This window comes from Burkholderia sp. Bp8986, assembly GCF_003854225.1.
Taxonomy (GTDB): domain Bacteria; phylum Pseudomonadota; class Gammaproteobacteria; order Burkholderiales; family Burkholderiaceae; genus Burkholderia.
This window is the reverse complement of record NZ_QTQM01000017.1, coordinates 57,672-113,834: the sequence shown is the minus strand read 5'-3', so window position 1 is coordinate 113,834 and position 56,163 is coordinate 57,672. Positions and strand designations below refer to the sequence as shown.

Annotated in this window: 52 protein-coding genes (2 of these 52 running past the window's edge); 18 read left to right on the top strand and 34 right to left on the bottom strand. The window is 68.5% G+C overall.

The features are described 5' to 3' along the window. The 4 genes in view from rfbD to rfbB are tightly spaced (at most 11 nt apart) and all read right to left on the bottom strand, a layout consistent with a single transcriptional unit that may run on beyond the window. On the bottom strand, nucleotides 1–684 hold the 5' portion of the coding sequence (gene rfbD / locus DID99_RS17575) for a dTDP-4-dehydrorhamnose reductase (RefSeq protein ID WP_124667220.1). It extends 216 nt beyond the left edge of the window; the window shows 684 of its 900 coding nt (coding positions 1–684); its start codon is at nucleotides 682–684; its stop codon lies off the left edge, out of view. Continuing rightward, a complete protein-coding gene (gene rfbC, locus DID99_RS17570; RefSeq protein ID WP_044846286.1) occupies nucleotides 677–1,228 on the bottom strand; it encodes a dTDP-4-dehydrorhamnose 3,5-epimerase in 552 nt (183 codons plus the stop codon). The genes rfbD and rfbC overlap by 8 nt, the downstream gene beginning before the upstream one ends. Continuing rightward, a complete protein-coding gene (gene rfbA / locus DID99_RS17565) occupies nucleotides 1,213–2,106 on the bottom strand; it encodes a glucose-1-phosphate thymidylyltransferase RfbA (protein ID WP_124667219.1) in 894 nt (297 codons plus the stop codon). The genes rfbC and rfbA overlap by 16 nt, the downstream gene beginning before the upstream one ends. A gap of 11 nt (nucleotides 2,107–2,117) precedes the next feature. Beyond that, complete coding sequence (rfbB, locus tag DID99_RS17560; RefSeq protein ID WP_124667218.1) at nucleotides 2,118–3,179, bottom strand: dTDP-glucose 4,6-dehydratase; 1,062 nt, start codon at nucleotides 3,177–3,179, stop codon at nucleotides 2,118–2,120. A gap of 334 nt (nucleotides 3,180–3,513) precedes the next feature. On the opposite strand from rfbB, the gene DID99_RS17555 reads away from it, so the two are divergent. Beyond that, complete coding sequence (locus DID99_RS17555; protein ID WP_124667217.1) at nucleotides 3,514–4,353, top strand: symmetrical bis(5'-nucleosyl)-tetraphosphatase; 840 nt, start codon at nucleotides 3,514–3,516, stop codon at nucleotides 4,351–4,353. Nucleotides 4,354–4,386: 33 nt separating this feature from the next. On the opposite strand, the gene DID99_RS17550 is transcribed toward DID99_RS17555, so the two are convergent. The 8 genes from DID99_RS17550 to DID99_RS17515 form a co-directional block, all read right to left on the bottom strand. Further along, nucleotides 4,387–5,244: a 1-acyl-sn-glycerol-3-phosphate acyltransferase gene (locus tag DID99_RS17550; RefSeq protein ID WP_124667216.1), complete on the bottom strand. Its 858-nt coding sequence runs from the start codon at nucleotides 5,242–5,244 to the stop codon at nucleotides 4,387–4,389. 19 nt (nucleotides 5,245–5,263) lie between these two features. Next, nucleotides 5,264–6,550 (bottom strand): dihydroorotase, encoded by a 1,287-nt coding sequence (locus tag DID99_RS17545; protein ID WP_124488743.1) that lies wholly within the window; start codon nucleotides 6,548–6,550, stop codon nucleotides 5,264–5,266. A gap of 52 nt (nucleotides 6,551–6,602) precedes the next feature. Beyond that, nucleotides 6,603–7,634 carry an aspartate carbamoyltransferase catalytic subunit gene (locus tag DID99_RS17540; RefSeq protein WP_044846292.1) on the bottom strand — a complete coding sequence of 344 codons (1,032 nt, stop codon included), beginning with the start codon at nucleotides 7,632–7,634 and terminating at the stop codon, nucleotides 6,603–6,605. A gap of 74 nt (nucleotides 7,635–7,708) precedes the next feature. Then, nucleotides 7,709–8,224 carry a bifunctional pyr operon transcriptional regulator/uracil phosphoribosyltransferase PyrR gene (pyrR, locus tag DID99_RS17535; RefSeq protein WP_124573019.1) on the bottom strand — a complete coding sequence of 172 codons (516 nt, stop codon included), beginning with the start codon at nucleotides 8,222–8,224 and terminating at the stop codon, nucleotides 7,709–7,711. Then, nucleotides 8,211–8,660 (bottom strand): Holliday junction resolvase RuvX, encoded by a 450-nt coding sequence (ruvX, locus tag DID99_RS17530; protein WP_124488742.1) that lies wholly within the window; start codon nucleotides 8,658–8,660, stop codon nucleotides 8,211–8,213. The genes pyrR and ruvX overlap by 14 nt, the downstream gene beginning before the upstream one ends. Then, entirely contained in the window at nucleotides 8,657–9,235 is a 579-nt protein-coding gene (locus DID99_RS17525) for a YqgE/AlgH family protein (protein WP_044846295.1), read from the bottom strand. The genes ruvX and DID99_RS17525 overlap by 4 nt, the downstream gene beginning before the upstream one ends. Before the next feature lie 182 nt (nucleotides 9,236–9,417). Then, the gene (locus DID99_RS17520; protein ID WP_124667215.1) at nucleotides 9,418–10,719 is read right to left on the bottom strand and encodes a hypothetical protein; all 1,302 of its coding nucleotides are present in this window, start codon (nucleotides 10,717–10,719) and stop codon (nucleotides 9,418–9,420) included. Between the two features lie 104 nt (nucleotides 10,720–10,823). Then, on the bottom strand, nucleotides 10,824–10,994 hold the full coding sequence (locus DID99_RS17515; RefSeq protein WP_004186709.1) for a rubredoxin: 171 nt from the start codon (nucleotides 10,992–10,994) through the stop codon (nucleotides 10,824–10,826). 254 nt (nucleotides 10,995–11,248) lie between these two features. Between DID99_RS17515 and DID99_RS17510 the strand changes: the two genes are divergently transcribed. Then, nucleotides 11,249–12,115, top strand: coding sequence for a hydroxymethylpyrimidine/phosphomethylpyrimidine kinase (locus DID99_RS17510; protein WP_044846297.1), 867 nt, complete (start codon nucleotides 11,249–11,251; stop codon nucleotides 12,113–12,115). 184 nt (nucleotides 12,116–12,299) lie between these two features. Here the strand turns inward: DID99_RS17510 and groL are convergent, their stop codons facing one another. The 11 genes from groL to DID99_RS17450 all read right to left on the bottom strand — a co-directional run bounded on the left by groL (nucleotide 12,300) and on the right by DID99_RS17450 (nucleotide 23,339). After that, complete coding sequence (gene groL / locus DID99_RS17505; RefSeq protein ID WP_044846298.1) at nucleotides 12,300–13,940, bottom strand: chaperonin GroEL; 1,641 nt, start codon at nucleotides 13,938–13,940, stop codon at nucleotides 12,300–12,302. A 46-nt stretch (nucleotides 13,941–13,986) separates the two neighbouring features. Then, nucleotides 13,987–14,280, bottom strand: a complete 294-nt coding sequence (gene groES / locus DID99_RS17500; RefSeq protein WP_014897904.1) for a co-chaperone GroES — start codon at nucleotides 14,278–14,280, stop codon at nucleotides 13,987–13,989. A 373-nt stretch (nucleotides 14,281–14,653) separates the two neighbouring features. Next, nucleotides 14,654–15,163: an SRPBCC family protein gene (locus DID99_RS17495; RefSeq protein WP_124488740.1), complete on the bottom strand. Its 510-nt coding sequence runs from the start codon at nucleotides 15,161–15,163 to the stop codon at nucleotides 14,654–14,656. 33 nt (nucleotides 15,164–15,196) lie between these two features. Beyond that, nucleotides 15,197–15,829: a DUF1571 domain-containing protein gene (locus DID99_RS17490; protein ID WP_124522837.1), complete on the bottom strand. Its 633-nt coding sequence runs from the start codon at nucleotides 15,827–15,829 to the stop codon at nucleotides 15,197–15,199. Further along, entirely contained in the window at nucleotides 15,826–16,239 is a 414-nt protein-coding gene (locus DID99_RS17485; protein ID WP_124488738.1) for a quinol oxidase, read from the bottom strand. Before DID99_RS17485 ends, DID99_RS17490 begins: the two co-directional genes overlap by 4 nt. Nucleotides 16,240–16,267: 28 nt before the next feature. Beyond that, a complete protein-coding gene (locus DID99_RS17480) occupies nucleotides 16,268–17,053 on the bottom strand; it encodes an anti-sigma factor family protein (RefSeq protein ID WP_409362345.1) in 786 nt (261 codons plus the stop codon). After that, complete coding sequence (locus DID99_RS17475; RefSeq protein WP_044846302.1) at nucleotides 17,053–17,568, bottom strand: sigma-70 family RNA polymerase sigma factor; 516 nt, start codon at nucleotides 17,566–17,568, stop codon at nucleotides 17,053–17,055. Before DID99_RS17475 ends, DID99_RS17480 begins: the two co-directional genes overlap by 1 nt. 46 nt (nucleotides 17,569–17,614) lie before the next feature. Next, the gene (locus DID99_RS17470) at nucleotides 17,615–17,974 is read right to left on the bottom strand and encodes a hypothetical protein (protein ID WP_124488735.1); all 360 of its coding nucleotides are present in this window, start codon (nucleotides 17,972–17,974) and stop codon (nucleotides 17,615–17,617) included. Between the two features lie 277 nt (nucleotides 17,975–18,251). Beyond that, entirely contained in the window at nucleotides 18,252–20,768 is a 2,517-nt protein-coding gene (locus DID99_RS17465) for a hypothetical protein (RefSeq protein ID WP_124667214.1), read from the bottom strand. Between the two features lie 479 nt (nucleotides 20,769–21,247). Next, complete coding sequence (locus DID99_RS17455; protein WP_124523364.1) at nucleotides 21,248–22,492, bottom strand: FAD-binding oxidoreductase; 1,245 nt, start codon at nucleotides 22,490–22,492, stop codon at nucleotides 21,248–21,250. Nucleotides 22,493–22,559: 67 nt separating this feature from the next. After that, a complete protein-coding gene (locus DID99_RS17450; protein WP_124522832.1) occupies nucleotides 22,560–23,339 on the bottom strand; it encodes an ABC transporter substrate-binding protein in 780 nt (259 codons plus the stop codon). A 380-nt stretch (nucleotides 23,340–23,719) separates the two neighbouring features. Between DID99_RS17450 and DID99_RS17445 the strand changes: the two genes are divergently transcribed. The 5 genes from DID99_RS17445 to DID99_RS17425 all read left to right on the top strand — a co-directional run bounded on the left by DID99_RS17445 (nucleotide 23,720) and on the right by DID99_RS17425 (nucleotide 29,060). After that, on the top strand, nucleotides 23,720–24,682 hold the full coding sequence (locus DID99_RS17445; RefSeq protein WP_124522830.1) for an ornithine cyclodeaminase family protein: 963 nt from the start codon (nucleotides 23,720–23,722) through the stop codon (nucleotides 24,680–24,682). Then, nucleotides 24,679–25,473: a transcriptional regulator gene (locus tag DID99_RS17440; protein WP_124522829.1), complete on the top strand. Its 795-nt coding sequence runs from the start codon at nucleotides 24,679–24,681 to the stop codon at nucleotides 25,471–25,473. Before DID99_RS17445 ends, DID99_RS17440 begins: the two co-directional genes overlap by 4 nt. A gap of 219 nt (nucleotides 25,474–25,692) precedes the next feature. After that, on the top strand, nucleotides 25,693–26,427 hold the full coding sequence (locus DID99_RS17435) for a DsbA family oxidoreductase (protein WP_124522828.1): 735 nt from the start codon (nucleotides 25,693–25,695) through the stop codon (nucleotides 26,425–26,427). A 126-nt stretch (nucleotides 26,428–26,553) separates the two neighbouring features. Then, on the top strand, nucleotides 26,554–27,993 hold the full coding sequence (locus tag DID99_RS17430; protein ID WP_124667213.1) for a DHA2 family efflux MFS transporter permease subunit: 1,440 nt from the start codon (nucleotides 26,554–26,556) through the stop codon (nucleotides 27,991–27,993). 278 nt (nucleotides 27,994–28,271) lie between these two features. After that, a complete protein-coding gene (locus DID99_RS17425) occupies nucleotides 28,272–29,060 on the top strand; it encodes a sulfite exporter TauE/SafE family protein (protein ID WP_124667212.1) in 789 nt (262 codons plus the stop codon). 373 nt (nucleotides 29,061–29,433) lie between these two features. On the opposite strand, the gene DID99_RS17420 is transcribed toward DID99_RS17425, so the two are convergent. The 3 genes from DID99_RS17420 to DID99_RS17405 form a co-directional block, all read right to left on the bottom strand. Further along, on the bottom strand, nucleotides 29,434–31,269 hold the full coding sequence (locus tag DID99_RS17420; protein ID WP_124571672.1) for a S10 family peptidase: 1,836 nt from the start codon (nucleotides 31,267–31,269) through the stop codon (nucleotides 29,434–29,436). A gap of 611 nt (nucleotides 31,270–31,880) precedes the next feature. Then, nucleotides 31,881–33,971, bottom strand: coding sequence for a D-(-)-3-hydroxybutyrate oligomer hydrolase (locus DID99_RS17410; protein ID WP_124522825.1), 2,091 nt, complete (start codon nucleotides 33,969–33,971; stop codon nucleotides 31,881–31,883). Nucleotides 33,972–34,212: 241 nt separating this feature from the next. Next, nucleotides 34,213–34,578, bottom strand: coding sequence for a BON domain-containing protein (locus DID99_RS17405; RefSeq protein WP_044844127.1), 366 nt, complete (start codon nucleotides 34,576–34,578; stop codon nucleotides 34,213–34,215). Nucleotides 34,579–35,030: 452 nt separating this feature from the next. On the opposite strand from DID99_RS17405, the gene DID99_RS17400 reads away from it, so the two are divergent. The 3 genes from DID99_RS17400 to DID99_RS17390 all read left to right on the top strand — a co-directional run bounded on the left by DID99_RS17400 (nucleotide 35,031) and on the right by DID99_RS17390 (nucleotide 38,244). Then, nucleotides 35,031–36,482 carry a TAXI family TRAP transporter solute-binding subunit gene (locus DID99_RS17400; protein WP_124488726.1) on the top strand — a complete coding sequence of 484 codons (1,452 nt, stop codon included), beginning with the start codon at nucleotides 35,031–35,033 and terminating at the stop codon, nucleotides 36,480–36,482. A 107-nt stretch (nucleotides 36,483–36,589) separates the two neighbouring features. Beyond that, on the top strand, nucleotides 36,590–37,228 hold the full coding sequence (locus tag DID99_RS17395; RefSeq protein ID WP_044844125.1) for a 2-hydroxychromene-2-carboxylate isomerase: 639 nt from the start codon (nucleotides 36,590–36,592) through the stop codon (nucleotides 37,226–37,228). Nucleotides 37,229–37,296: 68 nt separating this feature from the next. Further along, nucleotides 37,297–38,244 carry a LysR family transcriptional regulator gene (locus DID99_RS17390; RefSeq protein ID WP_044844124.1) on the top strand — a complete coding sequence of 316 codons (948 nt, stop codon included), beginning with the start codon at nucleotides 37,297–37,299 and terminating at the stop codon, nucleotides 38,242–38,244. 54 nt (nucleotides 38,245–38,298) lie between these two features. On the opposite strand, the gene DID99_RS17385 is transcribed toward DID99_RS17390, so the two are convergent. From DID99_RS17385 to xdhA, 4 genes are all read right to left on the bottom strand, one after another. Then, a complete protein-coding gene (locus DID99_RS17385; protein ID WP_124667211.1) occupies nucleotides 38,299–38,700 on the bottom strand; it encodes a polyketide cyclase in 402 nt (133 codons plus the stop codon). A 97-nt stretch (nucleotides 38,701–38,797) separates the two neighbouring features. Then, entirely contained in the window at nucleotides 38,798–39,415 is a 618-nt protein-coding gene (gene xdhC, locus DID99_RS17380) for a xanthine dehydrogenase accessory protein XdhC (protein WP_124571670.1), read from the bottom strand. Between the two features lies 1 nt (nucleotide 39,416). Next, nucleotides 39,417–41,780 carry a xanthine dehydrogenase molybdopterin binding subunit gene (xdhB, locus tag DID99_RS17375; RefSeq protein WP_044844121.1) on the bottom strand — a complete coding sequence of 788 codons (2,364 nt, stop codon included), beginning with the start codon at nucleotides 41,778–41,780 and terminating at the stop codon, nucleotides 39,417–39,419. Nucleotides 41,781–41,798: 18 nt separating this feature from the next. Continuing rightward, nucleotides 41,799–43,343 carry a xanthine dehydrogenase small subunit gene (xdhA, locus tag DID99_RS17370; RefSeq protein WP_124667210.1) on the bottom strand — a complete coding sequence of 515 codons (1,545 nt, stop codon included), beginning with the start codon at nucleotides 43,341–43,343 and terminating at the stop codon, nucleotides 41,799–41,801. 348 nt (nucleotides 43,344–43,691) lie between these two features. Here xdhA and DID99_RS17365 point away from each other — a divergent pair, with 348 nt between their 5' ends. After that, nucleotides 43,692–44,906 (top strand): MFS transporter, encoded by a 1,215-nt coding sequence (locus tag DID99_RS17365; RefSeq protein WP_044844119.1) that lies wholly within the window; start codon nucleotides 43,692–43,694, stop codon nucleotides 44,904–44,906. 27 nt (nucleotides 44,907–44,933) lie between these two features. Here DID99_RS17365 and DID99_RS17360 read toward each other — a convergent pair whose 3' ends face one another. Next, the gene (locus tag DID99_RS17360) at nucleotides 44,934–45,347 is read right to left on the bottom strand and encodes an RES family NAD+ phosphorylase (RefSeq protein ID WP_260434441.1); all 414 of its coding nucleotides are present in this window, start codon (nucleotides 45,345–45,347) and stop codon (nucleotides 44,934–44,936) included. A gap of 7 nt (nucleotides 45,348–45,354) precedes the next feature. After that, a complete protein-coding gene (locus DID99_RS17355) occupies nucleotides 45,355–46,245 on the bottom strand; it encodes a DMT family transporter (protein WP_124667209.1) in 891 nt (296 codons plus the stop codon). A gap of 133 nt (nucleotides 46,246–46,378) precedes the next feature. Here DID99_RS17355 and DID99_RS17350 point away from each other — a divergent pair, with 133 nt between their 5' ends. Further along, on the top strand, nucleotides 46,379–47,314 hold the full coding sequence (locus tag DID99_RS17350; RefSeq protein ID WP_124522823.1) for an AraC family transcriptional regulator: 936 nt from the start codon (nucleotides 46,379–46,381) through the stop codon (nucleotides 47,312–47,314). 68 nt (nucleotides 47,315–47,382) lie between these two features. Here the strand turns inward: DID99_RS17350 and DID99_RS17345 are convergent, their stop codons facing one another. Further along, entirely contained in the window at nucleotides 47,383–48,594 is a 1,212-nt protein-coding gene (locus DID99_RS17345; protein ID WP_124571665.1) for an alanine--glyoxylate aminotransferase family protein, read from the bottom strand. Nucleotides 48,595–48,828: 234 nt separating this feature from the next. Here DID99_RS17345 and DID99_RS37310 point away from each other — a divergent pair, with 234 nt between their 5' ends. The 6 genes from DID99_RS37310 (at nucleotide 48,829) to DID99_RS17320 (ending at nucleotide 55,106) form a co-directional block, all read left to right on the top strand. Beyond that, nucleotides 48,829–49,068 (top strand): hypothetical protein, encoded by a 240-nt coding sequence (locus DID99_RS37310; protein ID WP_185733787.1) that lies wholly within the window; start codon nucleotides 48,829–48,831, stop codon nucleotides 49,066–49,068. Nucleotides 49,069–49,347: 279 nt separating this feature from the next. Next, nucleotides 49,348–50,334, top strand: coding sequence for a LysR family transcriptional regulator (locus DID99_RS17340; RefSeq protein WP_124571663.1), 987 nt, complete (start codon nucleotides 49,348–49,350; stop codon nucleotides 50,332–50,334). A gap of 30 nt (nucleotides 50,335–50,364) precedes the next feature. Then, nucleotides 50,365–51,363 carry a 2-hydroxyacid dehydrogenase gene (locus DID99_RS17335; RefSeq protein WP_124522820.1) on the top strand — a complete coding sequence of 333 codons (999 nt, stop codon included), beginning with the start codon at nucleotides 50,365–50,367 and terminating at the stop codon, nucleotides 51,361–51,363. Nucleotides 51,364–51,505: 142 nt separating this feature from the next. Beyond that, nucleotides 51,506–52,273, top strand: a complete 768-nt coding sequence (bluB, locus tag DID99_RS17330) for a 5,6-dimethylbenzimidazole synthase (protein WP_124667208.1) — start codon at nucleotides 51,506–51,508, stop codon at nucleotides 52,271–52,273. Between the two features lie 364 nt (nucleotides 52,274–52,637). Beyond that, a complete protein-coding gene (locus tag DID99_RS17325; protein WP_124667207.1) occupies nucleotides 52,638–53,807 on the top strand; it encodes an MFS transporter in 1,170 nt (389 codons plus the stop codon). Between the two features lie 138 nt (nucleotides 53,808–53,945). Further along, complete coding sequence (locus tag DID99_RS17320; RefSeq protein ID WP_124571661.1) at nucleotides 53,946–55,106, top strand: MFS transporter; 1,161 nt, start codon at nucleotides 53,946–53,948, stop codon at nucleotides 55,104–55,106. Between the two features lie 104 nt (nucleotides 55,107–55,210). Here the strand turns inward: DID99_RS17320 and fahA are convergent, their stop codons facing one another. Then, nucleotides 55,211–56,163 carry the 3' portion of a fumarylacetoacetase gene (gene fahA / locus DID99_RS17315; RefSeq protein ID WP_124667206.1) on the bottom strand. Its footprint extends 352 nt past the window's final position, so the window shows 953 of its 1,305 coding nt (coding positions 353–1,305); its start codon lies beyond the right edge, outside the window; its stop codon occupies nucleotides 55,211–55,213.

Genomic DNA, 56,163 nt, shown 5'->3' with positions numbered 1-56,163 from the left:
CGACGTGAAATGGTAGACGCCGGAACGCTGCGTCCACCAGTCCGCGCCCTCGGCCGCCAGCGCCTGAGCCACGATATGCGACGTTGCCGTTGCAATGGTTTTCGACCAGGTGGGTGCACCGATCTGGTCCGCGACCACACGCAGCTCCGGACGCTCGCTGCCGAGCTTCAGCATCGTCAGCAGAAAGTTCTTGCCGCGCCGCCCGTACACCCAGCTCGTACGCAGGATCAGATGCGCGCAGCCGGCTGCCGCGATGGCCTGCTCGCCCTCGAGCTTGGTCAGCCCGTATACGTTCTGCGGGTTGGTCGCATCCGTTTCGACATAGGCACCCTCTTTGGTGCCGTCGAACACATAGTCCGTCGAATAATGAACCAGTGCCGCGCCGATGCGCGCCGCTTCCTCCGCAAACGCGCGCGGCACATCGGCGTTCAGCCGACGTGCGGCATCGACGTCCGTCTCCGCCTTGTCGACCGCCGTATACGCGGCCGGATTCACGATGATCGACGGCTTGAGCTCGCGAACGATACTGCGCACCCGATCGAGATCGGACAGATCGAGCATCGAACGGTCACATGCCACGACGCGCCCCAGGCCTTGCAGCGAGCGCAGCAGTTCGAACCCGACCTGCCCGTTCACACCCGTCACGAGAATCGTCGGTTCAGGTTTCACACCCACCTCACGCATAGACTTCGGCTTCGCTCAAACGCTTGCCGGCCGCATCCTTCGCGGCCAGCAGCGGTTCGAAATCGATCGGCCACTCGATCCCGATTTCGGGATCGTTCCAGACGATGCTCCGCTCGTGCTCGGGGAACCAGTAGTCGGTCGTCTTGTAGAGGAACTGCGCGGCCTCCGACAGCACGACGAACCCGTGCGCAAAGCCGGGCGGCACCCACAGTTGTCTATGATTGTCGTTCGACAGCACCACACCGACCCACTTGCCGAAGTTCGGCGACTGCTTGCGAATATCGACCGCGACGTCGAACACCTCGCCCTCGACGACGCGCACGAGCTTCCCCTGCGCGTGCTGGATCTGGTAGTGCAGCCCGCGCAGCACGCCCTTCGACGAGCGCGAATGGTTGTCCTGCACGAATTCGATGCCGGGTTCGACCTGCTCGGCGAATTCCTTCCCGTTGAAACTTTCGTAGAAGAACCCGCGCGCGTCGCCGAACACCTTCGGCTCGATGATCTTGACTTCGGGCAGCGCCGTCGCCGTTACTTGGATGGCCATGCGACTTGATCCGTGAGAATGTTCTTGAGGTACTGCCCGTACGCGTTTTTCGAGAGCGGCTGTGCCAGCTTCAGCACCTGCTCCTCGTTGATCCAGTTCCGGCGATAGGCAATCTCTTCCGGGCACGCGACCACGAGACCCTGCCGCTTCTGCAGCGTCGCGATGAAGCTGGCGGCCTCGATCAGCGAATCGTGCGTGCCGGTATCGAGCCACGCATAGCCGCGCCCCATGATCTCGACGTTGAGCGCACCGTCCTTCAGATACCGCGAATTGACATCGGTGATTTCCAGCTCGCCACGCGGCGACGGCTTGATGTCGGCCGCGATGTCGCACACCCGGTTGTCGTAGAAGTACAGGCCGGTCACCGCGTAGTTCGAACGCGGCTGCGCCGGTTTCTCTTCGATCGACAGCGCGCGGAACGACTTGTCGAATTCGACGACGCCATAACGCTCCGGATCGTGCACGTGATACGCGAACACCGTCGCGCCAGCTTCCTGCGCGTGCGCACGCTCGAGCTGCTTCGCGAGATCGTGGCCGTAGAAGATGTTGTCGCCGAGGATCAGTGCCGACGGATCGTTGCCGACGAATTCCTTGCCGATGATGAACGCCTGCGCGAGGCCGTCGGGCGACGGCTGCACCGCGTACTGGATGTTCATGCCCCACTGGCTGCCGTCGCCGAGCATCGACTCGAAGCGCGGCGTATCCTGCGGCGTCGAGATGATCAGCACATCGCGAATGCCCGCGACCATCAGCGTCGACAGCGGGTAGTAGATCATCGGCTTGTCGTACACCGGCAGCAGCTGCTTCGAGACGACGTGTGTGATCGGATACAGCCGAGTGCCCGAACCGCCCGCGAGAATGATGCCTTTACGTGCCATCGCAAGTCTCCTCAAGCGCGTTTCGCGTAGTTGGTTTCGACCCACTTGCGGTACTCGCCCGACGCGACTTCGTCGGCCCAGACCTGATTGTCGAGATACCAGTCGACGGTCTTCGCGAGGCCGGTCTCGAACGTTTCCGCCGGCTTCCAGCCAAGTTCACGCTCGAGCTTGCGCGCATCGATCGCATAGCGGCGATCGTGGCCCGGGCGATCCGTCACGTAGGTGATCTGGTCGCGATACGAACCGGCCGCCTTCGGGCGCGCCTTGTCGAGCAGATCGCACAGGGTATGTACGACCTCGAGGTTCTTCTTCTCGTTCCAGCCGCCGACGTTGTACGTCTCGCCCGGCACGCCGCGCGCGAGCACTTCACGGATCGCGCTGCAGTGGTCGCCGACATACAGCCAGTCGCGCACGTTCTGGCCGTCGCCGTACACGGGCAGCGGCTTGCCGGCGAGCGCGTTCGCGATCATCAGCGGGATCAGCTTCTCGGGGAACTGGTACGGGCCGTAGTTGTTCGAACAGTTCGTCGTCAGCGCCGGCAGGCCGTACGTATGATGGTACGCGCGCACCAGATGGTCCGAGCCCGCCTTCGTTGCCGAATAGGGGCTGTTCGGCGCATAGGGCGTCGTCTCGGAAAACTGCGGATCGGTCGCCGACAGCGAGCCGAACACCTCGTCGGTCGACACGTGCAGAAACCGGAATGCCGCCTTGTCGGCGTCGTTCAGGCCGTTCCAGTATTGGCGGGTCGCCTCCAGCAGCGTGAACGTGCCGACGACGTTGGTCTGCACGAAATCGGCCGGGCCGTGGATCGAGCGGTCGACGTGGCTTTCGGCTGCGAAGTGCAGGACCGCGCGCGGCTTGTGCTCGGCGAACAGTGCGTCGAGCGCGGTACGATCGCAGATGTCGACGCGTGCGAACACATGGTTCGGATTTCCGTCCAGCGACTGCAGCGTACGGAGGTTGCCTGCATAAGTCAGCTTGTCGACATTGAGCACTGCCTCGTCGGAATCGCGCAGCCAGTCGAGTACAAAGTTGGCACCGATAAACCCTGCGCCGCCCGTAACCAGAATCATGAGGTTCCCTCTCGTAGTGCGCGGCCCGCACTATCGGGCGCTGGCCGCGTCAAATTTGTCAGTATTGTGTTCGGTACATCAGACCGGGAATTTTAACCGTTCAACATGTCCGCCAAAGTCATGAAATGCTAATTTTGTTCGGGAAAACGACAATTATAGGGAGCCGCGCGGCGCAAAAGCCATGCTGCTAACAACTTGATACAGCGCTCCGCACCCTTGCCGGCAACGGAATTTCCCACCAAATCAAGCGCATTTCCGAGAACATCGACCAAAAAATCACGCTGAATTCCGATTACTTTTCTTTTTTCCGGGAAACCCGCAGGATCCGCCTCTCATGACCCCCACCCCCATCGCCATCGGCGACATCCAAGGCTGTCATTCAGCTTTCCAGTCGCTGTCCGAAAAGCTTTCAGCCCCCGCCGACACCCCGCTATGGATCGCCGGCGACATCGTCAACCGCGGCCCCGACTCCCTTGCCGCGCTGCGCGCGCTGGTCGACCTCGGCCCGCGCGCGACCGTCGTGCTCGGCAACCACGACCTCCATCTGCTCGCGGTGTCAGCCGGCATCCGCACCGAACGCCCGGGCGACACGATCGGCGAAATCCTCGACGCACCCGACGCCGACGCGCTGCTGGACTGGGTCCGCCACCGCCCGTTCGCGCACTTCGAAAACGACATGCTGCTCGTGCACGCGGGCGTACTGCCGCAATGGGACACATCGCTCGCGCTCGAACTCGCGGACGAACTCCAGCGCGCACTGCGCGCCCCCGACTGGCGCGACACGCTTCAAGGCCTGTACGGCAACGAACCGAATCAATGGAGTCCGAACCTGAAAAAACGCGACCGGATGCGCGTCGCGTTCAACGCGTTCACGCGCTTGCGGTTCTGCACGCCCGATGGTGCGATGGAGTTCAAGGCGAACGGCGGCCCCGACAGCGCGCCACCGGGCTACCTGCCGTGGTTCGACGTACCGGCGCGCCGCACCGAAAACGTAACGGTCGTGTTCGGACACTGGGCCGCGCTCGGCCTGATGCTGCGCGACAACGTCGTCGCGCTCGATTCGGGGTGCGTATGGGGAAATCAATTGTCGGCCGTACGGCTGACGGCCGACCCGACGCAGCGTACGGTCACGCAGGTGCAGTGCGAGGCGTGCCGCACGCCGGGCGGCGAGTAGCCCGCACGCGCGGCGTGCGGACGAAATGAAGCATCACCCTTCGCGCCCAGGCACCGGCTGTTCGGCAGCCGCATCGCCCGCCGTGCCGGCGCCGATTTCGGTCGCCGGATACGCATGCTTCGCCAATTCAGCCAGCGACTCGGGCGACGGCTTGCCGACCCTCGCCTGCAGCGTCTCGAGCGCGGCCGCGATCGCATCGCGCGCCGCCGCCGACGTCGCGCGCCGATCACCGCCCGGCGCGATCGGCTCGCACACGTACAGGTGCGCGACGAGCGGACCACCGCGCAACACCATGTCGAGCGACATTCCGAGCGACAGCTCGCCCGTATACGCCGGCGCGACCGACTGCCGCCGCTGCGCGTCCTCGTACATGAGGCAGATCGGCTGCACCGCGCAGCCGGCCGACACCGCGGCCTGAAACAGGTTCGCGTGGAACGGCAGCAGCGCCTGCCCGTCCGACGTCGTGCCCTCCGGAAACACACACATCACACCGCCGTTGCGCAACCGGTCGGCCATCTCGTGCATGACCCGCATCGCCTCGGTGCGCTTCTCGCGCTGCAGGAACACGGTGTCGAGCTTCTCCGCCAGCCAGCCGACGACCGGCCACTGCCGCACCTCGGCCTTCGACACGAACGGCGTCGGCCGCCATGCGTTGATCGCGTAGATGTCGAGCCACGACACGTGATTGCCGACCACGAGCGCGCTCGCGTCGAGCCGCGCGCCGTCGTTGTGGACGACGAGGCGCATCCCGCAGATCCGCAGCATCTTGAGCGACCAGCGGCGCGTCATTTCGGCGCGGCGCGCGGGCGTGACATGCGAAAAGCGCAGCGCGACGATCGCCATGCCGCGCAGCAGGTGAAAGACGAGACGCAGCTTGCGAAGAGCGGTCATGGCGAAGATCCGGCTGGGTTCAGTGACGCTCGAACGCGACCTGCCCCGCCACGAGCGTCGCACGCACGCAGGCCGGCAGTTCGTAGCCGAGGAACGGCGAGTTGTGGCCCTGGCTCTTCAGCACGCGCGGCTCGACGCGCCAGTGCGCGCGCGGGTCGAACACGCACAGGTCGGCCGCGCCGCCTTCGGCCAGGCGGCCCGCCGGCAACTGCAGCACGTCGGCCGGCGCGGCCGTGATGCGGCGCAGCGCCTGCGCGAGCGGCGTGTTCGTTTCATCGGCCCACTTCACCGTGAGCGACAGCAGCAGTTCGAGCCCCGTCGCGCCCGGCGTCGCTTCGGCGAACGGCAGCAGCTTCTCGTCGTCGTCGACCGGCGTGTGATCGGAGCAGATCGCATCGATCGTGCCGTCGGCGAGCGCCGCGCGGATCGCTTCGCGATCGCGCTCGCCGCGCAGTGGCGGATCCAGCCGGAACTGCGAATCGAAGTAGCCGATGTCGACGTCGATCAGGTGCAGGTGGTTCACACCGACGTCGCACGTCACGGGCAGCCCCTCGGCCTTCGCCGCGCGCACGAGCGCCAGGCCGGCCGCCGACGACAGGCGGGCGAGGTGCACGCGCGCGCCCGTCACGCGCATCAGTTCGAAGATCGTGTGCAGCGCGATTGTCTCGGCCGCGACCGGCACGCCGGACAGCCCGAGCCGCGACGCGAGCGCGCCGCTCGCGGCGACGCCGCCGCGGCCGATGAACGCGTCGAGCGGTCGCAGCCACGTCGTGTAACCGTAGGTGCTCGCGTATTGCAGCGCGCGCAGCAGCACCTGCGTGTCGCGCACCGGCACGTTCGCATGCGTGAAGCCGACGCAGCCCGATTCGGTCAGCGCGACCATCTCGGTGATCACTTCGCCCTTGAGGCCGACGGTGAGCGCGCCGAGCGGATGGACGTTCGCCTGGTGCAGGTTGCGGGCACGGAACTTGAGCATCTCGACGAGGCCCGGCTCGTCGAGCACGGGGTCGGTGTCCGGCGGGCACACGAGGGTCGTCACGCCGCCCGCGACGGCCGCGGCCATCTCGGACGCGAGCGTCGCCTTGTGCTCGTAGCCGGGCTCGCGCAGCCGCGCGCACAGGTCGACGAGACCGGGCGCGACGATCAGGCCCGACGCGTCGATCGTCTTCTCCGCGTCGAAACCGGCCGGCGCCGTACCTGCTGCCGCGAGCGCGGCGATCTTGCCGTCCGCGACGAATACGTCGGCCTGCCGCTCGGTGCCGGCGACCGGGTCGATCAGCGTGCCGCCTTTGATATGAATCTTCATGCGCTGTCTGTAAATGCGTTGATTGCGTGAATAAGGATGCGCGAAAGCGGGCTCAGTCGCTGTTGCCGGCGACGATGCCCATCACCGCCATCCGCACGGCGATGCCGAACGTGACCTGGTTGAGGATCACCGACTGCGGGCCGTCGGCGACCTGCGAGTCGATCTCGACGCCGCGGTTCATCGGGCCCGGGTGCATCACGATCGCGTCGGGTGCGGCGAGCGCGAGGCGCTCGGGCGTCAGGCCCCACGTCTTGAAATATTCCTGCGCGGACGGCAGCAGCGCGCCGCTCATCCGCTCGTTCTGCAGGCGCAGCATGATGATCACGTCGACGCCCTTCAGGCCTTCGTCGAGGTTGTGGAACACCTTCACGCCCATCTGCTCGAGGCCGCCCGGCAGCAGCGTGCGCGGGCCGATCGCGCGCACTTCCGGCACGCCGAGCGTGGTGAGTGCGTGGATGTCCGAGCGCGCGACGCGCGAATGCAGGATGTCGCCGACGATCGCCACGCGCAGCTTCGTGAAGTCGCGCTTGTAGTGACGGATCGTGTACATGTCGAGCAGGCCCTGCGTCGGGTGCGCGTGCCGGCCGTCGCCCGCGTTGATCACGTGCACGTGCGGCGCGCAGTGCTCGGCGATCAGGTACGGCGCGCCGCTCGACGCATGGCGCACGACGAACAGGTCGGCATGCATCGCCGACAGGTTGTTGATCGTGTCGAGCAGCGACTCGCCCTTGCTCGTCGACGACGCGTTGATGTTCAGGTTCAGCACGTCGGCCGACAGGCGCGTCGCGGCGATCTCGAAGGTCGTGCGCGTGCGCGTCGAGTTCTCGAAGAACAGGTTGAACACCGACTTGCCGCGCAGGAGCGGCACCTTCTTCACCTCGCGGTCCGTCACGCTGACGAACTGCTCGGCCGTGTCGAGGATGTGGTTGACGATCGAGCGCGGCAGGCCCTCGATCGACAGCAGGTGTTTCAACTCGCCGTTTTTCGTGAGCTGCGGGTTGCCCTTCAGGAAACCGTAGCGGAACCGCTCGGGGCTCGCGGCCGCGGCGGGATTGCCGGTGCGGCCAGTGGTGTCGGTGGTCATGGTGTGCGTGATTCCAACTATGCAAACGGGCCGCGGTACGAACCGGCGGCCCGGGATACGGTTGCGCGGTTCGCTCAGGCGCCGTGCGCCTCGATGCGCAGCGTGAGCTGCGCGGCTTCGTCGCGCGCGAGCACGAGCGTCGCATCGGCCGGCACGTCGAGGGTGCCGCCCGCGAAACGCGCGGCGACCGGCAGTTCGCGGCCGCCGCGATCGGCGAGCACCGCAAGCTCGACCGCGGCCGGACGGCCGTAGTCGAACAGTTCGTTGAGCGCGGCGCGCACGGTGCGGCCGGTGTACAGCACGTCGTCGACGAGCACGATGCGCGCGCCGTCGACCTCGAACGGCAGCGACGTGGGGCTCGCCTGGCTGTGCAGCCCCTTCTTCGCGTAGTCGTCGCGATGCAGCGCGACGTTCACGACGCCGAATCCCGGCGCGCCGAGATCGCGCGCGAGGCGCTCGGCGAGCCAGGCGCCGCCGCTGTGAATGCCGGCGAGCCGCGGGCCGCCCGGCTCGGCGAAGGCCGTGCCGTATGCGTCGCGGATCTGGTCGAGCAGGACGCAGTAGAGCGCGTCGGCATCAATGGTGCTCATGGTCGGACAATTGATCGAGATACTGTTGAAGGATCACGCGCGCGGCCTCGGCATCGAGTATCTCGGCGCGTGCGCGCCCGCGCACGTTGCGCTCGCGCAGCCCGGCCTCGGCCTCGACCGACGAATAGCGTTCGTCGACCCACGTGACGGGCAGCCCGAAGCGGCCGTTCAGCTGGTTGCCGAAACGCTTCGCCTGCTGCGTCATGTCGTGCGGCGTGCCGTCCGGATGCATCGGCAGGCCGACGACGAGCGCGTCCGGCCGCCATTCGGCCAGCAGTTCGCCGACCGCCTTGAAACGGTGCTCGCGGTTCAGGTTGGGAATCACGACGAGGGCGCGGGCCGAGCGCGTCAGCGCATTGCCGATCGCGACGCCGATCCGCTTCTCGCCGTAATCGAACGCCAGGAGCGTCGCATCGCGCGCGCTCGCGCCACTCATGCGTGCCCTGCTTCGCCGGACAGCATCGACGAGCTGACGCCGAGCAGGCCAAGTGCGGCTTCGAAACGCTCCTCGGCCGGCGTGTCGAACACGATGCGCGGATCGGCGGCGACCGTCAGCCAGCCGTTGCGGGAAATTTCTTCCTCGAGCTGCCCGGCGCCCCAGCCGGCATGGCCGAGCGTCAGCAGGAAGCGCTTCGGGCCGGTGCCCGTCGCGACCGCCTCGAGCACGTCCTTCGACGTCGTCATCTCGAGCCCGCCCTCGACCGACATGGACGAGTTGTAGTTCGCGCCCTCGACCGGCTCGTGCAGCACGAAGCCGCGCTCGGTCTGGACCGGGCCGCCGAAGTACACGGGAATGTGCAGCAGCGGCTCGATGTCGAGCTTCAGGTCGATGCGGCTGAACAGCGATTCGAGGTCGATGTCGGTGGGCCGATTGATGACGAGGCCGAGCGCACCGCGCTCGCTGTGATCGCAAAGATAGACCACCGTTCCTGAAAACGTCGGATCCGCCATGTTCGGCATGGCGATCAGGAACTGGTTGGTGAGATTGATGCGATCGGAAGGCTTTGACATGGTTTGAATTTTAGCAAAGACGCCGCGGCCTGACCGGGCCGCGATCAACAAGCAACGCCGCACGACGCTGGCAACGACGCGCGCGGATCACATGGCACTCTAACACGCGCGCGGGCGCTGTCGGCAGCGTGTTGCCGGCCCGCGTGGCAAGGGCTGCCGCCGCGGTCGCGCCCCGTTGCGCGTCAGCTCGGGGCAAGCGCCGCGCCGAGCGCCTCGGACGCCGCGGTCAGGTCCGGCGGCGCCACCCCCGCGGCGATCTTCAGCAGCGCGCCGCGCAGCAGGTCGGATGCCCGGCCGTGCGCGTCGAGCCCGCCGTCGGCGAGCGGCAGGCCGTGTGCGGCACGGCGCCACGCGAGCCCGAGCGTGTCGGCCAGCAGCGCCGCGTGACCGAGCCCGAGCGCGCATGCGGCCGTACCGACCCGGTAGGCGGCCGCGGACGCGCGCCATGCGGCCCCCGCATCGGCCGTGGCCGCATCGACGGCCAGATCGGCCATCGACGCGTCGGCCGTCTGCAGGAAATCCTCATACGCGTGCGCGTTGACGGTCACGACGCCGAGCATGCGGGTGGGCGCCGCCGCGACCGCCTCATGCTCGGCCTGCGCCGCGCCGGCTTCCCACAGCGCCTCGGACGCGGGCGTGCCGGCGACGTGCCAGTCCACGGTCAGCCCATAGTCGTGCAGCACGTCGACGAGCGCGACGTCTTCCGCGGCCGCGCCGAACAGCGCGAAATCGCGCCACAGCAACGCAACCGTCTCGCGCACGAGCGCCGGCGGCGCGCGGCGCCTGCCCTGCGCGTGTTCGCCGAGCAGCAGGTTGGTCCGTGCGAGGAAACGCTTCAGTTCGGGCGCGGCGCTCGCGCGCAGCGCGCGCAGGCACGCGGCGGCGAGCCGCCAGAAGTCGTACGGCGCGTCGTCGGCCAGCGCGGTCAGGGTCGTGTCGAGCTCGTCGAGCGCCGCGTCCGGCGTGCCGTGCGGCGCCCGCAGCACGCCGAGCAGCGCCTGCTCGTAACGGGCCCGCGCGCGGCTCGCGAATGCGTCGGGCAACGCGCGCAGCGTCGCCGGCGGCGTCGCGCGCCCGACGAGTGCCAGCGTGTCGAGCGGCACGCTCGCGTGCAGGTCGGCCGAGCCTTGCGCACGCAGCGCACGGAAATGGTCGAACAGGATGGGCGAGCAGGCCAGCTCGCGCAGATTGTGGCGCCCGACCGCCGCGCTGAAATCGCGCAACGCGAGGCGCCAGGCGGCGCAAGCCGGTTCGGCGGCGACGAGCGGCGCCGCGGCGGCGAGTTGCCCCGCGAATCGGGCGGCCGGCAGCCAGCCGGCCTCCGCCAGCACGGCGGCAGCGGCCGACAGCGGCGCGGCCGCGTCGTCGCGACGCTCGAATGCGTCGGCGGCCGCCGCAAGCCACGCGTCGGCCGCGCGCACGGCCCCGCCGCGCGGGTTGGGTAATGCGTCAGGGTGGGGAACGTTCGCCGGATCGGCCGTCATGGACACGCGCGCCTGTCATCGTCAAGTCGCTCGCGCCGGCCTCGGCGCGCAAGCACCCGGCAACCGCGAGGCCGCAGCCGGGTGTCCGTTGGCCAAGGGTCCGGTCAGATCTGGACCATCTCGAAGTCTTCCTTGCGAGCGCCGCATTCGGGGCACGTCCAGTTGATCGGGACGTCTTCCCAGCGCGTGCCCGGGGCGATGCCCTCTTCGGGCAGCCCGGCTTCTTCGTCATAAATCCAGCCACAAATCAGGCACATCCAGCTCTTGTATTCCATCTTAAGCCGCGTCGGGAAAAGTCGGTAAATTCGGGAGCCATGATGGTACCGTGTCGGGGCCGGACTGCCTAGCAATCGCGCTGGAGTACGGCGACTACGTTGCGCTGCGCTAAAAAATCCGTCGTGCGGGCCGGATTCCGCCGCATAATGGCTGGAAAGTGCGGCCTGCCGGGCAACACAGGGCCCAAACGCCCACTTCGCCTCGCCGTCCGCAGTTCCGTCGCTTCCCCGTTTTTTTCTTGCCCCATTTTTACATGTCCAGCAACGCCCCTCCGATCGTCCTCACCTTCGGCCTGTCCGATCCCACCGGCGGCTCCGGCCTCCAAGCCGATCTGATGACACTGGCGAGCATGGGCTGCCACGGCGTGTCCGTCCTGACGGGCTATACCGTGCGCGACTCGGCCGCCTGCGACGAAGTGACCGGTCTCGATCCCGATGTCGTCGCCGCCCAGGCGCGCATGCTGCTCGAGGACATGCCGGTCGCCGCGTTCAAGATCGGCGCGGCGACGCGCGCGGAAGTCGTGAGCGCGATCGCCGAAGTGGTCGCCGACTACGACGGCGTGCCGCTCGTGCTCGCGCCGGACTTCACGCTCGACGACGAGCACGTGCTCGCCGCCGACGACCTGCGCGAATCGATCGCCGACCTGCTCGCGCCGCAGACGACGCTGCTGGTCGCCGACCACGCGACGCTGATCGCGCTCGCGCAGCCGGACGGCGATGCCGAGGCGCCGAATCTCGACGCGGCCGTGTCGCACCTGCTGTCGCAGGGCTGCGAGTACATCCTGTCGTCGGAAACGGGCTCGCACCGGCTCGTCAACACGCTGTACGGCGAGGAAGGCCAGCTTCGCGAAGACATGTGGGATCGCTCGCCGCACCGGTTGATGGGCATCACCGATACGCTCGGCGCGGCGATCGCGGCACTGCTCGCGAATGGCCAGGAGCCGCCCGAGGCGGTGCGCGAGGCGCAGGAATACCTGTACCAGGCCGTGCGCGACGCGTTCCGGCCCGGCATGGGCGCGTACCTGCCCGACCGGTTCTTCTGGGCCCGCAGCAACGATGAGGAAGGCGGACGCCCGGTGACGGAAAGCAGCAAAACCTCCCCGCGGATCGCCCGGCATTGAACCCGCACGGCGGCCCCGCGCCGCCGTTGCACGTGGCTCACCCTCGCGCGGGGGCGGCAGGTCCGCCCGCGAATGTCCGCCCCTTTTTGCGCGCACATAAAAAAAGACCCGCATCGCTGCGGGTCTTTTTCTTTGGCTGGAGCGCGCATCGCTGCGCGCCCCGGACACCATCGACCGAAGTCGATTACATGTCCATGCCCATGCCGCCCATGCCGCCCGGCATGCCGCCCGGCATCGGTGCGTCTTCCTTCGGCAGTTCTGCGACAGCTGCGTCCGTCGTCAGCAGCAGGCCTGCAACCGAAGCTGCGTTCTGCAGCGCGGTGCGCGTGACCTTGGTCGGGTCGACGACGCCGGCTTCAACCATGTCGACGTACTCGCCCGTTGCTGCGTTGTAGCCGTAGTTGCCCGTGCCTGCAGCCACTGCCGCCACCACGACGCTCGCTTCTTCGCCGCCGTTCGTGACGATCTGGCGCAGCGGCTCTTCCATTGCGCGCAGCACGATCTTGATGCCGGCGTTCTGGTCGGCGTTCGCGCCGGTCAGGCCTGCGATCGCGGTGCGAGCGCGGATCAGCGCAACGCCGCCGCCTGCCACGATGCCTTCTTCCACAGCTGCGCGCGTTGCGTGCAGTGCGTCTTCGACACGTGCCTTCTTTTCCTTCATTTCGACTTCGGTCGCAGCACCGACCTTGATCACTGCCACGCCGCCGGCCAGCTTGGCCACGCGCTCTTGCAGCTTTTCACGGTCGTAGTCCGACGTCGCTTCTTCGATTTGCGTGCGAACTTGCTTGACGCGCGCTTCGATGTTCACGGCTTCGCCTGCGCCGTCGATGATCGTCGTGTTTTCCTTGCCCACTTCGATGCGCTTCGCCTGGCCCAGTTCTGCCAGCGTTGCCTTCTCGAGCGTCAGGCCGGTTTCTTCCGCGACGACTTGACCGCCGGTCAGGATCGCGATGTCTTCCAGCATCGCCTTGCGACGATCGCCGAAGCCCGGCGCCTTGACCGCAACGGTCTTCAGGATGCCGCGGATGTTGTTGACGACCAGCGTTGCGAGCGCTTCGCCTTCGACGTCTTCAGCGATGATCAGCAGCGGACGGCCAGCCTTCGCGACTTGCTCGAGCACCGGCAGCAGATCACGGATGTTCGACACCTTCTTGTCGTGCAGCAGCACGAACGGGTTGTCGAGGACGGCGACTTGCTTGTCCGGGTTGTTGATGAAGTACGGCGACAGGTAGCCGCGGTCGAACTGCATGCCTTCGACGACGTCGAGTTCGTCAGCCAGCGACTTGCCGTCTTCGACGGTGATCACGCCTTCCTTGCCGACCTTGTCCATCGCTTCAGCGATGCGATCACCGATCGACGTGTCGCTGTTCGCCGAGATCGAGCCGACCTGTGCGATTTCCTTGTTCGTCGTGCACGGCTTGCTGATCTTCTTCAGCTCTTCGACAGCCGCTGCGACTGCCTTGTCGATGCCGCGCTTCAGGTCCATCGGGTTCATGCCCGATGCGACGTACTTCATGCCTTCGCGAACGATCGATTGCGCGAGGACGGTTGCCGTCGTCGTGCCGTCGCCTGCGTTGTCGCTGGTCTTGGAAGCGACTTCCTTGACCATTTGCGCGCCCATGTTCTGGAGCTTGTCCTTCAGCTCGATTTCCTTCGCGACCGACACACCGTCCTTGGTGACCGTCGGGCCGCCGAAGCTGCGCTCGAGCACGACGTTGCGGCCCTTCGGACCCAGCGTGACCTTGACTGCGTTGGCGAGAATGTTCACGCCTTCGACCATCTTCGAACGGGCGGAATCGCCGAATACGACGTCTTTAGCTGCCATCTTCTAACTCCTTGAATTCTTGGGAATATGTACCGTCGGTGGACGCTTACTGCGCGTTGACCACGGCCATGATGTCTTCTTCGCGCATGACCAGCAGTTCCTGGCCGTCGACCTTGACGGTCTGACCAGCGTACTTGCCGAACAGCACGCGATCGCCGACCTTCACGTCGAGCGCGATCGCCGCGCCCTTGTCGTCGCGCTTGCCCGGGCCGACCGCGAGGATCTCGCCTTGATCCGGCTTCTCAGCAGCAGCTTCGGGGATCACGATGCCCGAGGCGGTCTTGGTTTCCTGATCCAGGCGCTTGACGATCACGCGATCGTGCAAAGGACGAAGGTTCATATTCACTCCTCTCTTGACTGAGATTGAAGAACGCTTAGGGAATCTGCCCGGCGGGTCGCCCGGCAGAGAATTGTTAGCACTCTCGTGCAGCGAGTGCTAATTATATGGACGGGTTTTGACAAATTCAAGAAGGGGAGCGGGAGGTTTTTTCGTGCGGGGTGGAACGGCGAGAAAACGGGGATAAATCAAAAAAGATCATTCAAAACAATCACATACACATCAACCCCGCACACCGGCAGCGGACGGGGATACGGGATATCCCGACCATCGCCCCAATTTGACACGGGGCAGGCACCGAGTTCCCGCGGTCGTCCGGTATCGCATGAAAAGGGCCGCTCGGACGCCAACGAGGCCGGGACAGACCGCGAGATCGTCACATGTCAGGACAGCCGGCGACCGGCTGGAACGTCCGGCCGTCGGTCTCGACCGTCGCGCCCAGCCGGCGCGCGAGCCCTTTTGCGCCTTCGCGCATCACGACGTCGTGATTCCAGGCGAACAGCGGGCGCGCGACCGGCTCCAGCCAGTTCATCCAGCGCTCGCGCGTGCGGATGTGCCAGTCGTAGCGCACGACGGTGCGCGTGCCGTCGCCGGCGAACGACCAGCAGCCGTCGCCTTCGATCGCGCCGCTCGCGCGGCCTTCGAGCGCATGCAGCCGCTCGACGCGCAGCACGCGCATGTCGAAGGTCAGCCGGTACGGCAACGCGCCTTTCCACGTGTAGCGCTGCAGCGCGCCGACGCCGCGCGCATCGCCGGGTTCGATCTCGACGGTCCGCACGGCGCTCTTCCACCAGTCGGGCCAGCGATCGACCTGGTAGATCGCGTCCCAGACCGCCGCGAGCGGCGCGTCCACGCGCCACGTCGTCGAAAACCGGTATTCCGCCATGCTGCCTCCGGCATGAGTCGTCGGGATCAGGAATCAGGGGGAGAAAAAGCGGGCGGGAAACGCGACGTCGATCTCGACGTCGTCGAGCGTGACCGTCTCGAGCGGCGCGCCGTCGTCGTCCGCGAAGCTGACCACCTTCAGCGGAAAGCCGTCCTCGGTGTCCAGCCACAGACGATAGCGATGCACGCCGTCGACCACGTGCGCGGGTGCGCCCGTCACCGACACGCGCAGCGTGGTGCGGCCGCCGACGGTTTCCTGGCCCTCCGTCACCGTCGCACCGCCCTGCTGCAGCGCATGCACGTTGCGCAGCAGCACGCCGACGTCCGACCGGTCGACGCGATGGCCGCTGCGATTGCGCAGGAGCGGATTGGACGGCGACAGCGTCAACGCGGGCAGCGCATGCTCGCCGAACGGGCGCAGCCGGACCTTGCCGTCGCCGGGATCGTACGCGAGCACCGCGCCGTGATGCGGCGACACGAAGTCCATCCGGACGAAACCGGGTTTCAGGTACGCATAGTGGAATTCGGCGTGCTCGCCGCTTCGCGCCGACGAGCGGATCGTCGCGCGGTACGAGTGGACCTGGTCGAAATGCGTCTGCGCGACGGTCACGGGGTCGGCTGTCATGCTCGCTCCTATCAGGCTCGCGGCCAGCAACGCGGCGATCATGGCGCCGCCTCGACGTCGAGCACGCCTTCCATTCCGCGCTCGCGATGACTGCGCAAGAACAGCAGCCGATGCGTGCAATAGTAGGCGAAGCGGCCGGGCGTCGTCGGCGTGAAGCGCAACGTGCGCGGCGTCGTGCCGAGTTCGGTGCGCACCGCGATGCCGGCCTGCGGCGCGTCGATCGCGAAACTGTGCGGCACGACGCCCGGTTCGGCCGATACGGTCAGCTCCACCGGCACGTGCGCGCGGACGATCACGTGGTTCGGGCGAAAGAAATAGCTGCCGCCGACGATCGCCACCCGCTGCACGCCGTCGGCGTCGACCGGCACGCGCACCGGGGCATCGCCGTCCGCCCGCGCGAGCCCGGCGCATGCCGCGAGCGCCACCGTCACCATCGCCACCTTCGCGTTCATCATTGGCTCCCTGCCGATACCGCGTGCATCACCCCTTCCACGCGTCGGTCGGCCCGCCGAGCGCGCCGCATGCCTCGATCGCGAGCTCGCGCAGGCGTCGTTCGTCGGCGCGCCCGGAGAGCGCAAAACCCATGCCGCGATCCGACCAGAAATACGTATGGCGGCCGTCGGCCGACATCGCCTGGGGCGCGAAACGCCGCGCATCGTAGGCCGTCATGTAGAGCGTCACGCGCTTGCCGTCCGCGCGCTGGTACATGAGTTGCGCCGCCGGCCCCGCGTCGCCCGGCAGGAGCCGGCCGCCCAGCAATGCATAGCCGTATTCGTCGAGCGACGGCGCGCGCACGGGCCGCCCGAGACGCGCGGACAGCCACGCGGCAAGGCGCGCCGGATCGCGTGCGTCGACCTCGACCGGATGCTCCCGCTCGGCCGCGTACACGGCGTAAGCGACGTCCGCGCGTGCGGCGAATGCCGGCTCGGCGCCGAACGTCGTCCAGCCCGCGTGCAGCGCGATGCCGATCACCAGCCCGACCGCCAGCCCCGCGAACGCATAGGCAAGGCCACGCCAGCGCGGCGCGCGCCGCTGCACGAACAGCGCGGGTGCGGCAGCCGGCAGCGGGAACAGCGCGTGCAACGCATCGCGCTGCGCGCCGTAATGCGCGAACCGGTCGGCCTCCCGCGGATCGGACCGCAGCCGCTCGAGCACCTCGCGGCGCTCCTGCCCGGACAGCTCGCCGTCGAGCAGCGCCGACAGCAGCTGGGCCGACACGACATCGTCCCGATCGTTCGAAGGTTTGCGCGGATCGTCGTCGTCCATCATGTCTTCCCGATCACCCGTAACGCGGCCGCGCCGTGCGCCGGCGGCTCGCCGGACAACAGCGCACGCATCTGTTCACGCGCCCGTGACAGCCGCGACATCACAGTCCCCACCGGCACGCCGAGCACCTGTGCGGCGTCGCGGTAACTCAGCTCCTCGAGCGCCACCAGCAGCAGCACCTCGCGCTGCTCGACCGGCAGCCGGTACAGCGCGCGCTGCACGTCGCGCAGCAGCAGGCCGCCGATCTCGTCGTTCGGCGCGGCCATCGTCTGCCACGGCGCGGTCGCATCGTCGACCGCGATCTCGCGCCGCGCGCGCAACTGGTCGATGAAGCGGTGGCGCAACAGCGTCAGCAGCCACGCGCGCAGGTTGCCGCCGTCACGTGGCGGCCGGTTCAGCGCGCGCTCGAGCGTGTCCTGCACGAGATCGTCCGCCCAGGCCCGATCGCCCGTCAGCGCGCGCGCATACCGGGTGAGATGCGGCAGCCACACCAGCAGGTCCGATTCGTAGCTCATCCGGATGCCTTGCGCGTCGCCGCGCCGTCAGCCCGTCAGTCCGTTCTCAGGGGCGCGCAACGTGCCACATGCCGCCGACGCCGTCGCCGCCCGCGTCACCGGCCTTGTGGTCCATCTTCCAGCGGTACAGCGGACGGCCGCGGTACGCCCATTGCTTCTTGCCGTCGTCGCGCGTGACGAGGCTCAGTGCGCCCGACGCCTTGTCGTATCCGTCGGCGAGCGCCGGCGGCCAGTTGGCCGCGCAGGTGCCGGTGCACGTGCTCTTGCCCGGCGCGTCGTGATCGAACACGTACAGCGTCATGTGATCTTCGTCGACCAGTTTCCCGTCACCGGCCTGCGGCGGCTCGGCGGCCGCGGGCCGCACGATCGCGGCCATCAGCGCGATGGCGAACAGCATCGTCTTCATTCCCGTTCTCCTTGGCATGGCATCGCGGCACGGCGGCGCCGGACGGGACGTCGACTACGTCATGACCATTATCCCGCTGTCCGGCTGCGCCGCGACTCGGTAAGTAAACGGACGAATCCGGCCGGTTATTCCATTCCGCCCCGCAATTCAGTGCCATTCCTCCCGTGAGACAGACCGGGAACCCCCAAAAAAACGCGGCATGACATTGCTGTCATGCCGCGTTGTGCGACCCGTTGCGCGCGGCAGGCGATGAACCGTCGCCGCGCGCGCCGGCCGGTTACCTCGGCAATGCGCCCGTCACCGCCTGCAGCAGCGTCGACACCGGTGCGAGCGGGTTGTTCGCCGAGTTGTTGCCCGAGTGCGGCGTGACCGACAGGCTCGGCGTGGAACCCAGCGCCGTGCCCAGCGTCGTGCCGGCCGCATTGACGACCGTCGCCGTCGCGTTGCCGCCCGTCGACAGCAGCGAACCGGCTGCCCCCGCCGTGCTGCCCGCCGCGCTCGCGCCCGAGCCGAGCAGGCTGCCGCCCGCTGCAGCCGTCGAACCGGCCGCGCCCGACAACGCGCCGGCCGCCTGCCCGAGGGCCGCCGGACCGTTCGCCAGGGCCCCCGTCACCGAACCGAGCGCACCGGTCAGCGCGGCGGCCGGGTTGCTGCCGCCGGTCAGGCCGCTGACGAGGTTCGTGATCGGCGCGATCGGGCTGCTGCCGCCTGCGCCCGACAGCGTGCCGACGACCTGGTTCACGACGCCCTGCACCGGCGCCAGCGGGTTCGTGCCGCCGAGGCTGCCGAGTGCGCCCGTCACCGAACTGACCGCGTTGCTCAGTGCGCCGGCCGGGTTGCTGCCGCCGAGCGTACCGACCACCTGGTTCACGACGCCCTGTACCGGGGCCAGCGGGTTCGTGCCGCCGAGGTTGCCGAGTGCGCCCGTCACCGAACTGACCGCGTTGCCCAGTGCGCCGGCCGGGTTGCTGCCGCCGAGCGTGCCGACGACCTGGTTCACGACGCCCTGTAGCGGCGCCAGCGGGTTCGTGCCGCCGAGGTTGCCGAGTGCGCCCGTGACCGAGTTGACCGCGTTGCCCAGTGCGCCGGCCGGGTTGCCGCCCGTCGGCAGCGCGTTTTGCAGGCCGCTGACGAGGTTCGTGATCGGCGCGATCGGGCTGCCGCCGCCGGCGCCCGATAGCGTGCCGACGACCTGGTTCACGACGCCTTGTACCGGCGCCAGCGGGTTCGTGCCGCCGAGGCTGCCGAGCGCGCCCGTCACCGAGTTCACAGCGTCCGTCAGTGCGCTGGCCGGGTTGCCATTGCCGAGCGTGCCGGCGAGTTGCGTGACGGCGCCTTGCACCGGGGCCAGCGGGCTCGACGCGCCACCGATGTTGCCGAGCGTACCCGTGATCGTATTGACCGCGTTGCTCAGCGCACCAGCCGGATTGCCGCTGCCCAGCGTGCCCGTGACCTGGTCGACGACGTTCTGGATCGGCGCCAGCGGGTTCGTGCCGCCAACGTTGCCGAGTGCACCCGTCACCGTGCCGAGGGCGCCGGTCAGTGCGCCGGCCGGGTTGCCGCCGCCGACGTTGCCGAGTGCACCCGTCACCGTGCCGAGGGCGCCGGTCAGTGCGCCGGCCGGGTTGCCGCCGCCGACGCTGCCGAGTGCACCCGTCACCGTGCCGAGAGCACCGGTCAGTGCGCCGGCCGGGTTGCCGCCGCCGACGTTGCCGAGTGCACCCGTCACCGTGCCGAGAGCGCCGGTCAGTGCGCCGGCCGGGTTGCCGCCGCCGACGCTGCCGAGCGCTCCCGTCACCGTGCCGAGAGCGCCGGTCAGTGCGCCGGCCGAGTTGCCGCCGCCAAGCGCACCCGTTACTTGATTCACCACGCCCTGAACCGGCGCGAGCGGATTCGTGCCGCCACCGACGTTGCCCAGTGCGCCCGTCACCGTACCGATTCCGTTACTCAGCGTACCCGTCGCCGTATTGAGCGCGCCGGTCAGTGCAGCAGCGGGGTTGCCACCGCCGAGCGCGCCCGTTGCTTGATTGACGACACCTTGAACCGGTGCCAGCGGGTTCGACCCGCCACCGACGTTACCCAGCGCACCCGTGACCGTACCGAGCGCGCCGGTCAGCGCGCCGGCCGGGTTGCCGCCACCGAGCGCCCCCGTCACTTGATTGACGACACCTTGAACCGGCGCCAGCGGGTTCGACCCGCCACCGACGTTACCCAACGCACCCGTGACCGTACCGAGGGCGCCGGTCAGCGCGCCGGCCGGGTTGCCACCACCGAGCGCCCCCGTCACTTGATTGACGACACCTTGAACCGGCGCCAGCGGATTCGCACCGCCGCCGACGTTACCCAGCCCGCCCGTCACCGTGCCGACCGCATTGCTCAACGTCCCCGTCGCCGTATTCAGCGCGCCGCTCAACGCACCGGCCGGGTTGCCGCCACCGAGCGCTCCCGTCACCTGGTTCACCACGCCTTGTACCGGCGCGAGGGGCGTCACCGCGCCGCCACCGCCGCCGAGCGCGCCCTGCAGCGCGTTCACCGCGCCCGACAACGCCTGCGCCGGATTGCCCAGCGACGTCTGAATCGCGCCGGCCCCACCCGTCGCAACGGTGACCGAACCCAGCGGCGACGTGCCGGTCGCGGCCAACCCGATCGATACGCTGTTGGTCGGCGGATTCACGACGACTTGCGGAATCGGCAGCGCATCGAGCGGCCCGGCGACAGCCGAACCGGAAACCAGTACCCCGAACACCGTCGTGACCGACAGCGCCACACCCGTCAATTTAAAGTTTTGTCTCATCCTTACCCCATCTCGTTGGCACTACGTTGATAAAGCATGGGGATCGATTGCACGAAGTGTGCCATCCGGATAAAACGGATTGATTCGTTGGCCTATTGCAAGCCAATAACGGTTTTATATGGATTTCCGGGTAAATAAACGGGTCGCGCAGCCGCAATCATCTGACGATAAATGTGTCGGGAGCGCGGATGTAACGTAACGTTTGCGAGGCCGGAAGTGACGTGTTCCGGTACATCCCGGGTCACATCGGAACGTCCGTTGCGAAACGTCGCCGGATGGCCCGGACGGACCGCCTGCTTCGCATTTCATCTTCATGAAAATGCATTAATAAATCGCGCGTTTTCTGTTTTGCTTATTTCGCGATTTCTTTCCGGTCAATTGCGCAGATCATTTCCGGCTGCAAGACTTCACTCAATACGGACAGCCGAATGAAAAACTGTGACGGCCGCACACGCGGCGGCCGTCGTATCGCAACGGGTTCAGCCGAAGCGCGCGGGCCGGTACGGATGGGGATCGATGAAGGTCGGGGCGCCCGTCATCATCTCGGCGAGCAGACGCCCGGTCGCGGGGCCGAGCGTGAGCCCGTGGTGACAGTGGCCGAACGCGAACCACAGATGACGATGGCGCGGCGCAGGCCCGATTACGGGCCGCATGTCGGGCGTGCACGGCCGCATCCCGAGCCACGGCGCCGGATCGAGCCGCTCGCCGATGCCGAACGCGTCGCGCGCCAGCGGCTCTGCCCGTGCGAGCTGCACGCCGGTCGGCGGCGCGCCGCGCAACGCGATCTCGACGCCGGTCGTGAGCCGCAGGCGGCCGCCTTCCATCGGCGCGACGACGAAACCCTCCTCGGTATCGCACACGGGCACGTTCAGCGACGCGCGGGTCGGCCGGTAATGCATGTGATAGCCGCGCTTCGCGCGCAGCGGAATCCGGTAGCCGAGCGGCGCGAACACGTGATCGGACCACGGCCCGAGCGCAACCACGGCCGAACGGGCCGCAATCGGCCCGTGCTCGGTATCGACCTGCCAGCCGTCGCGCACCTGCGCGAGCGTCGTCGCGTCGCCGCGTACGAACGTGCCGCCGTCGTGCTCGAACAGCCGCGCGTACGCCTTCGTGAGGCCGCCGGGGCTCGACACCGTCTTCGGGTCCTGCCAGTGGAATGCGCCGCAGAACGCGTCGCCGATGCCGGGCTCGCGTTCGCGCAACGCGCGCGCGTCGAGCACACTCATCCGCAACCCGTGCGCGTCGGCCACCCGCTGCTGCGCGCGCGTTTCCGCGTCGAACAGCGCGGGCGAACGGAACGCCTCGATCCACCCGCCGTCATGCACGAGCGGCTGCGCGTCGGTGCGCGCGAGCAGCGCGTCGTGCTCGACGACGCTCGCCGCGACGAGCGGCAGCATGTCGCGTGCGGCGGCCGCGAGCCGCTGCGGCGACGATTCGCGCCAGAAACGCGCAAGCCAGCCCGCGTACGCGGGCAATGCTTTGTAGTCCCAATAGAGATCGACCGAGCGGTTGCGTGCGTAGCGCAGCAGCGTGCCGAGCCGGCGCGGGAACGCGTACGGCACGACCGACGAGCGCTCGATCAGCCCCGCATTGCCATGGCTCGTTTCCTCGCCGGGCGCGCGCCGGTCGACGAGCGCGACACGCAGCCCGCGATCCTGCAGATGCAGCGCCGACGACACGCCGACGATGCCGGCCCCCAGAACGATGACGTCGAAATCCATGCTTCCCCGTACTGCGTCGAGATTCGGTGCGACGCGCGCCGGCACCGCGGCCGGCGCGCGGCCTGGCTTACTTCGCGACGATGTCGCGCTTGAAATACTTCTGCGACAGCGCGCTCAGCGTGCCGTCCTTCTTCAGCGCGTCGAGCGCGCCGACGATCTTCGCCTGCAGCGCCTTGTCGCCCTTGCGCAACCCGAAGCCGGTGCCTTCGCCGAGCGTCGCGGGATCCTTCAGCGGCTCGCCGACGATCTGGTAGTCGCGGCCGGCCGGCTTGTCGAGGAAACCGTCCTGCGCGGTCTGCGCTTCCTGCACGGCCGCGTCGAGACGACCGGCGACGAGATCGGCATAGATCTGGTCCTGGTCCTGATACGACACGACGTCCACGCCCGCATTGGCCCAGTGCGCCTTCAGGAAATCCTCCTGCGACGAGCCCTGCAGCACGCCGACGTGCTTGCCGCGCAGACTCGCGGCATCGGGCCGCAGCGGCGAGCCGCGGTGCGCGACCATCACGATCGGCACCACGTAGATCGCCGGCGTGAAATCGATGCTCTGCTTGCGCTTCGCGGTGATGTTCATCGCCGAATTGATCGCATCGAACTTGCGCGCCTGCAGCGCCGGGATCAGCCCGTCGAACGCATTCTCGACCCACACGCACTTCATGTTCAGCTTCGCGCAGACGGCATTGCCGACGTCGACGTCGAAACCCTGCAGCTGGCCGGCCGGCGTCTTGCTCTCGAACGGCGGATAGGCGGCTTCGATCCCGAAGCGCAGCGTGGTCTGTTCCGCGTGGGCGGTGACGGCCGCGCACGCAAGCGCCGCGACGGCGCAGAGGGAAAGCTTCCAGTTCATGACGATGTCCTTCGATTCCGGATTGAGGCGATGAAGACCGTTCGCGCGACGCCGTCGCCGGGCGCCGGATCGGCATGCGATGCATGCCGGCCGCCGGGCGGCAACATGCCGGTCCGCATGTGAAATATAGACTCTTAGTCTACTATAGACTATAGGGGATACGATAATCGCGGCCTCGCTGCTGCCCATCGAGATTCCGTCGATTACGCAAAATGCCTTTGATTCATCGATGTTTTTTCGACTGACAGCGGCTCGGGCCTGTCCTGAAAAGAAAAATTCACCCGACTTCTTTTGTCTATATTAGACTTTTAATCCATCACGAACACCGCCGGACGCCCGCTTTCGAGACTGTCCTGTCCGGCCCCGACCGGAGAAGTTCCATGACGCAACCCGCCCCGACCCTGCCGCTGACCGTCGACGAAGCCGCGGTGCGCGCGGCGCTGCCGTCGCTCGACGTGCTCGGCACGCTGCGCCGCATGTTCGCGTCGCTCGCATCGGCCCGCGCGGTGCAGCCGCCGCAAACCCTCACGCTGTTCCCCGAGCAGGCCGGCGATTTCATCACGTATCTCGGCGCACTCGCCGACGAGCAAGTGTTCGGCGCGAAGCTGTCGCCATACGTCGTGACGGGCGGCAAACCGATCGTCACGGCGTGGACCGCGCTGATGTCGATGCGCACCGGCCAGCCGCTGATGTGGTGCGACGCGGGGCTGCTGACGGTCGAGCGCACGGCCGGCACGACGGCGCTCGCGGTCGACTGCCTCGCGCCGCGCGATGCGCGCCGGCTCGCCGTGATCGGCGCGGGCGCGGTGGGCCTCGCACATCTGCGCCATACGGCGGCATTGCGCGACTGGGCATCGATCAGCGTCCATTCGCCCGCGCTCGCCGGCGACCCGGCGCTGCAGGCGACGCTCGCGCGGATCGATCCGCGCGCCCGTGCGGCCGCCAGCGTCGAGGCGTGCGTGCGCGACGCGGACGTCGTGATGCTGTGCACGTCGTCGGGCACGCCGGTGCTCGCCGACGGCATGCTCACGCGCCCCGCGCTCGTCACCTCGATCAGCACCAACGTCGCGCGCGCGCACGAGATCCCGCCCGCATGGTTGCCCGACATGGACGTGTACTGCGACTACCGGCACACGACGCCCGCGAACGCGGGCGAGATGCAGATCGCGGCGGCCGGGCACGGCTGGACACCGGAGCGGATCGTCGGCGACCTGCCCGCGCTCGTCGCAGGCACCTGCGCGGCGCCGTCGCGCACGCGTCACGCGTTCTTCCGCTCGATCGGCCTCGGGCTCGAGGACATCGCGATCGCACACGCGCTGTACATGCATCTGACGCGCGCATGAGCAGCACGCGCACGCGGGGCCGATACAATGGCGCAACCGCCGCGGCGGCAGCGCGGGGGCGCACGGGCGAGCCGGTGGACGGCACGCCGGCGCGCCGTGCCGACGCACCGCCCGGCTCCCGCTCACCCGAGATGGCGATTCCGATGCGCAAGAAGCAATCCCCCGTCAAAGACCTGCTGCTCACCCGCTACGCACCGATCGCCGACGGCATCGCGGCGCTGTTCTTCCCGTACGCGGAAGTCGTGATCCACGACCTGCACGACCAGACCGTGCTGTACCTCGCGAACAACCTGTCGAAGCGCGAGGTCGGCGACGATTCGGCGCTCGAGGAAATCGATCATTCGGCGCGCGAGCGCGTGATCGGCCCGTACGAGAAACTGAACTGGGACGGCCGGCGCATGCGTTGCGTGAGCAACGTGCTGTTCGACGACGAAGGCCGGCCGGCCGGGATGATGTGCATCAACTTCAACATCGCGGTGTTCGACGACGTCCGCGCGACGCTCGACGTGTTCATCAAGGGCGCGGGCATCGTCGCGCAACCGGACGAGCTGTTCCGCGACGACTGGCAGGAGCGCATCAACACGTTCCTGCACGGCTGGCTGCGCGAGCGGCAGGTCGGCCTGAACGGCCTCACGCGCGAGCACCGGCGCGAACTCGTCGAGGCGCTTTATGCGGAAGGCGCGTTCCGCGGCAAGAGCGCCGCGAACTACGTCGCGAACGTGCTCGGGATGGGGCGCGCGACCGTCTACAAGCACCTGAAGCATCTGAAGGAAACGCAGGGCGACGTGTGAGCGACATGTGCTGCGGGCGTGGTCGCTTGGTCGCCAAGCTTGCCGCCTTCACCGTTCACCATCACTAACATCGGCGCCGCTACCGGTTCGCGCGGTCCGTGACTATGCTTCGTGATACGTCAGGGGCCGGCCCGTTCCACGCGGGCCAGCCCACGGCGTAGCGTCGAAGCACAAAATGCTATAGTCCCGGTTACATTTATTTGCCGCCCCGGACCGCCCATGACGACCACCCCCGCCCCGACTGCCCGCCCGATCCTGACCGTCGAAATCTGGTCCGACCTGATCTGCCCGTGGTGCTGGATCGGCAAGCGCCGCTTCGACGAGGCGCTCGCCGCATTCGCGCACGCGGAGCACGTCGACGTCGCGTTGCGTGCGTACCGGCTGATGCCGGGCCAGCCGGTCGAACCGGTGGAGGCGATGCTCGCGGGCAAGTACCGGATGTCGCCCGCGCAGGTCGACCAGATGTTGCGCCAGGTGACCGACGCGGCAGCGAGCGTCGGGCTGAGCTACGACCTGCCCGGCACGTTCGTCGGCGACACGCTCGACGGCCATCGGCTCGTGAAGCTCGCGGAAGCCACCGGCCGCGCCCATGCGCTGACCGAGCGCCTGTACCGCGCCTATTTCTGCGAGCACGGCTCGCTGTTCGACCATGCGGCGCTGATCGACTTCGCGGTCGAAGCGGGGCTCGAGCGCTCGGCCGTCGAAGCCGTGCTGCGCAGCGATGCATACCGTGACGAAGTCGAGGCCGACATCGCGCGCGCCGCGCAGATCGGCGGACGCGGCGTGCCGCTGTTCGTGTTCGGCGGCCGCTACGCGGTATCGGGTGCGCAGCCGGCCGACGTGTTCGCGCAGGCGCTCGAGCAGGCATGGCGCGACGGCGCCATCGTCGAATTCGCCGGCGACGCCGCCGCCGCTTGCGGCCCCGACGGCTGCGAACTCCCGCCGCGCGGATAACGTCCGGCGCCGCGCGACACGCGCTGCCGCTACGCGTCGCCCCTGCCACAAACCGGCAGGAAGCGCACGCGAACGACGTCTACAATTCAGCCTTTCAAATAACTATCAGAGAGAAGGCTGCCAGCCATGACCCACGGGATCCACGGCGAGAAGCGCTGGTACGCGCTGATCGTCCTCTGCCTCGGCGTGCTGATGATCGTGCTCGACAGCACGATCGTAAACGTTGCACTGCCGTCGATCAGCACCGACCTCCATTTCACCGAGACGGCCCTCGTGTGGGTCGTCAACGCCTACCTGCTGACGTTCGGCGGCTGCCTGCTGCTCGGCGGCCGGCTCGGCGACCTGTACGGCCAGCGGCGCATGTTCCTCGCGGGCCTCGTCGTGTTCACGCTCGCGTCGCTCGCCTGCGGCCTCGCGCAATCGCAGACGATGCTGATCGCCGCGCGCGCGGTGCAGGGCTTCGGCGGCGCGATCGTGTCGGCCGTGTCGCTGTCGCTGATCATGAACCTGTTCACCGAGCCGGGCGAACGGGCGCGCGCGATGGGCGTCTACGGTTTCGTCTGCGCGGGCGGCGGCAGCATCGGCGTGCTGCTCGGCGGGCTCTTGACGAGCACGCTGTCGTGGCACTGGATCTTCCTCGTCAACCTGCCGATCGGCATCGCCGTCTATGCGATGTGCGTCGCGCTGCTGCCGCGCCTGCGCGCGCCGGCCGGCGCCGCGCGGCTCGACGTCGCGGGCGCGATCACCGTGACCGCGTCGCTGATGCTCGCGGTCTACGGGATCGTCGGCGGCAACGAGGCCGGCTGGCTGTCTACGCAAACCGTCGTGCTGATCGGCGCGGCCGTCGTGCTGCTCGCGCTGTTCGTCGCGATCGAGGCGCGCGTCGCGCATCCGCTGATGCCGCTCACGCTGTTCGCCGCGCGCAACGTCGCGCTCGCGAACGTGATCGGCGTGCTGTGGGCGGCCGCGATGTTCGCGTGGTTCTTCCTGTCCGCGCTCTACATGCAGCGCGTGCTCGGCTACGGACCGCTGCAGGTCGGGCTCGCGTTCCTGCCGGCGAACCTGATCATGGCCGCGTTCTCGCTCGGGCTGTCGGCGCGGATCGTGATGCGTTTCGGCATCCGCGGCCCGATCGCCGCCGGCCTGCTGATCGCGGCGTGCGGCCTCGCGCTGTTCGCGCGCGCGCCGGCCGACGGCAACTTCGTCTGGCACGTGCTGCCGGGCATGACGCTGCTCGGCATCGGCGCGGGCGTCGCGTTCAATCCGGTGCTGCTCGCCGCGATGAGCGACGTCGATCCGGCCGATTCGGGGCTCGCGTCGGGCATCGTCAACACCGCGTTCATGATGGGCGGCGCGCTCGGCCTCGCCGTGCTCGCGAGCCTCGCGGCCGCGCGCACCGATGCGCTCGCGGCGGCACACGCCTCGCCGCTCGACGCGCTGAACGGCGGCTACCACGCCGCGTTCGCCGTCGGCGCCGCATTTGCGGCCGCGGCCGGGCTGCTCGGCCTCGCGCTGCGCATCCGCCGCCAGGACGCCGTTGCGGGCGCCGGCCCCGCGATGCATTGACGGCCGTCCGGCCTGAATCGGGGAGAGTTCCGCCCCGCCGCACCCGATGGCCCGCCATCGGCGTCGCAACCCGGCAACGCCGGCACGCCACCCCGCCCGGCCCGGCGCCTTTTCAAACGTTCGTTTGACCCGCCGGGAACGGCCCGTCCGGCGGGCCTTCCCGGCCGATTTTTAACGTAGTCGTACACCGAAGCGCCACTTTTGCGACAATGGCGGACTTTGATGCGCGCGCCGCGGCCGCGCGCCGCCGCCGAACGCCGCATAACCGCCTGCTTCCGATGTCGCTTCCCCATATCGATCTGCTGTACTCCCTGTCCGGCCTGTTCGTCGGCGTTCTCGTCGGCCTGACGGGCGTCGGCGGCGGTTCGCTGATGACGCCAATCCTCGTGCTGCTGTTCGGCGTCCACCCCGCGACGGCGGTCGGCACCGATCTGCTGTACGCGGCCGCGACCAAGGCCACCGGCACCCTCGTCCACGGACTGAAGGGGTCGATCGACTGGCGCATTACCGGCCGGCTCGCGGCCGGCAGCGTCCCGGCCGCGGCCGTCACGCTGTGGCTGCTGCACACGCACGGGATGAATTCGCCCGGCACCGCGCGAATGATCCAGTTGGTGCTCGGCATCGCGCTGCTGCTCACGTCGCTCGCACTGATCTTCCGCCCGCAGTTGACCGCGCTCGCCGCGCGCAACCCGCTCCTGCCGAATCCCGCGCGCACGTTCTGGTCGACCGTGCTGACGGGCGCCGTGCTCGGCGCGCTCGTGTCGATGACGTCGGTCGGCGCCGGCGCGATCGGCGTCACCGTGCTGTTGCTGCTGTACCCGCTGCTCGCGACCGCGCGCATCGTCGGCTCCGACATCGCGCACGCGGTGCCGCTCACGCTCGTCGCCGGCATGGGCCACTGGCTGCTCGGCTCGGTCGACTGGTCGATGCTGCTGTCGCTGCTGCTCGGCTCGCTGCCCGGCATCGTGCTCGGCAGCCTGCTGTCGGCGCGCGCGCCCGAGCGGCTGCTGCGCAACCTGCTCGCCTCGACGCTCGTCGCGGTCGGCGTGCGGCTCGTGCTCGCGTAAGCGGCGCGGCTGCCGCCCGCCACGGCAGACACCGCCATCTTCCCGCCCCTGATGGAAGAGATCGGCACGATTTGTCGGTGGAGAATTTCCCTCGATACAGGGACGTGCATCCCCTTTCGAGGATCAAGCCGCGGCGAATCTCACGCGGCCCCGACAACGCCCCGTCGGTCGACGACTCACGGGCACCGTGGAAGATCACAGCATCGCGAGCCACATGCGCGATGTGATGCATGACCGGCCAGCACGCGACGCCGGCACCCCGCCGCAAAAAACAGCCCGACCGGCCTGCGCCGATCGGGCTGTCGTCCATCCGGGGCCTCGCGAACTCGGGCCGCCCGGCGCACGGCCGGGCAGCGCAAGTCGCTCGCGATCCTTACTGCCCCTGCTGCTTCAACTGTTGCTGCTTCATCTGTTGCGTACGCGCCTGCAGTTTCAGCACGCGCTGCAGCGCGGTACGGTTTGCGAGAATCCCGTCGTAGAAGTTGCCGAGGTCGCCCTTCAGCGCGGTCCGCGACGCGTCGTTCAGGTAGATCATGTGGCCCGACGGATAGTTCTTGATCGTCAGGTTCTGCGCCTTGAGCGTCGGATCGAGCGGCATCTGCGCGAGCGTCAGCTCGGTCTGGTGGAACGGCGTGACCGCATCGAAATAGCCGTTCGCCGACAGCACCTTCAGGTCCGGGTTCACGCTCATCGTCGACGCCAGGTCGCCGGCCGTGTACAGCGTATTGCCGCCGCCCCGGTTCGCGCCGGTCGGGTCGGTGTGGCTGAAGTCCCAGTTGTTGAAGACCTGGTCGTTCAGGTCCACGAACGACGACGTCGACGTGTACTTGAGGTCGGTGTTGATGTAGCTGTTCCACAGCACCGTGTACGCGCCGCCGACGTTCGTGATCGACGGATCGTTGCTGCCCGAGTTCGGCAGGATGTACGGCGCGATGCCCTTGCCCGTGAAGTTCGCGCGACCGTCGTACTGGCCGATCTGCGTGCCCGGCACGAGCGTCAGGAAGAACGTGTACGGCGGGTTGTCGTCCGACGACGGCACGTTGCCGAGCGCGGCCGGGTTGCCGAACGTCTGGATCAGCGACGTCGGATCCGTGCCGATGTACGAACCCATCTGCTGCGCGGTCTGCAGGTTCAGGTTCAGCCGCACGTTCACGAAGCCGCCGTCCTGCGGGTTCGGCTTCTGCGCGAGCGGCGCGAGCGTGTTGTCCGCGTAGTTGCGGGCCTGCACCATGTACGCGTCCAGATCGGTCGGCGTCGGGTTGAGCGTCGTCTTCTTCCAGTAGAACGCGTCGGCCGCGAGGGTCGGGAAGGTACCCGGCGCGGACAGCGCATTCGCATAGTCGAGGATCGACGACTGCAGCGTGATCCCGTTCAGGTCGATACCGTCCTCGTGCAGCACCCACGACACGACCGCGCTGCGCGCGGTGCCGTACGACTCGCCGTACAGGAACTTCGGCGAGTTCCAGCGCGAGTACTTGGTCAGGTAGCGCTGGATGAAGCGGTCGATCGAGCGCGCGTCCTGGTCGGTGCCCCAGAAATCCTTGTTCTTCGCCGGGGCGATCGCCGCCGAGTAGCCGGTGCCGACCGGGTTGATGAACACCAGGTCGGTGCGGTCGAGCAGGCTGTCCGGATTGTCGAGCAGCTTGTACGGGGCCGGCGGCGTGAAGTTCGGGAACGACGACTGCAGGCGCTTCGGCCCGTACGAGCCGAGCAGCAGGTAGACCGACGACGAGCCGGGGCCGCCGTTGTAGAAGAACGTGACCGGGCGCGGCTTCGACGGGTCCGGATTGTCCTGCGTGTACGCGACGTAGAACATCTTCGCGTTCGGCGCCGACGTGATCGGGTCGATCGTGGTCAGGTGGCCGGTGGTGGCCGTGTACTGGACGGTCTTGCCGCCGATCGTGACCTGGCGGTGCACGACCGCGGCCCCTTCGGTCGAATCCGTGACCGCGTCGTTCGGCCCGGTGCCGTACACGTCGTTGTCGACGTACGGCTGGTCGGCCGGGACGGCGGCCGTTGCATTGGTGCTGGCCGACGTGCTGCCGTTCGACGTCGTCGCGGCTGCCGCGGTGGCGGCGGTCGGGCCCGCCCCGTCGTCGCCGCCGCATCCCGTGACGAGCAGCGCCGCGGCAGCGGCTGCGGCGAGCGGCACGCTCAGCGTCGTTCCAAATAGCGCGAAACCGTCTTTCAAGGACTTCAGTGTCGTCATTATTGCCTCTCGAACAGAACGATAAATACCGCCGGTCGCAAAGGATCATTTGCGCCGGCGCTCCGCACCGGGAGCGCATTCGTTTTGCGATGCACCCCGAGTTTTTTACCGCATCGGCGAATACCGACCGGCATGATTTACCCCACCCATATTCCGCGATCGCACAATGGAATCAATTCCATTGCAAACGACGATTCAATAATGTGCGGCACTGCGAATTCGCCCTCGCCATCCGCACGCGCGAGAAACCGCAAGCAAAAGCATCCCCTGCAAAGGCCGCCAGACAAGGCGTCTTCGCTTCGAACAGACGAACGATTCCCTCGACGAAATGCCGGTCAATCGCGAAAGGGCGACCAACCGCAACTCGAGCCGATTTAATAAAATCGAAAGGATCGATTAACTATACGGAAAGGAATATTGTCTTTATGGGAATTTATTAAATTAAGTTAAAATATCGGCGCATAATAGATTCCGGATTTTCCGCCGTAAAGCGATAATTTGTTACAGCGCATGCCATTCGGACCAAGGGCAATGCGGGACCGATTCCAGACGCTGAAAATAAAAAAGCCGGACGAGCGTCCGGCTTCCGTATCGCGGTGGGGCGGGTGCCGTCAGAGCGGCACATCGATCGCGCCCGCGCCGGCCGTGATCGCGTTCGCGCCGGGGGACGCCGAGATCGGCGGCAGGTTCGCGCTCGTCAGCGCCGGCGCGGCGCCCGGCGTGCCGCCGCGCGGCAGCGTGCGGACCACCTGTGACGGCGGCAGCGCGGCACCGTTCTTCAGGTGCCGCCACATCAGGTTCAGCGCCTGCAGGTTGTAGTAGTGGACCGGCACGAAGCGCGTGTCGAAGCCCGCGACGGGCAGGAACGCATCGAAGTGCTGCCCGTTCGTCACCTCGTAGAACACGAGCTGGCTGCGGCCGCCTTCACTGATGCCGTTCTGCGCGACGTACGCGCGCGACGCGTGATTCACGGGCACGAGCGCGTCGCTGCGGCCCTGCACGATGATCGCCGGCTTGCCCTGCAGGTTCGCGTTCACGCGCACCGCATCGACGTTCGCCGGCATGTCGAGCATCCCGTTGGTCCACAGCTGGCGCAGGCACAGCGCGCCCGCGAAACTCGCGTCGGGCGTCGCGAGCCGGTGGTCGACACCCGCGCCGGTGTTGAACACGAGATTGACGCCTGCCGTCGGCGGCACGCCGTTGCCGAGGCCGAACACGGCCGGCATCGGCGAGGCGGCGGGCGGCGCCACCGCGCCCGTCGCCGCATTGGTGGTCGCGAAGCTGAAATTGCACAGGTTGTCGGTCACGCGCGAGCGCGTGTACGCGTTCGCATAGGTGACCGCGATCGCCGGAATCGCCTGCGAATCCCACATCGGCGCCTGCAGCAGGTCGGAATCCGCGAGATAGCCGGCCGCGTGCAGTTGCGCGAGCGCGTCGGCGGCCTGGCTCTGCGTATCGGCCCCCGACACGAACCCGGCCGCGGCGAGCGTCGCGCAGCGCTGCGTGCGGATCGACTGCGTGGTGGCGGCCGGCAGCGCGCTCAGGTACGGCGCGCCCGCGAGCGACGACGACGCGGCCGCACACGGCTCCAGCAGGTTCGCGAGCGTCGCGTAGTCGGCCAGCGGCCGGCCGAACGACGGCACCGGCTGGCCGCCCTCGCGCACGACCGCGTTCGGCGCCATCCGCACGTTGACTTGCGGCTCGCCGACCACGACCGCGGTGATCCAGCGGCGCGTGTCCTGCTCGGCCGCCGCGAGCGCCGCGCCGCCGCCGTTGCTGACGGACGCGGCGATCGTCGTGATGTCGCCCGGGCGGTAGCGCACGCCGTGATGCGAGCCGTCGACGAACGGCCCGAACTGTTCGTTGAGCGCCCAGTACGCGAATTCGACCGCCTGCAGCGTCGCGTGCCCCCAGTCCTGCTCGGGATTCTGTTGCGAATGCGCGTGCTTGAACGCGTAGCGGTTCGGGAAGCGGCTGTTGAACGCGGCCAGGTCGCTGCTCGTCACATTGGCGGTAAAGAGACTCGCATTGCCGGCGAGCACCGCGTCGGCGAGCGTGCCGTCGATCAGCGTGATCGTGTCGGTGCCGAGCTCGTGCGCGCCGTTGCCGCCGCCCTTGTCGTTGTACGCGACCGCGCAGCCGCGCTTGAGGCCCCACTCGCCGGCCGCCGAAATCGCGCCGTACACACCGCGCGAACCGGACGACGTCGCGGTGACGATGCACGGCTGCGCGGGGTCGAAGCTCGCGGGCACCTGCACGAGCAGCGTCACGTTCTTGCGGCCGCTGCCGTCGTCGGAATACGCGAGATATTCGGTGCCGGGAATCTTGCCTTCGCCGAGCGTGTCGTTGCCGTCGAGGTCGACGTTCGGTCCCCAGAAACGGCCGTAGCCGCCGTTGGCGCTCATGTCGACGAGCGCGCGGTAGTTCGACCAGATCGCGAGCCGGCGCAGCTCGGCGCTCGTCGGCCGCGACGGATTCGCGAACGCCGGCGCGGTGGCGGCGGCGAGGCCCGTCTTGCCGAGACCGGCAGTCAGCAGGTCGTCGCTCGTACCGTCGTAGGCGGTGGTGCGCACGCTGCCGGACACGAACCCGGGCAGCCGATTGCGTTCGGACGACTCGTCGCCGTTGCAGGCGCCGAGCAACGTGATCGCGACCAGCGCCGCGCCCCAAAGAATCCGACTGCCCCACCCGTGCGTTGTCATTGCCGCCCTCTCGATATCGTTATCGGTGCGCCGCTGCGTCGTGCGCGGCTCGCGGCCTGTCGGGAAAACGCCGGGCCGCCCAAGGTTTTCCGCCCCGAAGGAAGTTTCCTTGGGGGACGCCCGCTCCGGGGCCTGGCGCGAAGCGGCGGGCCCGGGGGGCATTCAAAAGTGCAAACGGGCCCCGGCACGCCGGGGCCCGCGTGAAAGCGGGCGCGCGGCGCTGGCGCGCCGCCGCCCGGCATCATTGCTGCTGAACCGTCAGCTTGTTCGTGACCGACGTCACGCCCTTCACGCCCTTCGCCGCCTCTTCCGCCTTGTCGATCTGTGCCTGGTCGGGCACCGTGCCCTCCAGCGAGATCGCGCCGCCCTTCGAGCGCACGACGATGTTCGCCACGTCGATGCCGCCTGCCTTCGTAATGGCCTTGCGCACCGCATAGCCGAGCTGGCGGTTGGCCTTCTTCGCGGTCTTGGCCGCCGCCTTCGGCGAGCTCGCTGCCGCGGCCGGCGCTTCGGTGGCCGCCGCATCGCTCGACTGCGCGTACACGCTGCCCGTCAGACAGGCCGCCACGGCCGCAACACCCAACGCTCTCAACACGATCGACTTCATGCTATCTCCTTGTAACTCCGGAACGGCCGTGCACAGTACGGCCGGATACCCCCAAAGGCAGCCGGCCCGCGCGCGAACGGGCGGGACGGCCGATGATTTCCACGGCGATGCGAGAGAGGCGACACGGGCCGGCGGCCGGCGCGCGCGAATGCGGGCCGGCCGGGCCGGACAGCCGCCGGCCGGGCGCGCCCGGTCTCATAACGTGCCGGGTCGTGCGCGAATCGGGCGCGGCTGCGTCGCACAATGTAATCCAGCGCCAGCCGAAGCGCAAAGCTTTTGACGCGTGGCCGCCCGCCATCCGCCCGCGCGCGCCCGTGTCCGCCGCCGCGCGACGGCGCCGGACTCGCGCACGCCGGGCGAAACCGGGTACCATCGCCGCCAGAACGCGCATCGCGTGCCTTGTCCGCGACGGCCGTCATCGCTGCGTCACGCCCGTGTCATCCGCCGACTCCATGAAGCCAGCCCGCCCCCGCCCGCCCCGCCGCATCCTCGCCCGCTTCGTCGCGGTGTCGTGGCGCGACCTCGCGCTGTCGATCGGCCCCACCGTGCTACTCGCGGTCGCGGCGGTCTGGTTCGCGGTCAAGCTGATCCAGCCGGCGCCGCCGTCCACGCTCGTGATTTCGTCCGGCCCGCCCGGCAGCACCTACTGGAACGCCGCGCAGAAATACAAGGCGATCCTCGCGAAGAACGGCGTCACGCTCGACGTCCAGTCATCCGAAGGATCCGCGCAGAACCTCGCGCGGCTGTCGAATCCGGACGCGCCGGTCGACGTCGGCTTCGTGCAGAGCGGCATCGGCCCGAAGGAGCGCGATGAACACCTGGTCTCGCTCGGCAGCATCGGCTACGTGCCGCTCGCGATCATGTACCGCGGGCCGGTGGTCGCACGCCTGTCCGACTTCAAGGGCAAGCGGCTCGCGCTCGGCGCGGAAGGCAGCGGCGCGCGCGAATTGAGCCTGGCGCTGCTGAAGATGAACGGCATCGTGCCGGGCGGCTCGACCGAGCTGCTGCCGACCGCCGGCGAGGACGCCGCGGCCGCGCTGCTCGACGGCAAGATCGACGCCGCGTTCCTGTCCGGCGACTCGACGCAGATCCCGGTGATGGCGAAGCTGTTCCGCGCGCCCGGCGTGCACGTGTACTCGTTCACGCAAGCCGAGGCCTACGCGCGGCGCTTTCCGTACCTGACCGCGATCACGCTGCCGATGGGCGTCTACGATCTCGGCCTCAACCTGCCGCCCGCCGACATCCACACGGTCGCGCCGACGATCGAGCTGGTCGCGCGCGATACGCTGCACCCCGCGCTGTCCGACCTGCTGATCGAGGCCGCGCGCGAAGTGCACGGCCACGCGACGATCCTGCAGCACGCGGGCGAATTCCCGTCGGCCGTCACGCGCGGCTTCCCGCTGTCCGACGACGCGGGGCGCTATTACAAGTCGGGCAAGTCGTTCCTGTACCGGCGGCTGCCGTTCTGGGTCGCGAGTCTCGTCGACCGGCTGCTCGTCGTCGTGGTGCCGCTGATCGTCGTGCTGATCCCCGGGTTGCGGCTGGTGCCGTCGCTGTACGGCTGGCGCGTGCGTTCGCGCATCTACCGCTGGTACGGCGCACTGATCGCGCTCGAGCGCCGCGCGCTCGGCGAGCATACGGCCGAAGAGCGCGTCCAGCTGCTCGACGAACTCGACGACATCGAGGAAGCCGTGAACCGGATGAAGATGCCGCTTGCGTACGCGGGGCAGTTCTACGTGCTGCGCGAGCACATCGGCTTCGTGCGCGAGCGGCTCACCGCGCACGATCACGACGTCGCATCGGGCACGCCGGGCACACCCGGCGCCGGCGGCCGTGCAGCGGCGCGCGGCGGCGCGGCGGCGCCGGCCGGCGAGCCCCCCCGGGCGACTCCCGGTTCCGCATGAGCGGCCGATCCGCGATCATTGCTGCATCCGCGCGGTTGCATCCGCGCGCCGCAACGTAACATGAAGGCCGCCGCCAGGCGCGCACGCCCCACCCTCTGGAGATCGCCATGACAACCGGCCTCGACACTGCCCAGCCTGCCTGGTTCTTCGACTTCGTGTCGCCGTTCTCCTACCTGCTGCTCGAACAGCACGACAAGTGGCCCGACGTGCCGTTCGACCCCGTCGCCGTGTCGCTGCCCGACCTGCAGCGCCACTGGGGGCAGCGCCCGAGCGCCGACGTGCCGGCCAAGCGCGTGTTCACGTACCGCCACGCGCTGTTTCGCGCCGAACAGCTCGGCATCCGCTTCAAGATGCCGCCCGCGCATCCGTTCGACTCCGACAAGGTGCTGCGCCTCGCGATCGCGCTGCGCGCCGACATCGCGACCGTGCTGGAAATGTTCCGCTTCATCTGGCACGACGGCAACGATCCGTCGACGCCGGACGGGTTCGCGGCGCTGTGCGAGCGCGTCGGCGTCGGGCACGGCGACGAGCTGATCGAATTCGAGGAGACGAGCGCGCAGTTGCGCCGCAACACCGACGACGCGATCGCGCTCGGCGTGTTCGGCGTACCGACCTTCTGGATGAACCAGCAGCTGTTCTGGGGCGAGGACGCGCTGCCGATGGTGCTGTACTGCGCGCGCACGCCGAACTGGCTCGAGTCGCGCGAGGTCAAGCGGATCAGCGTGCTGCCGAAGGGGCGCACGTGATGGCCGGTATCACGCACGGCAACGTGCGGCTGCGGTAAGGTTACGCTTCTCCCGAACACCGCTCGCCGATGGAAGACGACGATCGTACCGCCTCGCTCGATATCTGGCTCGTGCGCGTATTGCGCACGCTGCTGCTCGAGCGCAGCGTCACGCAGGCCGCGCTGCGGCTGAACCAGACCCAGCCCGCGATCAGCACCGCGCTGCGCAAGCTGCGCGAGACGCTGAACGACCCGATTCTCGTGCGCGGCAAATCCGGGATGGTGCCGACCGAGTACGGCGCATCGCTGCTCGGTGCCGCGTCGCGCGCGCTGCGCGAGGTCGACTTCATCGCGACGCCGCACGGCGACTTCGATCCATCGTCCGCGCGGCGCACGTTCCGCGTGGCCGCACCCGACTACCTGAACGATTTCTTCATGCCGACGCTGATCGAGCGCTTTCGCGACGCGGCGCCGCATGCGCATCTGGAAATCGACTCATTGAATCCCGCGCTCGATCACGCGGAGGCGCTCGAATCGGGCGCGCTCGATCTCGTGATCGGCAACTGGCCGAAGCCCGACCCGCGGTTCGCGCGCCAGGACCTGTTCTCCGACACGATCGTGTGCCTGATGCGCGACGCGCATCCGCTCGCCCGCGAACCGCTCACGCGCGAAGCGTACGCGTCGGCCGCGCACGTCGCGCCGACGCCGTACACCGGCGACAAGCGCAACGCGATCGAGATCGGCCTCGCCCGCGCCCGCCTCACGCGACGGATCGTGACGACGCTGCCGTACTTCGGCATCGTGCCGCAGGTGCTGCTGCAGTCGGACCTGATCTTCACGACGACGCGCCGCTTCGCGACGCACTACGCGCAGCTGCTGCCGCTCGTCGTCGTCGCGCCGCCCGTGCCGTTCCCGCGCATCAAGAGCTACCTGCTCACGCACCCGCACCCCGATCGCCCGACCGACATCGCGTGGCTGTGTGCGCTGATGCAAAGCGTGTCCGACGAGCTGACCGCCGCACGCGGCCGCAAGCGCTGAAGCGGCGCTCAACCCGCGCGGAATCGCCCGCGCACGATCACGCGGCGCGGCCGCTCAGGCCGTGCAGAAGGTTTCCTGCAGATGGGTCCAGCGCACGACGCCTGCCGCGTCGCGCGCGAACACGGCGGTCGCGCGACGCGCGGGCAGTTCGCCCGACGCCGCCTGCTGCGCTTCAAGATAGGTGAGCACCGCATGCGACGCGTCTGCCGCGAGCACGCGGATGCCCGACAGTGTGATGCGCAGCCCCGGCTTCGCGCCGCCGAGCTTCGCGAACAGCGCGCGCGTGTCATCGCGGTCGAACGCGCGACCGTCGGTCATGATCATCGTGAATTCGGCGGAGAAAGGCGCGAGCAGCGCATCGAGCGCCGCGGGGGAAGTATCGGCGCCGGACAGCCAGCGCTCGATGACGACGAGGCTCGCATCGAGCGCATCGAGATAGACCTGATGATCGGACATGGTGCCTGCACGAAAGGACGCGCGGCCCGCTGCCGCGCAATCCGTGCAGTGTAGGCAAAAACGCGCGGACGTGGGTCGGGCGTGCCGCCCCTGATCGTTACCGCGCGCAACGCGCGTCGTCGCGCAAGCGCTCCGCCGCAGCCGCCTTCGCGTCGGCCACCGGCATGCCCGAGCGGGCCTGCAGCAGTTCCGCGCAGACGGCCACCGCGATCGCACCGGGTGCCTTGTCGACGATGCCCGCGACGCCGATCGGACACACCATCTCGGCGAGCCGCGCCGGATCGACGCCGCGCGCGGCGAGCCGGCGCTCGAACTTCACGCGCTTGGTACGCGAACCGATCATCCCGAAGTACGCGAAGTCGCGCCGCCGCATGATCTGCGCGGCGAGCGAGAAGTCGAGCGCGTGGTTGTGCGTCATCACGAGGAAGTACGCGCCGGGCGGCGCCGCGTCGACGACGGCCTCGGGTATGTCGGTCGGCTCCGGCTGCACGTTCGGCGGACATTCGTCCGGGAACAGCTCGTCGCGCGTATCGACCCACTGCACGACGCACGGCAATGCGCCGAGCAGCGTGACGAGCGCATGGCCGACGTGCCCCGCGCCGAACAGCACGATGTGCATCGGCGCGGACGTACCGGTCGCGCGGTTGCGCTGGCCGGTACCCTGCGCGAATGCCGGGGTCGTCGCGGTGCGAAACGAACGTGCAGGCCCGTTCATCTCAACCTGCCTGACCGGCGCGCGCAGCACGCACCGCAGTGATCGCGCGCAGGATCGACTCGCCGGTGGCCGGCGCGTCGAGCGGCGGATTCACCCGGTAGTCGCCGACCGCGGCAATCGCGTCGCGCACCGCGAAGAACACCGAGAACGGCAGCAGCAGCGGCGGTTCGCCGACGGCCTTCGAACGATGGATGCTGTCCTCCACGTTGCGGTTCTGGAACAGCCGCACGTTGAATTCGGGCGGCGTGTCGTTGACCGTCGGGATCTTGTACGTGGACGGCGCATGCGTCATCAGCTTGCCGCCCTTGTTCCACCACAGCTCCTCGGTCGTGAGCCAGCCCATTCCCTGGATGAACGCGCCTTCGACCTGGCCGATGTCGAGCGCCGGGTTCAGCGATGCACCCACGTCGTGCAGCGCGTCGACGCGCAGCGTGCGCATCTCGCCCGTCAGCGTGTCGATCACGACCTCCGACACGGCCGCGCCGTACGAGTAGTAGTAGAACGGCCGGCCCTGCAGCTTCGACTGATCCCAGTACAGCTTCGGCGTCGCGTAGAAGCCGTCGGACCACAGCTGCACGCGCGCGAGATACGCCTTCGCGATCACCTCGCCGAACGGCACGCTCGCGCCGCCGATCCACACGAAGTCGTTGCCGAACTTCACGTCGGCCGCATCGACCTTGCCGTCGCCGAACTGCTTCGCCGCGAACGCCGCAAGGCGCTCGCGCAGCTGGCGCGCCGCATCCTGCGCGGCCTTGCCGTTCAGGTCGGAGCCCGTCGACGCAGCCGTCGCGGACGTGTTCGCGACCTTGCTCGTGTCGGTCGCCGTCACGCGGATCCGGCCGAAGCGGATGCCGAGCTCGTGCGCGACGACCTGCGCGACCTTCGTGTTGAGCCCCTGCCCCATCTCCGTGCCGCCGTGGTTCACGAGCACCGAGCCGTCGGTGTAGATGTGCACCAGCGCGCCGGCCTGGTTGAAGTGCGTGACGTTGAACGCGATGCCGAACTTCACCGGCGTGAGCGCGATGCCCTTCTTCAGCACCGTGTTGCGTGCATTGAATTCGCGCACGCCCGCGCGCCGCGCGCGGTAGTCGCTCGTCGACTCGAGTTCGCCGAGCAGTTCGTGCAGCACGTTGTCCTCGACCGTCTGCCCGTAAGGCGTCACGTTGCGCTCGGTCTTGCCGTACAGGTTCGCGTAGCGCACGTCGAGCGGATCGCGGCCGAGCGCGCGCGCGACGTCGTCGAGGATGTATTCGATCGCGAACGCGCCCTGCGGCCCGCCGAAGCCGCGGAACGCGGTGTTCGACTGCGTGTTGGTCTTGCCGCAGTAGCCGGCGATGTCGACGTCGCCGAGCCAGTACGCGTTGTCGAAGTGGCACACCGCGCGCGTCATCACCGGGCCCGACAGGTCCGCCGAGAAGCCGCAGCGCGACGTCATGTCGAGCGCGACGCCGTCGAGGCGGCCGTCGTCGTCGTAGCCGACGTCGAAGCGGTAATGGAAGTCGTGTCGCTTGCCGGTGATCATCATGTCGTCGTCGCGGTCCGGACGCAGCTTCACCGGGCACAGCAGCTTCCACGCGGCGAGCGCCGCGCAGCATGCGAACAGGCCCGACTGCGATTCCTTGCCGCCGAACCCGCCGCCCATCCGGCGGCATTCGACCAGCACGTTGTGCGACGCGACGCCGAGCACGTGCGCGACGAGGTGCTGCATCTCGCTCGGGTGCTGCGTCGAGCAGTACACGTGCATCCCGTCGTCGTCCTTCGGCACCGCGTACGCGATCTGCCCTTCCAGGTAGAACTGCTCCTGGCCGCCGAGCAGCATCTCGCCCGACTCGCGATGCGGCGCGGCGGCGAGCCGCGCGGCCGCGTCGCCGCGCGCGAGTTTCAGCGGCGGGATCACATAGGTTTCGGCCTGCCGCGCTTCCTGCGCGGTCAGGATCGCGGGCAGCTCCTCGTAGTCGACCTGCGCGCGGCGCGCGGCGAGCCGCGCGGTTTCGTGCGACGTCGCGACGACGATGAACATCGGCTGGCCGACGAACTGCACGATGCCTTTGGCGAGTACCGGATCGTCGTGGATGATCGGGCCGCAATCGTTGACGCCGGGGATGTCGTCGGCCGTGAACACGGCGACCACGCCGGGCGTCGCGCGCACCGCGTCGAAATTCATCGACACGATCTTCGCGTGCGGCTTCGCGGACAACCCGAGCGCAGCGTGCAGCGTGCCCGCGACGAGCGGGATGTCGTCGGTGTAGGTCGCGCGCCCGCTCACGTGCAGGTGCGCGGATTCGTGCGCGCGCGAGACGTGCACCTGCGCCGCGTCGGCCTGCGGGTCGAGGGTGTTCAGGAACGGTTCTGCCTGCTGGTTCATGTTCGGTGTTCTCCCTCGTCAGACGCGCGCCGCGTCGTCGGCAACTTCGGCGGCCACTTCACGCACGTTCAGCGCCTGCGGCGGCAGCGGGTCGTGCGGGCGCGTCTCCAGCCAGAATCGGTACATCAGGTTCTTCGCGGTATCGAGGCGATACGCGCTCGTCGCACGCATGTCGGTGAGCGGCTGGTAGTCGCGCTCGAGCGCCTGCATCGCGGCCTGCGCGGTGGCTTCGTGCCACTGCGCGCCGTCGAGCAGGCTCTCCGTATGCGTCGCGCGCTTCGGCGTCGCGGCCATCCCGCCGAACGCGATGCGCGGCTCGCGGATCAGCTCGCCGTCCGCGATGAACGCGAACGCCGCGCACACCGCCGAAATGTCGGAGTCGAACCGCTTCGACAGCTTGTAGGTGCGGAACTGCAGCTTCGCGCGCACGCCGGTGCGGGTCGGCACCTTCAGGCCGACGACGAATTCGTGCGGCGCCATGTCCTTTTGCTGATAGCCGGTGTAGAGCGCCTCGAGCGGCAGCTCGCGCACCGTGTCGCCGCCGCGCAGCACGACCCGCGCGCCGAGCGCGATCAGGCCCGGCATCGAGTCGCCGATCGGCGAGCCGTTCGCGACGTTGCCGCCGATCGTCCCCGCGTTGCGGATCGGCAGCGACGCGAAGCGCTTCCACATTTCGGTCAGTTCCGGATACGTGCCGGCGAGTGCCGCATAGCCGTCCTCGACCGTCACGCCCGCGCCGATCTCGATCCAGTCGTCGCCGTGCACGACGGTCCGCAGTTCGGTGATCTGGCCGACGTAGATCAGGTCGTCGAGGCGACGCATCTGCTTGGTGACCCACAGGCCGATGTCGGTGCTGCCGGCGAGCAGCCGTGCATCCGGGCGCTCGACCTTCAGCGCGGCCAGCGCGTCGAGCGTGCGCGGCGCGGCGAAGCGCGCGCCGTCGCGCGTCGTGTAGTCGAACGTGTCGTCACGCTTGAGCGCCGCGAGCGTGCGGGCCAGCGCGGCCGTATCGATCGGTGCCGTCGGCGCCGGCGCACCGAACATCTGCACGGCCGCATCGACGATCGGGCGATAGCCGGTGCAGCGGCACAGGTTGCCGGTGAGCGCATCGGCGATCTCGGTGCGCGTCGGCACGTCCTTCGCCTTCGCGCACGTGCCGGCGCAGCCTTCATGGCCGTGCTTCTCGTACAGCGCCCACATCGACATCACGAAACCGGGCGTGCAGAACCCGCATTGCGAGCCGTGGCAATCGACCATCGCCTGCTGCACCGGATGCAGCGAACCGTCCGGCTGGCGCAGGTCTTCCACCGTCAACAGCGCCTTGCCGTCGAGCGTGGGCAGGAACTGGATGCAGGCATTGACGGCCTTGAACGCGACCGTACCCGTGTCGGTCAGCTCGCCGACGACGACCGTGCACGCGCCGCAGTCGCCTTCCGCGCAGCCTTCCTTGGTGCCGGTGCAGTGCGCATCCTCGCGCAGGTACTGCAGCACGGTGCGGGTGACGTCCGCGCCGCTGACTTCGCGGACCGCGTGACGATGGTAGAAGCGGATCGGCTCACTCATGTCTCTATCGTTCTTCCGGTGGGGGCAAGGCGGCCTGCGCGGGGCGCTCGACCGACGTTTCTCTGACAGTTTGCACGCTATCACCGTCAAATTCCGCAACCCATAGCCCATCACGCATGGGGCCCATATAACTGCCGCGATATGCGCGCCGCGGCCGCCCGGCAGGCGTCGGGCGCCTTGCCCGGCCTGGGTTCCGGCCTGCCCGCAGCGCCCCGTCGGCCATTCTTCGATGATGAAAATGGGTCGCGATTAACTAAATGGTACCTGCGTGAAAACCGGTTCCATGGGAAAATCCCGATTCCGTTTTTCGCCGCTTTCCGCTCCGTTTCGCCCATTCGATCCGACCCCATGTCAACCGATTCCGCCACACCGCCGCGCAGCGGGTTTGCCGTCACGCTGCAAATCGTGTCCGTCGTCTGTTTCACGTTCATCTGCTATCTGACCATCGGCCTGCCGCTCGCGGTGCTGCCGGGCTTCGTCCATGACGACCTCGGTTTTTCCGCGATCGTCGCGGGCGGCGCGATCAGCGTCCAGTATTTCGCGACGCTCGCGTCGCGCCCGCTCGCCGGGCGCTTCGCCGATACGCTCGGGCCGAAGCAGACGGTGCTGCGCGGGCTGATCGGCTGCGGCGTGTCGGGCGTGCTGCTGCTCGTCGCGCTGCTGCTGGCCCACTGGCCGGTCGCGAGCCTCGTGCTGCTGGTCGCGAGCCGGCTCGTGCTCGGCGTCGGCGAGAGCCTGTGCGGCACCGGTGCGATCCTGTGGGGCATCGGGCGGGTCGGCGTCGCGCACAACGCGAAGGTGATCTCGTGGAACGGCATCGCGACCTACGGGGCGCTCGCGCTCGGCGCGCCGGTCGGCGTCGCGATCGCGCACACGCTGAATCCGGCGCTGATCGGCGTGATCGTGATCGCGCTCGCCGCGATCGGCTTCTATCTCGCGCGTCTGATCGCTTCCGTGCCGCTCGTGCACGGCGAACGGATGTCGTATGCGAGCGTGTTCACGCGCGTACTGCCGCACGGTCTCGGCCTCGCGCTCGGCTCGGCCGGCTTCGGCTCGATCGCGACCTTCGTCACGCTGTACTACGCGGCGCGCCACTGGCCGAACGCCGCGCTGTCGCTGACCGTGTTCGGCACGCTGTTCATCGGCGCGCGGCTGCTGTTCGCGAATACGATCAAGACCCACGGCGGCTTCCGCGTCGCGATCGTGTCGTTCGCGTTCGAATGCTCGGGCCTCTTGCTGCTGTGGCTCGCACCCGTGCCGCACGTCGCGCTCGTCGGCGCCGCGCTGACCGGCTTCGGCTTCGCGCTGATCTTCCCGGCGCTCGGCGTCGAGGCCGTGGCGCTCGTCCCGCCGGCGAGCCGCGGCGCGGCGCTGTCCGCGTATTCGGTGTTTCTCGACCTGTCGCTCGGCATCACGGGCCCGCTCGCCGGCTATGTGGCCGGTGCGTTCGGTTATCCGCAGGTGTTCCTGTTCGCGGCGGTGGCCGCGGCGGCCGGCGTCGCGCTGTCGATGGTGCTGTACCAGCGGCAGGCGCGGCTCGCCGGGAGCGGCGCGGCGGCTTGAGTCGTGCTGCCGCGCGCGCAACGCCGTTCAACGCAGCAACACGTTGAAGTCGCGCAGCACGCGGACGGCTTGAGGATGACGCCGGAACGGAACGGCGTCCCGGAGCGAGAGCTTGGGTTCGGCACGATCGAAGAGCACGAGGGCTTCCGACGTGTTCAGATGGCGGGACATGTACAGGAACCCGTCGACCCGCCGCTGATGCCGGTGGACGGCCAGCGACCACTGCTGCGGAACGTCGTACGGCACGATCGTCGACAACGCACCGTCGCCGCCAAGGTTCTTCAGCGGCAAGCCATGCAGGACGGCCACGGCCAACGGCGCACCGTCGAATGAAAGCACGTAGCGATCGAGCTCGGTCGTGACGAGCGGGAAACCGCCCAGCACCAGATCGGCGACTTCGTCGTGCAGCACCGTCTCCGCGAATGCGCAAGAGTGCCTAATGCCTCGGTCAAGCCATGCGCAGGAACAACCGGCGCGTCAGGTCGAACGCAACGAGATTGCCGGCCAGCACGAGCAGCAGCCCGATCACCGCGAGCGGCGACCACTGGTAGCCCTCGAAGACCGTCGACACGGCCAGCGCGACGATCGGGAACAGCACCGTGCAGTACGCCGCGCGCTCCGGCCCGATCCGCCCGACGAGCGTCAGGTACGCGGTGAACCCGATCACCGAGCCCGGCACGGCCAGATAGACGAGCGCGCCGAGATAACGCGGGCTCGGGTCGATCATGAACCGCAGCCCGGCCACCGCACTGCCGACCGTCAGGATCGCCGCGCCGATCAGCATCGCCCAGCCGTTGGTCGCGAGCGGATGCAGCCCCATCGATTGCATCCGGCTCGACAGCAGGTTGCCGGCCGAGAAGCACATCGTGCCCGCGAACGCGATCGCGAGGCCCGTCCAGGTCGCGTGATCGTCGAGGTGGCCGGCCATCTGCTGCCAGAACAGGCAGGCGATGCCGGTCAGCCCGAGCAGCGCGCCGGCAATCGCGGACGGCCGCAGCGGGCGGCCCATGAACAGCCGGCCGTTGATCGAATTCAAGAGCGGCGCGGTCGAGAAGATCACCGCGACGAGGCCGCTCGGCACGACCTGCTCCGAGTAGTAGAAGCACAGGAAATTCAGGCAGAACAACGCGAAGCCCTGCGCGACGAGGTAGCGCCACGCCTCGCGCGGCGGACGCACCGGCCGGCGCATCACGCGCAGCAGCGCGAACAGCACGGCGGCCGCGAGCCAGAAGCGCCACGCGATCGACACGGGCGGCGGCACGGCGCCGAGCTGCCATTTGATCGCGATCCAGGTGGTGCCCCAGATCAGCACGGTGACGAAATAAAGCGACAGGTTCATGGCGGCAACGAAGCGAAACGAGTGAAACGGACTCAGACTGTGCCGCCGCCCCGCCCGCGCGGATTGTCCGGAATTGCGGTCTTTTTCGGGCGGCCGCACGGCGCGTCGCGCGCGCGCTTATACTCGTCGCACCATGAGTCCGCCCCTGTACGCCCCGCCCGCCGATCACGCCGCCGCCCTTGCCGGCGGTGCGATGCCGTTCGGCCTGCAGTCGGTGTGCCGCACGCTCGCCGAGGCGAACGCGACGCTCGAGCGCTTCACGTGGCTCGGCGATCATCTCGCGATCGCCGAATGGACGCGCATCACCGACGAAAGCGAGACGATCTACGAACAACCGGGCCACCACACGCTGTCGTGCTATCTCGACGGCGGCTACCGGACGGAGCGCGAACGCGTGCCGCGCTACGGCGCGCCGAGCCTGCTGTGCGCGCTGCCGGGTGACCATGAATCGCGCTGGTGGGTGCGCGGCGAGATGCACTTCATCCACCTGTACTTCCTGCCCGAGCACTTCACGCAGCGCGCGATCCGCGAACTCGATCGCGAGCCGCGCGAGCTGAAGCTCGCCGACCGCACCTATTTCGAGGATGCGCGCGTCGCGGCGCAGTTCCGTTCGCTCGCGCTGGAGCGCTGGGACGATGCCGACGGGCGGCTGCGCGTGAACGAGGCCGCGCACGACGTATTGAGCCTGCTGCTGCGCGGCCAGAGCACGACGCGCACCGACGTGCCGTTCCGCGGCGGACTCGCGCCGGCCGTGCGCCGCCGCGTGCGCGACTACATCGACAGCTACCTGTCGCAGCCGCTGACGCTCGGCGAGCTGGCGGAGGTCGCCGCGCTGTCCGAATACCATTTCTCGCGAATGTTCCGGCTGTCGTTCGGCCGCGCGCCGCACGCGTGGGTGGCCGAGCAGCGGCTCGCGCGGGCGCGCCTGCTGCTGCGCACGACGGCGCTGCCGCTCGCGCAGGTCGCGGCCGAATGCGGCTACGCGAACGCCGGCCACTTCAGCCATCGCTTTCGCGACGCGCACGGCACGACGCCGAACGCGTACCGGCGCGCGATGCAGGGCGGCTGAGCCCCGCGCGCACCTTCAACGTGCCGGCTGGCGCAGCGCGCACCCGGCACGCATCACCGTCTCCCTGCTTACGCGCCCCGCTGCGACAATTCCTGCTCGAGCGCGGCCACGCCGGCCGGCAGGTCCACCGGCACCTTCAGGTCCATCATCGTGCGGCCGAACGCGTGCAGCGTGCGGAACAGGTTGTGTTCGCGGCACTGTTCGCCCATCTGCCCGATCCGCACGATCGGCAGCCCGAACGAGCCCGAGATCTCGACCTGGTACTGCTTCGAGATATGGCCGCACACCATCCCGGGCGTCAGCCCTTCGGGCGTCTCGATCCCGACCACCGAGTTGAGCCGGCAGTCCTTCGGCGCATAGAGCGCGAGCCCCATCGCCTCGACGCCCGCCTGCAACGCGAGCGAGCAGCGCAGGTGGCGCGCGAAGCGGCTTTCGAGCGTCTCCGCGCAGACGAGCCGCAGCGCCTCGTGCAGCGCGAGCACGCCCGACACCGGCGCCGTGTAGTGGTAGCCCGCGTTGTGCCAGAAGTTCTCCGCGAGCGCCATATCGAGGCACCAGTGCGCATTCGGTTCCGGACGCTGCTTCATCCGGTCCCACGCGGCGTCCGAGAACGCGATCAGCGATACGCCGGGAATCGACGACAGCCCCTTCTGGCCGCCCGTGATCACCGCATCGATGCCCCACGCGTCCATCTCGAGCGGCATCGTCGACAACGTGCACACCGCGTCGACGACGACCAGCGCGCCGGCCGCCTTCGCGAGCGCCGCGATGTCGCGCAGCTCGCGGTTCCACACGGTGTTCGACGTCTCGCCCTGCACGATCGTGACGATCTCGGGCCGCTCGCGCGCGATCGCGTCCGCGATCTCGTCGAGGCTCGCGACCGAGCGGTCGGCCACTTCAAGCGTGGCGACGTCGGCGCCGACGCGCGTGGCCATCTCGGCCATCCGCGCGCTGAAGAAGCCGTTGCGGATCGACAGCACGCGCGTGCCGCGCCACGCGAGGTTCGAGATCGCCATTTCCATCGCGGCGGAACCGGGGCCGGCGACGCCGAGCACCCACTTCGTGCGGGTCTGGAATACGTAGCGCGCCATCTCCTTCACCTGCTCGATGATCTTCGCCATCGTCGCGCCGAGGTGGTTGATCACGATCGTGTTCGCCTTCGCGACGGCGGCCGGGATCGGGACCGGGCCGGCCCCCATCATCAGCAGCGGTTCTTCGGGCAGGATCGCGTCGAGCGGCACGACGACGGGACAGGGAATCGGCGAGTAATCGATGGACATGGCTGGCAAAAGAGGAACGGAGAAAACGCTCGGACGTCGTTCGCCGCACGGCACGGCGAACTGATCGATCATTCCGCGTTCCGCGCCCGTGCGCAAGAGGCACGCGCGCCCGGACAGCGTGACGCTGGCCCGGTCGACGGACCGGGCCAGCCGGCCGCGCCCGCGTCGCACGACCGGGTTTCGTATTGCCGCGGCATTGCCGGCCGCATGCGAAACGGTTCCAACGGACGGTCGATGCCCGCGATTTTCTCCGGCAATATTGAGATGCGCATCCTGACGCCCGAGTTCAGCATGCCGCATGCATCTACCGGAATACCGGTCACCACGATAAAAATCGCGCGACTGGCATCGGCACACGAAAACCAGACCGGCACAAAAACATCCACTATCGCAGCATCTATTGGTGAGCGATTTCACCCATTACCGCACGACGTCGCATCCAGACCGAATCAATATATTGATTTATATGAGTAATATTAAAATACAAGGCGGACCTTCCGAATACACGCCGGACTAACCCAGGCGCATGCCAGCGCCGCCGATGCGTTAAATCGATACCCGCGATTTCGATTTTACGCAAGCCGCCCCTTTTCTCAGGTTGACGATATCGCTTCCGTAATGAACAATCGTCTGCAGAATCGAAAACCGATTTTTCGAGACGAACGAGACCCGGGGGTTGCGCGACGGTTTTCCAGGTCGTTTGACGAAAAATCCCAACCAAAATCAATCAACCGGGCCAGAAATTCGCGAGCCATGAACCAGATTCAGACCATGCGTGTGTTCGTCTGCGTCGCCGAGCAGCAGAGCTTCCGGCGCGCGGCGCACCATCTAGGCGTGTCCAACGCGCTCGTCACGCGCTCGATCGCGATGCTCGAGTCTCACCTGAACACGCGGTTGATCCACCGCACCACGCGCAACCTGTCGCTGACCGAGGCCGGCCTGCGCTACCTCGACGGCTGCCGTGCGCTGCTCGAGGAATTCGACCATCTCGAGGCATCCGTCGCGCACGCCGTGCGCGAGCCGGCCGGCACGCTGCGCGTCGTCGCGTCGGGCCTGCTGTCGCCGCTCGCGCTGACGCCGCTCGTCAGCAGTTTCCGGCACCGCTACCCCGAACTGCGCGTGCAGCTCACCGTCGCCGAGGGGCCGCTCGACGTGCTCGATTCGGGCTACGACGTCGGCATCGTGACCGGCAACCGGCTCGACGGCAACCCGACGCTGATCGGCCACGCGCTCACGCCGAACCCGTTCGTCGCCTGCGCGGCGCCCGCCTATCTCGAACGGCGCGGCGAGCCGCGCGCACCCGACGACCTGCCGGGCCACGACTGGGTCGCGCTCGCGCCGCACCAGCATGCGCCCGCGTGGCGGCTGGTCGGCCACGACGGCGTCACGCATTCGGTCACGGTGCGCCCGACCTGCACGGTCAACCAGCTGGCGCTCGTGCACGCTGCAACCGTCGCCGGGTCCGGCATCGCGGTACTGCCCGAGCCGAGCGTCGCCGACGCACTCGCCACCGGCACGCTGGTGCGGCTGTTGCCCGCTTACCGGATCGACGACCCGGACGCGCAGCTGTCGCTCGTCTACCCGAACCGCCAGTACGTGCCGGCCCGCACGCGCAGCTTCGTCGAGCATGCGCTCGAGCATTTCGGCGCGCAGGCGGCCCGCGAGCGGACCGGCTACGGCTTCCTGCACACGCCCGATCGCGCCGAGATCGTCGCGGGCCGGCAGACGGGCCTGCAGTAAACTGCACGCGACAGCCATCGGAGGTGCAGCGTGCGCGTGATCCTGTTCAGCAGCCGGCAGTACGACGACGAATCGTTCACCGCCGCCAATCGGTCATTCGGTTATCGGCTGCACTTCCAGCCGTCGCACCTCGACGCGGAAACCGCGATCCTCGCGCACGGCTATGAGGTCGTCTGCCCGTTCGTCAACGACACCGTCGACGCGGCCGTGCTCGAACGGCTCGCCGACGGCGGCACGCGCCTGATCGCGCTGCGCTCGGCCGGCTTCAACCATGTCGACCTGGCGGCCGCCGAGCGGCTCGGCATCGCGGTCGTGCGGGTGCCCGCATATTCGCCGCATGCGGTCGCCGAACACGCGGTCGCGCTGATCCTCGCGCTCAACCGCCGGCTGCCGCGCGCGGTCGCACGCACGCGCGAAGGCGACTTCTCGCTGAACGGCCTGCTCGGCTTCGACCTGCACGGCAAGACCGTCGGCGTGATCGGCACGGGCCTGATCGGCCGCGTGTTCGCGAAGATCATGATGGGCTTCGGGATGCATGTGCTCGCACACTCGATGCCGCCGTACGACGAGGAGCTGATCGCGTACGGCGCGCGCTACGTCGAGCTGGACGAACTGCTGCACCATGCCGACATCATCAGCCTGCACTGCCCGCTGCTGCCGTCGACGCACCATCTGATCAACGCGCAGACGCTCGCGCGGATGAAGCACGGTGCGATGCTGATCAATACCGGCCGCGGCGGCCTGGTCGATGCGCCGGCGCTGATCGACGCGCTCAAGAGCGGCCAGCTCGGCCATCTCGGGCTCGATGTCTACGAGGAGGAAAGCGGCCTCTTCTTCGAAGATCACTCCGACCTGCCGCTGCAGGACGACGTGCTCGCGCGCCTGCTGACGTTCCCGAACGTGATCGTCACGTCGCACCAGGCGTTCTTCACGCGCGAGGCGCTCGCCGAGATCGCGCACACGACGCTGCTGAACATCGAGGCGTGGCACGCCGGCACGCCGACCAACGTCGTCACGACGGGGCGCTGAGGCGCGTCGTTCCGCACGGCGGTGGCGCAGCGCCTGAGCGCACGCGATCCATCAACGATTCGTCAATTTATTTCGACTGATGTAACGCTGCGCGCGCGGCGTCTGCTATCGTTGCGCCGACCTCCCCCTGCTTCTGCCGCTCATGCGTTTCGACGACTCCGCCATTGCCGCGGTCTACCGCGCCATCTTCGAACGGCGCGACATGCGCCACTTCACGTCGGCACCCGTCGATCCGGCCACGCTCGCGCGGCTGCTGCGCGCCGCGCACCACGCGCCGAGCGTCGGCTTCATGCAGCCGTGGCGCTTCATCCGCATCACCGATCCCGCGCTGCGCACCGCGATCCATGCGCTGGTCGAGGCCGAGCGCCGCGCAACCGCCGACGCGCTCGGCGAGCGGCAGGACGAATTCATGCGGCTGAAGGTCGAAGGCGTGCGCGAATGCGGCGAACTGCTGGTCGTCGCGCTGACCGACGACCGCGAGCGCCACGTGTTCGGCCGCCGCACGCTGCCGGAGATGGACCTCGCGTCCGCCGCCTGCGCGATCCAGAACATGTGGCTCGCCGCGCGCGCCGAAGGGCTCGGGATGGGCTGGGTGTCGCTGTTCGATGTCGACGCGCTGCGCACGTTGCTCGGCATGCCGGCCGGCGCGAAGCCGATCGCCGTGCTGTGCGTCGGGCACGTCGACGCGTTTTATGCGAAGCCGATGCTCGAGGAAGAGCGGTGGGCCGCGCGGATGCCGATCGAGGCGTGCCTGTTCGAAAACGGCTGGGATGCGTCGGCGGCCGGGGTCGCCGATGGCAACGCAGCATCCGGCGCGACCGGCGGATCATCGCCGTCGCCGTCGCCTGAGCTTGCCGCACCTGACGACCGCTCCGGCTCGACACCCACCGGCGCCCTGTCCGACCGCTGACGGGATGCACGAGGCGCGGAACGGCCGCTTCGCCGGTCTTGCTCCGACCCGATATTACGCCTCCCCTCGCTCTCGCCCTCGCCCTCGCCCTCGCTCTCGCCCTCGCTCTCGCCCTTGCCTTGCCACCGAGCGCCGAGCGCCGAGCGCCGAGCACTGAGCACTGAGCACTGAGCACTGAGCACAGCCAAATCCCACACTTTGGGCGCATCTTGGCCGTCACCCGTCGCACGCCGGCAACAACCATTTTGACCCCGAGCATAGGGGTTTTCACTGAAGTAGAATCGCGGCTGATATCTCCTCGCCCCGCCCCTTCCGCGCATGCCGCGCCGATCTCGGGCCGCGGCCTTTTCCGTAGCCCACCGCGATGCCATTACCTCTTTTCGCCCTTGCCGTCGCCGCATTTGGAATCGGTACCACCGAGTTCGTGATCATGGGGCTGCTGCCCAACGTCGCCCGCGACCTCGGCGTATCGATCCCGGCCGCCGGGATGCTCGTGTCGGGCTACGCGCTCGGCGTGACGATCGGCGCGCCAATCCTCGCGATCGTCACCGCGAAGATGCCGCGCAAGCGCGCGCTGATGGGCCTGATCGGGCTGTTCATCGCGGGCAACCTGTTCTGCGCGATCGCGCCCGGCTATGCGGTGCTGATGGCCGCGCGGGTCGTCACGGCGTTCTGCCACGGCGCGTTCTTCGGGATCGGCTCGGTGGTCGCGAGCAACCTCGTCGCGCCGAACCGCCGCGCGCAGGCGATCGCGCTGATGTTCACCGGCCTCACGCTCGCGAACGTGCTCGGCGTGCCGCTCGGCACCGCGCTCGGCCAGGCGTACGGCTGGCGCGCGACGTTCTGGGCCGTCACCGGCATCGGCATCGCCGCGGCCGCCGCGCTCGCGGTATGCCTGCCGAAGCACCTCGCGATGCCCGACACCAGCATCACGCGCGAATTCAGCGTGCTGAAGCACCCGCAGGTGCTGATGGTGCTCGGCATCAGCGTGCTCGCGTCGGCGAGCCTGTTCAGCGTGTTCACGTACATCACGCCGATCCTCGAGGACGTGACGGGCTTCTCGCCGCGCCAGGTCACCTACGTGCTGCTGCTGTTCGGTCTCGGCCTGACCGTCGGCGGCACGCTCGGCGGCAAGCTCGCCGACTGGCGCGGGATGCCGTCGCTGATCGCGACGCTCGCGCTGATCGGCATCGTCCTCGCGCTGTTCGCGGGCACGATGCACCTGCCGTTCGCGGCACTCGCGACGATCTTCGTCTGGGGCATCCTCGCGTTCGCGATCGTGCCGCCGCTGCAGATCCTGATCGTCGATCGCGCGAGCGACGCGCCGAACCTCGCGTCGACGCTGAACCAGGGCGCGTTCAACCTCGGCAACGCGACGGGCGCGTGGCTCGGCGGGATGGCGATCGGATCCGGCGTGTCGCTCGTGAACCTGCCGTGGGTCGGTGCGGCGATGGCGGTCGCCGCACTCGCGCTCACGCTGTGGTCGGCGTCGCTCGAACGCCGCCCCGTGAGCGGGCCGACCGGATACGTATGACGCGCGCGCGGCGGCGACGCGCGGCGGCACGGCGCGCGTCCGCGCCCGCGCGCCGCCGCGATCGTTGCGCACGCAACCCCATTCGATCCTGACGGCCTTCATGGACCTTTCAGGGGCCACGGTGTAGCATCGCGGCCGATGAAAGCCATTCTCAATCGTGATTTCCTCGCGCTGATCCTCAGCGTCGCGGTGGTCGGTCTCGGCACCGGCGCCACGATGCCGCTCACCGCGCTCGCCTTGACCGAAGCCGGACACGGCACCAACGTCGTCGGCATGCTGACGGCCGCGCAGGCCCTGGGCGGTCTCGCGATCGTCCCGTTCGTCACCGCACTCGCACGGCGCATCGGCGCGCGCCGCGCGATCGTCGTGTCGGTCGTGCTGCTCGCCGCGGCCACCGCGCTGATGCAGTTCACGTCGAACCTGATCGTGTGGGGTGCGCTGCGCGTGCTGTGCGGCGCGGCGCTGATGCTGCTGTTCACGATCGGCGAGGCATGGGTCAACCAGCTCGCCGACGACTCGACACGCGGCCGCGTGGTCGCGATCTACGCGACCAATTTCACGCTGTTCCAGATGACGGGCCCGGTGCTCGTCAGCCAGATCGCCGGCGCGACGCGCATCCGCTTCGCGCTGTGCGGCGCGCTGTTCCTGCTCGCGCTGCCGGCGCTCGCGACGATCCGGCGCGCGCCGCTCGCCGGCGACGACGCACATCACGCAGCGCACGACAGCTGGTTCGCCGTACTGCCGCGCATGCCCGCGCTGATCATCGGCACGGGCTTCTTCGCGCTGTTCGATACGCTCGCGCTGTCGCTGCTGCCGCTCTATGCGATGGATCACGGCGTTGCGAGCGCGACCGCCGTGCTGCTCGCGTCGATCATGCTGTTCGGCGACACCGCGATGCAGTTCCCGATCGGCTGGCTCGCGGACAAGCTCGGCCGCGAACGCGTGCACCTCGGCGCCGGCTGGATCGTGCTCGCAGGCCTGCCGCTGCTGCCGTTCGTGATCGCGAACCCGTGGCTATGCTGGCCGCTGCTGTTCGTGCTGGGCGCGGCGGCCGGCAGCATCTACACGCTGTCGCTCGTCGCGTGCGGCGAACGCTTTCGCGGCGCGGCGCTCGTCACCGCGAGCTCGCTCGTGTCGGCGTCGTGGAGCGCCGCGAGCTTCGGCGGTCCGCTGGTCGCCGGCGCGTTGATGGAGCAACTCGGCAGCAATGCACTGATCGGCGTGCTGGTCGTGTGCGTCGCCGCATTCGTCGCGGCAGCGCTGTGGGAACGACGCGCCGCGTTGCAGCGCGCGGTCTGACGGGCGCACACGCGCCACACCCCGCCGACAAAACGAAAACGGCCCACTTAATGCGGGCCGCCCTGTCCTTCCGGACTACGCGCTACGTGTCGCGCCGCGATCCGTCACGCGCCCCGCGCGGGAAAGATCTTGCCGGCACAGGTGCCGAAGCCGACGCGATAACCATCGCCCTGGCACCACCCGGCGAGCGTGAGCTCGTCGCCGTCCTCGATGAACGCGCGGCTGCCGCCGCCGTTCAGCGCGAGCGGCTCCTTGCCGTTCCACGTCAGTTCGAGCAGGCTGCCGAACGAATCCTTCGTCGGCCCGCTGATCGTGCCCGAACCCATCAGGTCGCCCACGCGCGTGTTGCAGCCCGCGACCGTGTGATGCGCGAGCTGCTGCGCCATCGTCCAGTACATGTGCCTGAAGTTGGTGCGGCAGATCGACGTCGCTTCGGCCGCACCTTCGGCGCGCAGCGTCACTTCGAGCGCGATGTCGAATGCATGCTCGCCCGCGTGCCGCAGATACGCGAGCGGCTGCGGCGACTGTTCGGGCTGCGCGACGCGAAACGGTTCGAGCGCATCGAGCGTGACGATCCAGGGCGAGATCGTCGTCGCGAAGCCCTTCGAGTTGAACGGGCCGAGCGGCACGTATTCCCACTGCTGGATGTCGCGCGCGCTCCAGTCGTTCAGCAGCACCATCCCGAAGATATGCGCTTCGGCATCCTCGCACGCGATCGGCTCGCCGAGCGCATTGCCGCGGCCGACGATGAAGCCCGTCTCCAGTTCGATGTCGAGCTTGCGGCACGCGCCGAACACCGGACGCTCCTGGTCGGGCAGCTTCAGCTGCCCGTTCGGGCGCCGCACCGGCGTGCCGCTCACGACCACCGACGACGCACGGCCGTTGTAGCCGATCGGCATCTCCGACCAGTTCGGCAGCAGCGCATTCTTCGGATCGCGAAACATCGAGCCGACGTTGGTCGCATGCTCCTTCGACGAATAGAAATCGGTGTAGCCGGGAATGTCGACCGGCAGGTGCAGCGTCGCATCGCGCTGCGCGACGAGCGCTTGCGCGCGCA

Excerpts from the sequence above, each read along its gene's own strand:
- rfbC (WP_044846286.1), bottom strand. The coding sequence starts at position 1,228 with ATGGCCATCCAAGTAACGGCGACGGCGCTGCCCGAAGTCAAGATCATC.
- rfbA (WP_124667219.1), bottom strand. The coding sequence starts at position 2,106 with ATGGCACGTAAAGGCATCATTCTCGCGGGCGGTTCGGGCACTCGGCTG.
- rfbB (WP_124667218.1), bottom strand. The coding sequence starts at position 3,179 with ATGATTCTGGTTACGGGCGGCGCAGGGTTTATCGGTGCCAACTTTGTA.
- DID99_RS17555 (WP_124667217.1), top strand. The coding sequence starts at position 3,514 with ATGACCCCCACCCCCATCGCCATCGGCGACATCCAAGGCTGTCATTCA.
- DID99_RS17550 (WP_124667216.1), bottom strand. The coding sequence starts at position 5,244 with ATGACCGCTCTTCGCAAGCTGCGTCTCGTCTTTCACCTGCTGCGCGGC.
- DID99_RS17545 (WP_124488743.1), bottom strand. The coding sequence starts at position 6,550 with ATGAAGATTCATATCAAAGGCGGCACGCTGATCGACCCGGTCGCCGGC.
- DID99_RS17540 (WP_044846292.1), bottom strand. The coding sequence starts at position 7,634 with ATGACCACCGACACCACTGGCCGCACCGGCAATCCCGCCGCGGCCGCG.
- pyrR (WP_124573019.1), bottom strand. The coding sequence starts at position 8,224 with ATGAGCACCATTGATGCCGACGCGCTCTACTGCGTCCTGCTCGACCAG.
- ruvX (WP_124488742.1), bottom strand. The coding sequence starts at position 8,660 with ATGAGTGGCGCGAGCGCGCGCGATGCGACGCTCCTGGCGTTCGATTAC.
- DID99_RS17525 (WP_044846295.1), bottom strand. The coding sequence starts at position 9,235 with ATGTCAAAGCCTTCCGATCGCATCAATCTCACCAACCAGTTCCTGATC.
- DID99_RS17520 (WP_124667215.1), bottom strand. The coding sequence starts at position 10,719 with ATGACGGCCGATCCGGCGAACGTTCCCCACCCTGACGCATTACCCAAC.
- DID99_RS17515 (WP_004186709.1), bottom strand. The coding sequence starts at position 10,994 with ATGGAATACAAGAGCTGGATGTGCCTGATTTGTGGCTGGATTTATGAC.
- DID99_RS17510 (WP_044846297.1), top strand. The coding sequence starts at position 11,249 with ATGTCCAGCAACGCCCCTCCGATCGTCCTCACCTTCGGCCTGTCCGAT.
- groL (WP_044846298.1), bottom strand. The coding sequence starts at position 13,940 with ATGGCAGCTAAAGACGTCGTATTCGGCGATTCCGCCCGTTCGAAGATG.
- groES (WP_014897904.1), bottom strand. The coding sequence starts at position 14,280 with ATGAACCTTCGTCCTTTGCACGATCGCGTGATCGTCAAGCGCCTGGAT.
- DID99_RS17495 (WP_124488740.1), bottom strand. The coding sequence starts at position 15,163 with ATGGCGGAATACCGGTTTTCGACGACGTGGCGCGTGGACGCGCCGCTC.
- DID99_RS17490 (WP_124522837.1), bottom strand. The coding sequence starts at position 15,829 with ATGATCGCCGCGTTGCTGGCCGCGAGCCTGATAGGAGCGAGCATGACA.
- DID99_RS17485 (WP_124488738.1), bottom strand. The coding sequence starts at position 16,239 with ATGAACGCGAAGGTGGCGATGGTGACGGTGGCGCTCGCGGCATGCGCC.
- DID99_RS17480 (WP_409362345.1), bottom strand. The coding sequence starts at position 17,053 with ATGGACGACGACGATCCGCGCAAACCTTCGAACGATCGGGACGATGTC.
- DID99_RS17475 (WP_044846302.1), bottom strand. The coding sequence starts at position 17,568 with ATGAGCTACGAATCGGACCTGCTGGTGTGGCTGCCGCATCTCACCCGG.
- DID99_RS17470 (WP_124488735.1), bottom strand. The coding sequence starts at position 17,974 with ATGAAGACGATGCTGTTCGCCATCGCGCTGATGGCCGCGATCGTGCGG.
- DID99_RS17465 (WP_124667214.1), bottom strand. The coding sequence starts at position 20,768 with ATGAGACAAAACTTTAAATTGACGGGTGTGGCGCTGTCGGTCACGACG.
- DID99_RS17455 (WP_124523364.1), bottom strand. The coding sequence starts at position 22,492 with ATGGATTTCGACGTCATCGTTCTGGGGGCCGGCATCGTCGGCGTGTCG.
- DID99_RS17450 (WP_124522832.1), bottom strand. The coding sequence starts at position 23,339 with ATGAACTGGAAGCTTTCCCTCTGCGCCGTCGCGGCGCTTGCGTGCGCG.
- DID99_RS17445 (WP_124522830.1), top strand. The coding sequence starts at position 23,720 with ATGACGCAACCCGCCCCGACCCTGCCGCTGACCGTCGACGAAGCCGCG.
- DID99_RS17440 (WP_124522829.1), top strand. The coding sequence starts at position 24,679 with ATGAGCAGCACGCGCACGCGGGGCCGATACAATGGCGCAACCGCCGCG.
- DID99_RS17435 (WP_124522828.1), top strand. The coding sequence starts at position 25,693 with ATGACGACCACCCCCGCCCCGACTGCCCGCCCGATCCTGACCGTCGAA.
- DID99_RS17430 (WP_124667213.1), top strand. The coding sequence starts at position 26,554 with ATGACCCACGGGATCCACGGCGAGAAGCGCTGGTACGCGCTGATCGTC.
- DID99_RS17425 (WP_124667212.1), top strand. The coding sequence starts at position 28,272 with ATGTCGCTTCCCCATATCGATCTGCTGTACTCCCTGTCCGGCCTGTTC.
- DID99_RS17420 (WP_124571672.1), bottom strand. The coding sequence starts at position 31,269 with ATGACGACACTGAAGTCCTTGAAAGACGGTTTCGCGCTATTTGGAACG.
- DID99_RS17410 (WP_124522825.1), bottom strand. The coding sequence starts at position 33,971 with ATGACAACGCACGGGTGGGGCAGTCGGATTCTTTGGGGCGCGGCGCTG.
- DID99_RS17405 (WP_044844127.1), bottom strand. The coding sequence starts at position 34,578 with ATGAAGTCGATCGTGTTGAGAGCGTTGGGTGTTGCGGCCGTGGCGGCC.
- DID99_RS17400 (WP_124488726.1), top strand. The coding sequence starts at position 35,031 with ATGAAGCCAGCCCGCCCCCGCCCGCCCCGCCGCATCCTCGCCCGCTTC.
- DID99_RS17395 (WP_044844125.1), top strand. The coding sequence starts at position 36,590 with ATGACAACCGGCCTCGACACTGCCCAGCCTGCCTGGTTCTTCGACTTC.
- DID99_RS17390 (WP_044844124.1), top strand. The coding sequence starts at position 37,297 with ATGGAAGACGACGATCGTACCGCCTCGCTCGATATCTGGCTCGTGCGC.
- DID99_RS17385 (WP_124667211.1), bottom strand. The coding sequence starts at position 38,700 with ATGTCCGATCATCAGGTCTATCTCGATGCGCTCGATGCGAGCCTCGTC.
- xdhC (WP_124571670.1), bottom strand. The coding sequence starts at position 39,415 with ATGAACGGGCCTGCACGTTCGTTTCGCACCGCGACGACCCCGGCATTC.
- xdhB (WP_044844121.1), bottom strand. The coding sequence starts at position 41,780 with ATGAACCAGCAGGCAGAACCGTTCCTGAACACCCTCGACCCGCAGGCC.
- xdhA (WP_124667210.1), bottom strand. The coding sequence starts at position 43,343 with ATGAGTGAGCCGATCCGCTTCTACCATCGTCACGCGGTCCGCGAAGTC.
- DID99_RS17365 (WP_044844119.1), top strand. The coding sequence starts at position 43,692 with ATGTCAACCGATTCCGCCACACCGCCGCGCAGCGGGTTTGCCGTCACG.
- DID99_RS17355 (WP_124667209.1), bottom strand. The coding sequence starts at position 46,245 with ATGAACCTGTCGCTTTATTTCGTCACCGTGCTGATCTGGGGCACCACC.
- DID99_RS17350 (WP_124522823.1), top strand. The coding sequence starts at position 46,379 with ATGAGTCCGCCCCTGTACGCCCCGCCCGCCGATCACGCCGCCGCCCTT.
- DID99_RS17345 (WP_124571665.1), bottom strand. The coding sequence starts at position 48,594 with ATGTCCATCGATTACTCGCCGATTCCCTGTCCCGTCGTCGTGCCGCTC.
- DID99_RS37310 (WP_185733787.1), top strand. The coding sequence starts at position 48,829 with ATGCCCGCGATTTTCTCCGGCAATATTGAGATGCGCATCCTGACGCCC.
- DID99_RS17340 (WP_124571663.1), top strand. The coding sequence starts at position 49,348 with ATGAACCAGATTCAGACCATGCGTGTGTTCGTCTGCGTCGCCGAGCAG.
- bluB (WP_124667208.1), top strand. The coding sequence starts at position 51,506 with ATGCGTTTCGACGACTCCGCCATTGCCGCGGTCTACCGCGCCATCTTC.
- DID99_RS17325 (WP_124667207.1), top strand. The coding sequence starts at position 52,638 with ATGCCATTACCTCTTTTCGCCCTTGCCGTCGCCGCATTTGGAATCGGT.
- DID99_RS17320 (WP_124571661.1), top strand. The coding sequence starts at position 53,946 with ATGAAAGCCATTCTCAATCGTGATTTCCTCGCGCTGATCCTCAGCGTC.